52 protein-coding genes and 1 riboswitch (1 of these 53 running past the window's edge) are annotated in these 57,671 nt (G+C 50.1%); of the genes, 33 read left to right on the top strand and 19 right to left on the bottom strand.

What is annotated here, in order from left to right:
• The 3 genes in view from ACVA58_RS20630 to ACVA58_RS20620 are tightly spaced (each overlapping or abutting the next) and all read right to left on the bottom strand, a layout consistent with a single transcriptional unit that may run on beyond the window.
• Positions 1-1,573, bottom strand: the 5' portion of a protein-coding gene (locus ACVA58_RS20630) for an efflux RND transporter permease subunit (RefSeq protein ID WP_446512252.1). 1,538 nt of this gene lie to the left of the window's left edge; the window shows 1,573 of its 3,111 coding nt (coding positions 1-1,573); the start codon lies at positions 1,571-1,573; its stop codon lies beyond the left edge, outside the window.
• Entirely contained in the window at positions 1,570-2,916 is a 1,347-nt protein-coding gene (locus tag ACVA58_RS20625) for an efflux RND transporter periplasmic adaptor subunit (protein WP_446512251.1), read from the bottom strand. Before ACVA58_RS20625 ends, ACVA58_RS20630 begins: the two co-directional genes overlap by 4 nt.
• Positions 2,910-3,557 (bottom strand): TetR/AcrR family transcriptional regulator, encoded by a 648-nt coding sequence (locus ACVA58_RS20620; RefSeq protein ID WP_446512250.1) that lies wholly within the window; start codon positions 3,555-3,557, stop codon positions 2,910-2,912. Before ACVA58_RS20620 ends, ACVA58_RS20625 begins: the two co-directional genes overlap by 7 nt.
• A gap of 593 nt (positions 3,558-4,150) precedes the next feature.
• Here ACVA58_RS20620 and leuA point away from each other — a divergent pair.
• The 8 genes from leuA to thiQ all read left to right on the top strand — a co-directional run bounded on the left by leuA (position 4,151) and on the right by thiQ (position 13,441).
• Positions 4,151-5,701 carry a 2-isopropylmalate synthase gene (gene leuA, locus ACVA58_RS20615; RefSeq protein ID WP_446512249.1) on the top strand — a complete coding sequence of 517 codons (1,551 nt, stop codon included), beginning with the start codon at positions 4,151-4,153 and terminating at the stop codon, positions 5,699-5,701.
• 2 nt (positions 5,702-5,703) lie between these two features.
• Positions 5,704-6,792, top strand: a complete 1,089-nt coding sequence (gene leuB, locus ACVA58_RS20610; protein WP_107351127.1) for a 3-isopropylmalate dehydrogenase — start codon at positions 5,704-5,706, stop codon at positions 6,790-6,792.
• 23 nt (positions 6,793-6,815) lie between these two features.
• Complete coding sequence (leuC, locus tag ACVA58_RS20605) at positions 6,816-8,249, top strand: 3-isopropylmalate dehydratase large subunit (protein WP_446512248.1); 1,434 nt, start codon at positions 6,816-6,818, stop codon at positions 8,247-8,249.
• Positions 8,250-8,265: 16 nt separating this feature from the next.
• Positions 8,266-8,868: a 3-isopropylmalate dehydratase small subunit gene (gene leuD / locus ACVA58_RS20600; RefSeq protein ID WP_446512247.1), complete on the top strand. Its 603-nt coding sequence runs from the start codon at positions 8,266-8,268 to the stop codon at positions 8,866-8,868.
• 170 nt (positions 8,869-9,038) lie between these two features.
• Positions 9,039-9,821, top strand: a complete 783-nt coding sequence (locus ACVA58_RS20595) for a DUF547 domain-containing protein (RefSeq protein ID WP_446512246.1) — start codon at positions 9,039-9,041, stop codon at positions 9,819-9,821.
• Positions 9,822-9,929: 108 nt separating this feature from the next.
• Positions 9,930-10,029, top strand: a riboswitch (TPP riboswitch).
• Positions 10,030-10,138: 109 nt separating this feature from the next.
• The gene (gene thiB, locus ACVA58_RS20590; protein ID WP_446512245.1) at positions 10,139-11,119 is read left to right on the top strand and encodes a thiamine ABC transporter substrate binding subunit; all 981 of its coding nucleotides are present in this window, start codon (positions 10,139-10,141) and stop codon (positions 11,117-11,119) included.
• A gap of 37 nt (positions 11,120-11,156) precedes the next feature.
• Entirely contained in the window at positions 11,157-12,728 is a 1,572-nt protein-coding gene (gene thiP / locus ACVA58_RS20585; RefSeq protein ID WP_446512311.1) for a thiamine/thiamine pyrophosphate ABC transporter permease ThiP, read from the top strand.
• Positions 12,722-13,441 (top strand): thiamine ABC transporter ATP-binding protein, encoded by a 720-nt coding sequence (gene thiQ, locus ACVA58_RS20580; protein WP_446512244.1) that lies wholly within the window; start codon positions 12,722-12,724, stop codon positions 13,439-13,441. The genes thiP and thiQ overlap by 7 nt, the downstream gene beginning before the upstream one ends.
• A gap of 86 nt (positions 13,442-13,527) precedes the next feature.
• Here the strand turns inward: thiQ and ACVA58_RS20575 are convergent, their stop codons facing one another.
• The gene (locus ACVA58_RS20575; protein ID WP_446504960.1) at positions 13,528-14,904 is read right to left on the bottom strand and encodes a PhoH family protein; all 1,377 of its coding nucleotides are present in this window, start codon (positions 14,902-14,904) and stop codon (positions 13,528-13,530) included.
• A gap of 347 nt (positions 14,905-15,251) precedes the next feature.
• Between ACVA58_RS20575 and rapA the strand changes: the two genes are divergently transcribed.
• The 3 genes from rapA (at position 15,252) to ACVA58_RS20560 (ending at position 20,068) form a co-directional block, all read left to right on the top strand.
• Positions 15,252-18,170, top strand: a complete 2,919-nt coding sequence (rapA, locus tag ACVA58_RS20570; protein WP_446512243.1) for an RNA polymerase-associated protein RapA — start codon at positions 15,252-15,254, stop codon at positions 18,168-18,170.
• Between the two features lie 159 nt (positions 18,171-18,329).
• A complete protein-coding gene (rluA, locus tag ACVA58_RS20565; RefSeq protein WP_446512242.1) occupies positions 18,330-19,043 on the top strand; it encodes a bifunctional tRNA pseudouridine(32) synthase/23S rRNA pseudouridine(746) synthase RluA in 714 nt (237 codons plus the stop codon).
• Between the two features lie 71 nt (positions 19,044-19,114).
• Positions 19,115-20,068, top strand: coding sequence for a D-2-hydroxyacid dehydrogenase (locus tag ACVA58_RS20560; protein WP_446512241.1), 954 nt, complete (start codon positions 19,115-19,117; stop codon positions 20,066-20,068).
• A gap of 93 nt (positions 20,069-20,161) precedes the next feature.
• Here ACVA58_RS20560 and djlA read toward each other — a convergent pair whose 3' ends face one another.
• A complete protein-coding gene (gene djlA, locus ACVA58_RS20555; RefSeq protein ID WP_446512240.1) occupies positions 20,162-20,998 on the bottom strand; it encodes a co-chaperone DjlA in 837 nt (278 codons plus the stop codon).
• A 200-nt stretch (positions 20,999-21,198) separates the two neighbouring features.
• Between djlA and lptD the strand changes: the two genes are divergently transcribed.
• From lptD to ACVA58_RS20525, 6 genes are all read left to right on the top strand, one after another.
• Positions 21,199-23,559, top strand: coding sequence for an LPS assembly protein LptD (gene lptD, locus ACVA58_RS20550; RefSeq protein ID WP_446512239.1), 2,361 nt, complete (start codon positions 21,199-21,201; stop codon positions 23,557-23,559).
• A gap of 65 nt (positions 23,560-23,624) precedes the next feature.
• Positions 23,625-24,929: a peptidylprolyl isomerase SurA gene (gene surA / locus ACVA58_RS20545; RefSeq protein WP_446512238.1), complete on the top strand. Its 1,305-nt coding sequence runs from the start codon at positions 23,625-23,627 to the stop codon at positions 24,927-24,929.
• A complete protein-coding gene (pdxA, locus tag ACVA58_RS20540) occupies positions 24,916-25,908 on the top strand; it encodes a 4-hydroxythreonine-4-phosphate dehydrogenase PdxA (protein WP_446512237.1) in 993 nt (330 codons plus the stop codon). The genes surA and pdxA overlap by 14 nt, the downstream gene beginning before the upstream one ends.
• Entirely contained in the window at positions 25,905-26,717 is an 813-nt protein-coding gene (rsmA, locus tag ACVA58_RS20535) for a 16S rRNA (adenine(1518)-N(6)/adenine(1519)-N(6))-dimethyltransferase RsmA (RefSeq protein WP_446512236.1), read from the top strand. The genes pdxA and rsmA overlap by 4 nt, the downstream gene beginning before the upstream one ends.
• Before the next feature lie 82 nt (positions 26,718-26,799).
• Complete coding sequence (gene apaG, locus ACVA58_RS20530) at positions 26,800-27,183, top strand: Co2+/Mg2+ efflux protein ApaG (RefSeq protein ID WP_446512235.1); 384 nt, start codon at positions 26,800-26,802, stop codon at positions 27,181-27,183.
• Positions 27,184-27,192: 9 nt separating this feature from the next.
• Positions 27,193-28,008, top strand: coding sequence for a symmetrical bis(5'-nucleosyl)-tetraphosphatase (locus ACVA58_RS20525; protein WP_446512234.1), 816 nt, complete (start codon positions 27,193-27,195; stop codon positions 28,006-28,008).
• A gap of 78 nt (positions 28,009-28,086) precedes the next feature.
• On the opposite strand, the gene folA is transcribed toward ACVA58_RS20525, so the two are convergent.
• The 7 genes from folA to rplU form a co-directional block, all read right to left on the bottom strand.
• Complete coding sequence (gene folA / locus ACVA58_RS20520; protein WP_446512233.1) at positions 28,087-28,566, bottom strand: type 3 dihydrofolate reductase; 480 nt, start codon at positions 28,564-28,566, stop codon at positions 28,087-28,089.
• A 29-nt stretch (positions 28,567-28,595) separates the two neighbouring features.
• Positions 28,596-29,084, bottom strand: a complete 489-nt coding sequence (locus ACVA58_RS20515; RefSeq protein WP_446512232.1) for a threonine/serine exporter family protein — start codon at positions 29,082-29,084, stop codon at positions 28,596-28,598.
• On the bottom strand, positions 29,069-29,857 hold the full coding sequence (locus ACVA58_RS20510) for a threonine/serine ThrE exporter family protein (protein WP_446512231.1): 789 nt from the start codon (positions 29,855-29,857) through the stop codon (positions 29,069-29,071). The genes ACVA58_RS20515 and ACVA58_RS20510 overlap by 16 nt, the downstream gene beginning before the upstream one ends.
• 126 nt (positions 29,858-29,983) lie before the next feature.
• Positions 29,984-31,168, bottom strand: coding sequence for an Obg family GTPase CgtA (cgtA, locus tag ACVA58_RS20505; protein ID WP_446512230.1), 1,185 nt, complete (start codon positions 31,166-31,168; stop codon positions 29,984-29,986).
• 140 nt (positions 31,169-31,308) lie between these two features.
• On the bottom strand, positions 31,309-32,232 hold the full coding sequence (locus ACVA58_RS20500) for a DMT family transporter (RefSeq protein WP_446512229.1): 924 nt from the start codon (positions 32,230-32,232) through the stop codon (positions 31,309-31,311).
• 66 nt (positions 32,233-32,298) lie between these two features.
• Complete coding sequence (gene rpmA / locus ACVA58_RS20495; RefSeq protein WP_007467532.1) at positions 32,299-32,556, bottom strand: 50S ribosomal protein L27; 258 nt, start codon at positions 32,554-32,556, stop codon at positions 32,299-32,301.
• A gap of 18 nt (positions 32,557-32,574) precedes the next feature.
• Positions 32,575-32,886 carry a 50S ribosomal protein L21 gene (rplU, locus tag ACVA58_RS20490; RefSeq protein ID WP_039456406.1) on the bottom strand — a complete coding sequence of 104 codons (312 nt, stop codon included), beginning with the start codon at positions 32,884-32,886 and terminating at the stop codon, positions 32,575-32,577.
• A gap of 400 nt (positions 32,887-33,286) precedes the next feature.
• Here rplU and ispB point away from each other — a divergent pair, with 400 nt between their 5' ends.
• Both ispB and ACVA58_RS20480 read left to right on the top strand, forming a co-directional pair.
• On the top strand, positions 33,287-34,258 hold the full coding sequence (gene ispB, locus ACVA58_RS20485; RefSeq protein ID WP_446512228.1) for an octaprenyl diphosphate synthase: 972 nt from the start codon (positions 33,287-33,289) through the stop codon (positions 34,256-34,258).
• Between the two features lie 150 nt (positions 34,259-34,408).
• Positions 34,409-34,600: a hypothetical protein gene (locus ACVA58_RS20480; protein ID WP_446512227.1), complete on the top strand. Its 192-nt coding sequence runs from the start codon at positions 34,409-34,411 to the stop codon at positions 34,598-34,600.
• An 89-nt stretch (positions 34,601-34,689) separates the two neighbouring features.
• On the opposite strand, the gene mdh is transcribed toward ACVA58_RS20480, so the two are convergent.
• On the bottom strand, positions 34,690-35,628 hold the full coding sequence (mdh, locus tag ACVA58_RS20475; RefSeq protein WP_255045172.1) for a malate dehydrogenase: 939 nt from the start codon (positions 35,626-35,628) through the stop codon (positions 34,690-34,692).
• Positions 35,629-35,997: 369 nt separating this feature from the next.
• On the opposite strand from mdh, the gene argR reads away from it, so the two are divergent.
• The 4 genes from argR (at position 35,998) to ACVA58_RS20455 (ending at position 41,015) form a co-directional block, all read left to right on the top strand.
• Entirely contained in the window at positions 35,998-36,468 is a 471-nt protein-coding gene (gene argR, locus ACVA58_RS20470; protein WP_446512226.1) for a transcriptional regulator ArgR, read from the top strand.
• Between the two features lie 332 nt (positions 36,469-36,800).
• Positions 36,801-37,769, top strand: coding sequence for a TAXI family TRAP transporter solute-binding subunit (locus ACVA58_RS20465; protein WP_446512225.1), 969 nt, complete (start codon positions 36,801-36,803; stop codon positions 37,767-37,769).
• A 113-nt stretch (positions 37,770-37,882) separates the two neighbouring features.
• A complete protein-coding gene (locus ACVA58_RS20460) occupies positions 37,883-40,462 on the top strand; it encodes a TRAP transporter permease (RefSeq protein ID WP_446512224.1) in 2,580 nt (859 codons plus the stop codon).
• Positions 40,463-40,553: 91 nt separating this feature from the next.
• Positions 40,554-41,015, top strand: coding sequence for a universal stress protein (locus ACVA58_RS20455; protein WP_446512223.1), 462 nt, complete (start codon positions 40,554-40,556; stop codon positions 41,013-41,015).
• A gap of 54 nt (positions 41,016-41,069) precedes the next feature.
• Here ACVA58_RS20455 and ACVA58_RS20450 read toward each other — a convergent pair whose 3' ends face one another.
• Together ACVA58_RS20450 and mpl are read right to left on the bottom strand one after the other, a co-directional pair.
• Positions 41,070-41,699: a flavin prenyltransferase UbiX gene (locus ACVA58_RS20450; protein ID WP_446512222.1), complete on the bottom strand. Its 630-nt coding sequence runs from the start codon at positions 41,697-41,699 to the stop codon at positions 41,070-41,072.
• Positions 41,692-43,053 carry a UDP-N-acetylmuramate:L-alanyl-gamma-D-glutamyl-meso-diaminopimelate ligase gene (mpl, locus tag ACVA58_RS20445; RefSeq protein WP_446512221.1) on the bottom strand — a complete coding sequence of 454 codons (1,362 nt, stop codon included), beginning with the start codon at positions 43,051-43,053 and terminating at the stop codon, positions 41,692-41,694. Before mpl ends, ACVA58_RS20450 begins: the two co-directional genes overlap by 8 nt.
• A gap of 208 nt (positions 43,054-43,261) precedes the next feature.
• Here mpl and fbp point away from each other — a divergent pair, with 208 nt between their 5' ends.
• The 3 genes from fbp to ACVA58_RS20430 all read left to right on the top strand — a co-directional run bounded on the left by fbp (position 43,262) and on the right by ACVA58_RS20430 (position 45,405).
• Positions 43,262-44,278, top strand: coding sequence for a class 1 fructose-bisphosphatase (gene fbp, locus ACVA58_RS20440; RefSeq protein WP_446512220.1), 1,017 nt, complete (start codon positions 43,262-43,264; stop codon positions 44,276-44,278).
• Between the two features lie 171 nt (positions 44,279-44,449).
• Complete coding sequence (gene ppa, locus ACVA58_RS20435; protein ID WP_446512219.1) at positions 44,450-44,980, top strand: inorganic diphosphatase; 531 nt, start codon at positions 44,450-44,452, stop codon at positions 44,978-44,980.
• Positions 44,981-45,036: 56 nt separating this feature from the next.
• Positions 45,037-45,405, top strand: a complete 369-nt coding sequence (locus ACVA58_RS20430) for a rhodanese-like domain-containing protein (protein ID WP_446512218.1) — start codon at positions 45,037-45,039, stop codon at positions 45,403-45,405.
• A 3-nt stretch (positions 45,406-45,408) separates the two neighbouring features.
• Here ACVA58_RS20430 and ACVA58_RS20425 read toward each other — a convergent pair whose 3' ends face one another.
• From ACVA58_RS20425 to tamA, 3 genes are read right to left on the bottom strand one after another with little or no spacing between them, the layout of a single operon-like run.
• Positions 45,409-45,765, bottom strand: a complete 357-nt coding sequence (locus ACVA58_RS20425; RefSeq protein ID WP_446512217.1) for a gamma-glutamylcyclotransferase family protein — start codon at positions 45,763-45,765, stop codon at positions 45,409-45,411.
• Between the two features lie 18 nt (positions 45,766-45,783).
• Positions 45,784-49,551, bottom strand: a complete 3,768-nt coding sequence (gene tamB, locus ACVA58_RS20420; RefSeq protein ID WP_446512216.1) for an autotransporter assembly complex protein TamB — start codon at positions 49,549-49,551, stop codon at positions 45,784-45,786.
• Positions 49,548-51,263: an autotransporter assembly complex protein TamA gene (gene tamA / locus ACVA58_RS20415; protein WP_446512215.1), complete on the bottom strand. Its 1,716-nt coding sequence runs from the start codon at positions 51,261-51,263 to the stop codon at positions 49,548-49,550. The genes tamB and tamA overlap by 4 nt, the downstream gene beginning before the upstream one ends.
• A gap of 173 nt (positions 51,264-51,436) precedes the next feature.
• On the opposite strand from tamA, the gene msrA reads away from it, so the two are divergent.
• Positions 51,437-52,060 carry a peptide-methionine (S)-S-oxide reductase MsrA gene (gene msrA, locus ACVA58_RS20410; protein WP_446512214.1) on the top strand — a complete coding sequence of 208 codons (624 nt, stop codon included), beginning with the start codon at positions 51,437-51,439 and terminating at the stop codon, positions 52,058-52,060.
• Between the two features lie 5 nt (positions 52,061-52,065).
• On the opposite strand, the gene ACVA58_RS20405 is transcribed toward msrA, so the two are convergent.
• On the bottom strand, positions 52,066-52,275 hold the full coding sequence (locus ACVA58_RS20405) for a DUF1107 domain-containing protein (RefSeq protein ID WP_446512213.1): 210 nt from the start codon (positions 52,273-52,275) through the stop codon (positions 52,066-52,068).
• A gap of 262 nt (positions 52,276-52,537) precedes the next feature.
• Here ACVA58_RS20405 and ACVA58_RS20400 point away from each other — a divergent pair, with 262 nt between their 5' ends.
• The 6 genes from ACVA58_RS20400 (at position 52,538) to ACVA58_RS20375 (ending at position 57,547) form a co-directional block, all read left to right on the top strand.
• A complete protein-coding gene (locus tag ACVA58_RS20400; RefSeq protein ID WP_446512212.1) occupies positions 52,538-53,089 on the top strand; it encodes a YtfJ family protein in 552 nt (183 codons plus the stop codon).
• A 442-nt stretch (positions 53,090-53,531) separates the two neighbouring features.
• Positions 53,532-54,149 carry a zinc uptake protein ZrgA gene (gene zrgA / locus ACVA58_RS20395; protein WP_446512211.1) on the top strand — a complete coding sequence of 206 codons (618 nt, stop codon included), beginning with the start codon at positions 53,532-53,534 and terminating at the stop codon, positions 54,147-54,149.
• Between the two features lie 50 nt (positions 54,150-54,199).
• Positions 54,200-54,889, top strand: a complete 690-nt coding sequence (locus ACVA58_RS20390; protein ID WP_446512210.1) for an ATP-binding cassette domain-containing protein — start codon at positions 54,200-54,202, stop codon at positions 54,887-54,889.
• Positions 54,889-56,148: an ABC transporter permease gene (locus ACVA58_RS20385; protein ID WP_446512209.1), complete on the top strand. Its 1,260-nt coding sequence runs from the start codon at positions 54,889-54,891 to the stop codon at positions 56,146-56,148. The genes ACVA58_RS20390 and ACVA58_RS20385 overlap by 1 nt, the downstream gene beginning before the upstream one ends.
• A gap of 4 nt (positions 56,149-56,152) precedes the next feature.
• Positions 56,153-56,635 carry a DUF3299 domain-containing protein gene (locus tag ACVA58_RS20380; protein ID WP_446512208.1) on the top strand — a complete coding sequence of 161 codons (483 nt, stop codon included), beginning with the start codon at positions 56,153-56,155 and terminating at the stop codon, positions 56,633-56,635.
• A gap of 57 nt (positions 56,636-56,692) precedes the next feature.
• Positions 56,693-57,547: a TIGR03899 family protein gene (locus tag ACVA58_RS20375; RefSeq protein WP_446512207.1), complete on the top strand. Its 855-nt coding sequence runs from the start codon at positions 56,693-56,695 to the stop codon at positions 57,545-57,547.
• Positions 57,548-57,671: the final 124 nt, after the last annotated feature.

The following is a 57,671-nucleotide window of genomic DNA, read 5'->3' as shown; positions in this document are numbered from 1 at the left end:
ACAGATAGCGCCACTGCACCACCAGCGTAACCAAATTGACCAAGCGTTCATTGCGAAATTGCTCAAAGCGGGCCAAGAAGTTCCGCTTCCATTTAGGTGGCAGCTTCTCCTGCTTTTGTCGGTGCAATGAATGGTTCAGGTGACTAGGCAAAATCAAGAAGGCTTCGATCAAGCTGATCGACAACACCAAGATCAGTACCTGCGGTACCACCCGCAATACCGCGCCCATCTCTCCCTCAAGAAAGATCAAGCTACCGAAAATACAAATTGTGGTGAGAAATGATGACACCACCCCCGGCAGCACTTTCTTTACGCCGTTATACACCGCATCCTGGATCTTCTGCCCACGATCAAGGTGGGAGGCTATCGACTCGGAGATCACTATCGCATCATCCATCATGATCCCGATGGCCATCAGCAAGCCGACTAACGACATGATATTGATAGACAAAGAGAAAGCAGCCATCAAGTACATACTGCCAAGAAAAGCGACCGGCAAGCCTGCGGCGATCCAGAAGGAGTAGCGGAACGAGAAGAATAGCCACATTACGGCAAAGACCAGCACGACCCCCTGCCAGCCATTTCTGACCATCATGGTCAGACGATCCCACAGCAACGACGAAAGATCGTTAGTTAGTGTCAGGGTCACGCCTGTTGGTGCCAGTTGGTTTTCAGCCTCGACAAACGCTGCAACACGCTCTTTGATCCGCAACGCATCATCAGCCTTATTCTTGCTGATCCGCAGCATTGCCGACGGCACACCATCAAACAACACCTTTTGCTCATCAAGGGCGAAGCGATCAGTAATCGTTGCGACATCGCCTAAGCGCAAAACTGCGCCAAGCGTGTCCGCTCCGACAACCGTCCGAGCAATGGTCTCCGGGGTAATCTTTTGCTCATCGAACCTAATCAATAGGTTACGATCTGCCAGTTCAATATTACCGCTCGGCAACTTGATATTTTGCCGGCTCAATTTGTTGGCAATATCACTGACACTCAAACCTAGCTGGCGTATCGCGACTTCATCGAGTTCGACCCTGAGTTGGTGATCGGAGAAACCACTGACGTCGACCAATGAAACACCATAGTCAAGTTTAAGGGTACGCTTGAGTTGTTCGGCATACGCCTTAAGGTGTGGCAGGCTGGTATCGGCTTTGATCGCCACATCAACCACCGGTTCGTTCCAGTCAAGCTCACGGACTATCGGAGATTCAATTTCAGACGGAAAATCATTAATCGCGTTGATCTGGGTCTGTACATCCACCAGCATCCGCGATACCACCTCGCTACTGGTCAGCTTAAGGATCAGCGATGCCGAGCCCTCTACCGCTTCACAGCGGGTCTCAATAATATTAGACAATCCATCCACGGCATCTTCCATCCGCATACAGATGCTCTCTTCCACTTCCTGAGGGGAGGCTCCAGGGTAGACCACCGAGGCAATTATGTAAGGGGGGGCAAAATCCGGGAAGGTTTCGCGCTTGATCTTAGGTAGGGACACCAGCCCCAAGATGATCAATGCCAACATCATCAGGTTTGCGGCGGTTGGGTGACGGGAGAAGTAACGGATCATGAAGCTGGCTCCTGATCTTGCTCTTGAACCTCTTCTACTGGCTGGCCATTTACGGTCACAATTCTCAACTCCATTCCCGCAACAGCAGGCAGTAGATCATTGACCACCAACTGGGTTCCGGACGCCAGTTCACCGCTGATCGCCACTTGGCCATCACGGCGGAACAGTACTGTCACCGGCTGGATTTTCAAATGACTCTCACTATCGATCAAGTAGACTTTATCGCCATGCAAAGCCCGCTCAGGGATCACCCAGTGCGGGTTGGGCTGGCCAGATACCCGAGCTTCGACAAACATCCCATTAACCAAGGGCGGAGCGGTTTCCGGCGATAGCTGGCTGTAGTCCTGATCAACCTCGAGGATCACTCCGACGGTGGCCTGATTGGCACTCACCGTATCACTGATCCGGGTGACTTTCGCCGGCCACTGCTGGATAAAGCTGCCACTGGACAACTGGATACTTGCACTGAGATCGAGCTGGTCAGCCCGAGGCTTGCCATCAGCATGAGCGGTATACTGAGTCAGGCTGGCGGCCAGCACCTGCATATCATGCAGAGCAATCTGGGCATCAATTTCCACCGTATCGATACCGTGCGCCACCACCATCACTTGCTGGGTATTCACTACCTGATCCTGTTCGATATCAACGTTGGAAATCCGAGCATCGATAGGCAAAGTGATCACGGTTTTCTGCAAAGAGCGCTTCGCTTCGCTCACCTGCGACAAGTTCACCTCCAGCTGGGCCTGGGTGACCTTGCGTTCGTTGGGCAACACGATGAGCTGGTTCTCGATTTCCTGCACCACTTTCTGGCTCGCCAACGTATTTTGCAGCTCCAAATCGACTGTCGACTGCGAGGTTAGCCCCTTGGTGCGAAGTTCCTGTTTACGCGCCAGTTCTTTCTTGCTGATCGCCAACCGGTTTTTTTCTATCTTAAGGGTGGTTTTGAGGTTCAGCTCTTCCTGCGCCAACTTTGCCAGCTGTGCCTGACTGGCACTGACATCAGCTTCAGCCTGCGCCAGACGCAATTCATAATCCAAGGGGTCAATATTGAGCAAGATCGTACCTGCATCCAATACCCGACCTTTATTCAGATCTGGGTGGCGGTATACCACCTTACCCGTCACTTCCGCGATGGCTTGCCACTCCACCTTCGGCGCAACCCGGCCAAATCCCGCCGCCACTGGCGCAAGTTGTTGCTGCTCTAGGTTGATCACATCAACGACTCGGGCACGTTCGAGCGCCGGCTTCACATCCGGTGACGGACGCAAGTTAACCGCCAACACCAATATCACCACACCGGCCAATACAGCAGGAAACAGGAGTAGTTTACGATTCTTCAGCATGGTTTATTTTCTTCCTTCGGTATCATCAATCCACGTACCAACAAATTGACATTGTGCTCGGCAAGTTCAGCCAAATACGCTTCATCCATTTCTATATTTTGCATGGTCAACATTGAGGGCGGGATCAGAAAAGGAAACACCATCAAACTGATAAAACTCATTCTTGCCTTATTAGGGCAAACATCAGCCCTCAGCTCCCCTTGGGTCTGCAATTGCTGAAACATGACGTCGATCGCCGGACGGGCCACCTCGTTGAAAATCTTTTCCATGGTTTGGCGCTGGAGATCGGCTGGCTCCATCATCATGGCGCGAGCAATCAACTTGGGCATATCAGGGTTTGGTGCCATGATCCGATAATAAGTACGCATCAAATCACCAATAGAGGCAAAATCCCCCTTGGTCAGGGCGACTTTCAACTGGGCGTGGATAGGCTTCACCGTTTCCCTCAGCATGGCTTCGTACAACCCAGCCTTATTGGCAAAGTAGTAGCGGATCAACGCCACATTGACGTCTGCACGGTTAGCTATCATCCGCGTCGACACCTTGTTGTAAGGCAAGCTGACAAACAGCTTCCTCGCTTCGGCAATCAACCTATCTCTGGCGTCAGACTCCCCGACCGGACGCCCGGCTTTACCCACCATGCCGCCTCTCCCGTTTTTGCTGTTTTATGAACATGCTGCTCCTGGCTCGCTCTATTAATCACATGATTAATTTTAAATTCTCCCCCGTATACAGTCAGGGCAATAATTCCCCACAATTTAATCAATTGATTAATTTTACTATACGAGAAATTTATTCACCTTGATGTGAGCTCAACAAATAAATAACATTTTCATTATGTATATCCGCCATGCCATCCGTTCGCCCTTCAACTACACGGGAACCTCCGCACTGCATACAACTGGTCAGATTTGTTCTAACTGCCATTAAATATCAACTGAATAACCATAAAAAGAAAATAAACATGCAATTAATGGTTGACGGTCCACCTGTCTATTTGGTATTCATTTGTTAACCAAGTTTGTGGATATATTTCAATTATGAAAATGCGTTTCTCATCTCTTCTCCTAAGCCTCCTCCTTATCGTGAATAAATCGCGCGGGTAGCTTGTGAGTGGGAAACACCACGAAGAATTACAAAAACCCGCGCAGTCAGCGCGGGTTTTTTCTTATACAGGCCAGCGCAAGCGGATGCAGATAATGCCAATACCGGCAGCCAAAGAAAGGAAGTAGCAATGAAAGATCAGGTCATCATTTTCGATACCACGTTACGTGACGGTGAGCAGGCGCTATCCGCCAGCCTGACGGTGAAAGAAAAACTGCAGATCGCTTACGCCCTTGAGCGCCTCGGTGTAGACGTTATTGAAGCTGGCTTTCCTGTGTCTTCGCCGGGCGATTTCGAGTCGGTCCAGACCATTGCCAAGCACATCAAGAATAGCCGAGTCTGTGCCCTATCTCGCGCAGTCGCCAAAGACATTGATGTCGCAGCCGAATCATTGAAAGTGGCCGAGGCATTTAGGATCCATACCTTTATTTCTACTTCCACCGTCCATGTTCAGGACAAACTGCGCCGCAGCTACGATGACGTGATTGAAATGGGTGTCGCCGCCGTTAAGCGTGCCCGCAACTACACCGATGATGTCGAGTTCTCGTGTGAAGATGCCGGCCGAACTCCAATCGATAACCTATGCCGGATGGTGGAAGCCGCCATTAATGCCGGTGCCAGCACCATTAACATCCCTGATACTGTTGGCTATACCCTACCGAGTGAATTTGGCGGCATCGTCAGCCAGTTGTTCGAGCGAGTCCCGAATATCGACAAGGCCATTATCTCGGTGCACTGCCACGATGACCTAGGTATGTCGGTTGCCAACTCGATGGCTGCGGTGCAAGCCGGTGCCCGTCAGGTTGAAGGAACAATCAATGGATTAGGTGAACGAGCGGGTAACTGTTCACTAGAAGAAATCGCCATGATCATCAAAACCCGCGCTGAGTTATTGGGTGTACACACCAACATCAAGCACGATGAGATCCACCGCACCAGCAAGATGGTCAGCCAGCTTTGCAATATGCCGGTACAAGCCAACAAGGCTGTCGTGGGTGCCAATGCCTTCAGCCACTCGTCGGGTATCCATCAAGACGGCATGCTAAAGAACAAGAATACTTACGAGATCATGACTCCCGAGTCGATCGGCCTTAAGAACCAAGCACTAAACCTAACATCTCGCTCAGGCCGCGCCGCGGTGAAGAGCCACATGGATACACTGGGTTACACCGAAAACGAATATAACCTCGATGATCTATACGCTGACTTCCTGAAGCTGGCCGATCGCAAGGGCCAAGTCTTCGATTACGATCTTGAAGCACTGATGCACTTTGCCAACCTGCGCGATGAAGATGACTTCTTCAAGCTTAACTACCTAAGCGTGCAATCCGGTAGCGTGATGGCAACGACCAGCATCAAGCTGCAGTGTGGTGATGAGGAAAAATGCGAAGCCGCTGTCGGCAATGGTCCCGTCGATGCGCTATACCAGTGTATCTATCGCCTAACCGGTTATGAAATCGTTCTGGACAAGTTCGATCTTACCGCCAAGGGCGAAGGCGAAGATGGTCTGGGTCAGGCCGACATCATCGCCAACTACAAAGGCCGCAAGTACCACGGTACTGGCTTGGCAACCGACATTGTCGAAGCGTCAGGACAAGCACTACTTCACGTGATCAACAGCATTTATCGCGCCGATCAAATTGCAGAAATTAAACAAAAATCCCAAATGGAGACAGTATAACCATGGCAGGTACATATAAAATTGCCGTTCTACCGGGTGACGGTATTGGCCCAGAAGTTATGCAGCAGGCCCACAAAGTATTGGCCGCTGTTCAAGAGAAGTTCGGTTTCACCCTAGAATGCGAAGAGTATGATGTCGGTGGTATCGCCATCGACAACCATGGCTGTCCCCTTCCGGAAGAAACAATGAAGGGCTGTGAAGCCTCTGATGCCATCCTGTTCGGTTCGGTGGGCGGCCCGAAATGGGAACACCTGCCACCAAACGATCAACCTGAACGTGGCGCATTGCTGCCATTACGCAAGCACTTCCAGCTGTTCTGCAACCTGCGTCCAGCGCAGATCCACAGTGGCCTAGAAGCATTTTCACCATTACGTGCTGATATCTCGGAGCGTGGCTTCGACATCGTGGTGGTACGCGAGCTAACTGGCGGTATCTATTTCGGCCAGCCGAAAGGCCGTGAAGGTGAAGGCCCGCAAGAGAAAGCTTACGATACCGAGATTTACCACCGTTACGAAATCGAACGTATTGCCCGTATTGCCTTCGAATCAGCCATGCTGCGTAACAAGAACGTTTACTCTATCGATAAAGCCAACGTGCTACAGAGCTCTATCCTGTGGCGTGAAGTGGTAGAAGAAGTGGCGAAGGACTACCCAGAAGTCACGCTGAACCACATGTACATTGATAATGCGACGATGCAACTGATCAAAGATCCGTCGCAGTTCGACGTCATGCTGTGTTCGAATATCTTCGGTGACATCATCTCGGACGAGTGTGCGATGATCACAGGCTCCATGGGCATGCTGCCATCAGCCAGCTTGAACCAGGATAAATTCGGCATGTACGAGCCTGCAGGCGGCTCAGCGCCAGATATCGCAGGCAAGAACATTGCCAACCCAGTAGCACAAATCCTATCTGCTGCCCTGATGCTACGTTATAGCTTGGGCGAAGAGCCCGCTGCACGCGCTATCGAACAAGCCGTGTCGCAAGCGCTGGAAGCCGGTGAGCTGACCGCTGACCTAGCGGGTAATAGCGCAGCACTAAGCACCAGCGAAATGGGCGATAAGATAGCCCAGTACGTTCGCCAAGCCTAATCGCAGCAAGGAGCAAATGAGCAATGTCTAATACTAAAGCGCCTCAGACGCTATACGAAAAAATCTATGATGCCCATGTTGCGGTTGCCGCTGAAGGCGAAAACCCGATCTTGTACATCGACCGCCATCTGGTACATGAAGTGACTTCACCGCAGGCCTTTGACGGTCTACGTGAAAAAGGCCGTAAGGTACGCCAAGTCGGCAAAACCTTCGCCACCATGGATCACAATGTCTCGACCCAAACCAAGGACATCAATGCCTCGGGCGAAATGGCCCGCATTCAGATGGAAACACTGGCCAAGAACTGCGAAGAGTTCGGTGTCACCCTTTACGATCTGAACCACAAATACCAAGGTATCGTCCATGTTATGGGCCCTGAGCTGGGCATCACCCTACCGGGCATGACGATCGTGTGTGGCGATTCACACACCGCCACCCACGGTGCATTCGGCTCGTTAGCATTCGGAATTGGCACCTCTGAAGTAGAACATGTGCTGGCAACCCAGACCTTAAAACAAGCCCGTGCCAAGACGATGAAAATAGAAGTCAAAGGCAAGGTTACTGACGGTATTACAGCCAAAGATATCGTGCTGGCTATCATCGGCAAAACCACCGCTGCTGGCGGTACTGGTCACGTGGTCGAGTTCTGCGGTGAAGCAATCACCGATCTCACCATGGAAGGCCGCATGACAGTCTGTAACATGGCTATCGAACTTGGCGCCAAAGCGGGCCTTATTGCCCCGGACCAAACCACCTTTGACTACATCAAAGATCGTAAATTCTCACCGATTGGTCGCGATCTTGACGCGGCTATCGAATACTGGAAGACGCTGAAAACCGACAATGACGCCAAGTTCGATGCGGTTGTGACCCTAGATGCCAAAGACATCAAGCCACAGGTCACCTGGGGGACAAACCCAGGCCAGGTAATTGCTGTAGACCAACCCATCCCAGCCCCTACTGACTTTGTCGATCCGGTAGAGCAGGCGTCGGCTGAAAAAGCACTGGCTTACATGGGCTTGGAATCAGGTAAAAAACTGTCTGATTTTGCAATCGATAAAGTCTTTATCGGCTCATGTACTAACTCACGTATCGAAGATATGCGTGCAGCAGCAGCGATTGCCAAAGGCCGCAAGGTTGCATCAAACGTGCAGGCACTGGTTGTTCCGGGATCGGAGCAAGTGAAAGCCCAGGCTGAAAAAGAAGGACTGGATAAGATTTTCATCGAAGCCGGTTTCGAATGGCGCCTACCAGGGTGTTCAATGTGTCTGGCGATGAATAACGATCGTCTTGGCCCTGGCGAGCGCTGTGCATCAACCAGTAACCGTAACTTCGAAGGCCGCCAAGGTCGCGACGGCCGCACCCACCTAGTCAGCCCAGCAATGGCAGCCGCAGCGGCTTGTGCGGGCCACTTTGTTGATATCCGCGAACTAGACAACGTTGCTGTGACGGCTTGAGAGAAGGAACGAAACAATGACAGGATTTAAACAACATACCGGATTGGTCGTTCCATTGGATGCAGCCAACGTCGATACCGATGCCATTATCCCGAAGCAGTTTTTGCAAAAGGTCACCCGTACCGGTTTCGGCAAGCATCTCTTCCATGACTGGCGCTTCCTTGATGATGCTGGCGAGCAGTCAAACCCAGAGTTCATCATGAATGCCCCGCGCTACCAAGGCGCAAGCATCTTGCTGGCTAGAGAGAACTTCGGCTGTGGTTCTTCGCGCGAGCATGCGCCATGGGCACTGGCAGATTACGGTATCCAGGTTATGATTGCGCCTAGCTTTGCCGATATCTTCTACGGCAACTCAATCAACAACCAGATGGTCCCGGTACGTCTGACAGAGCAGGAAGTCGATGAGATCTTCCAGTTTGTCGAAGGCAATGAAGGTGCTGAGGTCACCGTTGATCTAGAAGCGATGCTGGTAACAGCCAACGGCAAGCAGTACGGTTTTGAAATCGATGAGTTCCGCCGCCACTGCCTGCTAAACGGTCTGGATAATATCGGCCTGACCTTGCAACATGAAGACAAAATTGCTGACTATGAGCGTAACATCCCAGCGTTCCTAGCTTAGCCGAGCATACCTTACTGGCAACGGTAAAAAATGACGCCCCAAGCCTGTGCTAGGGGCGTTTTATTTTGTCTTTTTTGCAATAAAATCATTCCCTACCGGGTCGTCTAAGCTAATGATACCCAAGTATCTTGTTACCACTTTAGACAGTGATGCTTCACTGAGGATCCCCTATGCGTTTTATTGTCAGTCTGCTATTTCTCTTGCTATCGGCCAGTGCCATTTCGGCGCCCAAGGCCAATTTATGGCCCTACTGGCAGCAATATGCCACCAGCAACTCACAAACGGTTGATCACCGCCGCTGGCAGCGTCTGCTCGATAAATACCTTGTCGTCCAGCCTAACCAAACCTTGTTCCGCTATGGCCGGGTTACTGACAGCGACAAGTATGAACTGGACCGCTACCTGCGTGATCTTACCAAGCTCGATCCGCACCAACTAAACCGCAACGAACAATTTGCCTACTGGGTAAACCTCTACAATGCCCAAACGGTCAAGCTTATCCTCGATAACTACCCCATCTCGTCGATCACCAAACTGGGAGGCTTCTTCAACTTTGGGCCATGGGATGAGCAAGTGCTAACCATCAACGGAAAGACTCTCTCGCTCAATGATATCGAGCACCGTATCTTACGGCCTATCTGGCGTGACCCGCGTATCCACTATGTGGTCAACTGCGCCAGCTTGGGTTGCCCTGACCTCCAATCAGAAGCATTCACTGCCAACAACAACGAACGCCTGTTGGAGAAGTCAGCCGTACGCTTTATCAACAGCCGTAAAGGCGTCAACCCGCAAAGCGGAAAAACCACACTTTCTTCAATTTATGACTGGTATGGCAGTGACTTTGGTAGCCAGTCCCAACTCCAAAAGCACATTAACCAATACCGACAAGGGCCGCAGATCACCCTTAATAAGATCAGTTATGACTACAACTGGTTGCTCAATGATGCCAAGTAGTTAGAGCTTTTCTCTGGCCCCCACACTCATTCCAAATCTTATTACATGATTTGGGCATAAAAGAGCGTTCCTGCTGGCAACCCGTACCTCAGCACATTACAATAACAAGCGTTCTCATTGGGGAGCGCTTGTCGCTGAGATTGCTAAGGCAAAACCCACAGAACCTGATCCAGTTAATGCTGGCGTAGGAATTGAGTTCAATACGGTATGCCTTGTTATCCCGCGGGGCTGGCATGATGCCAGCCTTATGCTCAACCCTGTGCCGCTCATACGATTATTATTCCTCTTGCCGGACGCAAGAGCATCAGGAGCGCATAGTGAAAAAATTACTCCCTCTTCTTACCTTGGCTGCCGCTCCGGCACTGGCCGCGGACAATACCCTGACGGTTTACACCTACAGCTCATTCGCCTCAGACTGGGGACCGGGACCGGCGATCGAAAAAGCCTTTGAGGCACAGTGCGAGTGTAATTTGGAATTTGTCGCACTTGATGACGGGGTGTCCATCCTCAACCGTGTCCGCCTTGAAGGTAAGCGCACCAAAGCCGATGTACTGCTTGGCCTTGATAACAACCTGATTGCCGAAGCCAAGAATACCGGGCTGCTGACAGAGCACCAGGTTGATACCAGCGAAATTACCCTACCTAACGGATGGAACGACACCACCTTTGTTCCCTATGACTACGGCTATTTCGCCTTTGTCTATGACAGCACTAAACTGGCAAATCCACCCAAGAGTTTGGATGAGTTGGTCAACCGTGATGATTTGAGCATCATCTACCAAGATCCGCGTACCTCAACACCAGGGCAGGGCCTGATGCTGTGGATGAAATCGGTCTATGGCGATAAAGCCTCTGACGCTTGGCAGCAACTGGCCCAGAAAACAGTCACGGTCACCAAAGGCTGGTCTGAAGCCTACAGTATGTTCCTCAAGGGGGAGTCCGACATGGTGCTATCGTACACCACCTCGCCGGCCTATCACCTGATTGCCGAGCAGGATGGTAAGTACAAAGCAGCCGACTTCAGCGAAGGGCATTACATGCAAGTGGAGGTTGCCGCCAAACTAAAAAGCAGCCCTAACCAGGCGCTGGCCGATCAGTTCCTAGCCTTTATCCTGACCCCAGAGTTCCAATCCGTGATCCCGACGGGTAACTGGATGTACCCGGTGACGAATGTCGCGCAGCCCGCTGAATTCAAAGTGCTAACCCTACCCGTAAAGGCGTTGGAGTTTTCTGCCCAAGAGGTTGCCAAACAGCGCAGAAGCTGGGTACGCGAGTGGCAACAAGCACTGACCAAGTAGTAGGCACTCACTTTTGAACGCACGTACCACCCAACTGATGCCCGGTCTCATGACTGCCGGGCTCATTCTCTTTCTCGTGGTCGGGGCTCTTGCCGCCTTGATCAATGAAGCCAGCGATCTTGATATTGCCGCACTATGGAATGATCCATACCTACGGCATATTACCGGTTTCTCCTTTACCCAAGCCCTGCTCTCGACACTGCTGAGTATTGTGCCTGCTATTCCCGTTGCCTATGCCCTGTCACGCCGGCAATTCCCTGGCAAAGCCCTACTGATGCGGATCTTTGCCATGACCTTGGTACTGCCTGTACTGGTCGCAGTATTCGGCTTGTTGGCGATCTACGGAAACAATGGATTACTGGCCAGCGCACTGACTCAACTAGGGTGGCAGAGAAGCTTCTCGCTCTATGGCCTTCAGGGAATATTGTTGGCGCATGTGTTTCTCAACCTACCACTGGCGACCCGACTGTTTGTCCAAAGCCTTGAGGGGATCCCGTTTGAGCAGCACCAGCTGTCCACCCACCTCGGGATGTCCAGCTGGCAAACCTTCCGTTTTATCGCTTGGCCAAGACTACGCCAGCAGCTGCCCCATGCCATCGGTCTGGTGTTCATGCTGTGCTTTACCAGTTTTGCTGTCATTATGGCGCTGGGTGGCGGCCCCAAAGCAACGACCATTGAGCTGGCTATTTACCAAGCCCTGCGTTATGACTTTGATTTAGCTGGCGGTGCCATCTTGGCCTTGTGGCAAATGTTACTGTGCTGCAGCTTGGTATTAATGAGCCAGCGCTTTGCCAAGCCACTGGCGACCTCCAGCCAATCCGTCACCAACCCGCGCCAAAGTCAATTTGATAGCCTTGCCAGCCGCTGCTGGGATGGATGCTGGATAGGGTTGGCTCTGCTGCTGGTATTGCCCCCGCTGTTATCCGTTATACTTGCCGGACTTAATCGCCAGACCCTCGATGCCCTGAGCAGCCCGGGACTCTGGCTGGCGGTACAACACTCACTGCAAATAGCCAGTATTGCCAGCGTACTGGCATTGGTTGGGGGAACGGCAATACTCCTCACCAGCCGACAATGGCGGCTCCAACACCGCCGCTGGCAGGCAGACGGCTTGGATCTGATCGGCACTATTATTCTGGTCACGCCAGGATTGGTATTGAGTACCGGGATCTTCCTATTGCTGCGCCAGTTCACCGATGCCTTTGCTGCTGCGTTTTGGGTGGTCATTGCCGTCAATGCCTTAATGGCACTGCCGTATGTCCTCAAAACCCTCAGCCAGCCAATGCTCCATGTGGCCCAGCAATATGAACCACTGTGTCAGAGCTTGGGCATGAGTGGACTATCGCGGCTGAAGCTGGTGGAGTGGCGAGCCTTGAAAAAGCCGTTTGCCCAGTCATTGGCTATTGGTTTTGTCTTGTCTCTCGGCGATTTGGGTGCCATTGCCCTGTTTGGCAGTCAAGATTTTCAAACCCTGCCGCTCTATCTATTCCAGCTACTCGGCAGTTATCAAATGGACGCGGCCGCCGTAGCGGCATTGATCCTGCTGACCCTTAGCCTTGGTCTCTTCTCCTTGGTAGAAAAACTGATCATCCGGACTCCATCATGTTAAATTTGCAGCGTTTACAACATTGCTTTCACCATCCCAAGCAATCAGGCGAATCCACCCAGCTTTGTTTCGACCTCAGGGTAGAAGCCGGTGATATTGTTGCCCTGCTCGGCCCTAGCGGCGCAGGCAAAAGTACATTGCTTGCCATGGTGGCCGGCTTTCTTGCCCCTGATAGCGGCAAGCTCACGGTCAACGACCACCCCATTGAGCAGTTGCACCCGGCCAAGCGCCCGCTTTCAATCTTGTTCCAAGAACACAATTTGTTTCCTCACCTGAGTGTCTATGAAAATATCGGCCTCGGGTTGAGCCCCGCTCTCAAGCTCAGCGTTGAGCAGAAAGAAGAAGTCGTTATTGCGGCCACTAAGGTGGGGTTGCAAGGCTACCTCGACCGCTTGCCGGAGCAGCTCTCCGGCGGCCAACGGCAACGGGTCGCACTGGCGCGATGCCTGATCCGCCAGCGCCCTCTACTGTTACTCGACGAGCCCTTTTCGGCACTGGATCCGGCATTGCGCAAAGAAATGCTCGAGCTGGTCAGAAAGCTGGCACGAGAACAGGGCACGACCGTACTGATGGTCACCCACAGCCCGGAGGATGCACTTAAAATTGCCGACAAGTGTGCGTTTATCTATCAAGGACAGGTGAAAGTATTTGGCCCTAGCCAAGATATCTTAGTTACTCCGAGCGATCCGGCCCTCACGCAATACCTTGGCCATTAGAGCGTAAGGAATAAAACGACCATTAATGAAAAAGCGAGCCAAACGGCTCGCTTTTACTATTGGGTTAATGACCGGACCTGCAGTCGCTACAGGTTCTCCTCGGCAAACTCAGCCAAACGGCTGCGGACAACGCCATTGAGATAGATGTTGGCACTGCCTTCGAAATTCTTGAAACGCTCGACAATATAGGTCAAGCCCGACGTAACAGGAGAAAGGTAACTGGAGTCAATTTGGGCTAGGTTACCTGAACAAACCAATTTGGTGCCTTCCCCACAGCGGGTGATGATGGTTTTGATCTGTGAGGCAGTGAGATTTTGACACTCGTCCAGCAGTACAAAGGCATTCTGGATTGAGCGTCCCCGCATAAAGTTAACCGATTTAAATTGAATATTGGCCTTGTCGAAAATGTACTTCATTGAACCGTCAGTACACACATCGTTTTTGTGCAAAGCCTCCATGGTATCGGTGACCGCCGCGAGCCAAGGCATCATTTTCTCTTCCTCGGTGCCCGGAAGGAAACCGATAGACTCGGCAATTTCAGGGGTATTGCGGGTCACGATGATCTTGTCGTACATTCCTTTTTCAATTACCTGCTCCAGCGCCGCAGCCATGGCTAAGATGGTCTTACCACACCCGGCAGGGCCAGTCAGGATCACCAAATCAATCTTCGGATCCATCAAGGCATCAAATGCCATCCCCTGGTAGATGTTTTTTGGGTGGATCCCCCATGCCTGCCGGCTAAGCAAGCGTTCGTGGCCGATATCTTTCAGGGTCAGAGTTCCGGCGTCGATAGACTGGACCCTACCAGCAAAATCACTGTCCTCATCAATTAAGTATTGATTAATAAACGGTGCTTCGAACAACTCCGACGGCAGGGTATGCACCGTCGAGCGGCCCTTATTCTCCGAATAACATTCTCCGACCCGCTCCCAGAAATTACCACTAAACTTGTGGAACCCCTTGGTCAGCATTTTGACGTCATCAATCAGCTGATCGGTACGGTAATCATCGACAAAATACACCCCGGCGCCTTTGGCGCGCAGTCGCATATTGATGTCTTTGGTGATCAGTACCACTTCACGCGGTGCGTAATGGGCTTGGAGAAACAGCACGCCATTTAGGATACGGTTATCCCCGGCTTTGTCGGCAAAGGCATGGACCGTTTCGGTGACTTCGTAATCGGCAAAAATCGAGACCTTGCCAAGTCCGCCACCTTCGGGGCCAAGTGGGATCCCCTCGGCAATTTGCTCGGGAGTTGCGTCATGGAAGATATCTTCTAGGGCTCGGATGGCAACACGGGCATCACGGGAGACATCCCGCTTACTGTCCTTGATGCGATCGAGCTCTTCGAGCACGGTCATAGGGATAACAACGTCATGCTCTTTGAAGGAATAAACTGCGAGGGGCTCATGAAGCAGAATATTGGTGTCTAGAACGAAAACTTTCCTACCAGCTTCATCCATAGGTACCTCCTTGGTAACAAAACGGTGGGTTTTCCACCAGAGTTTTTCCTGTGCCCGTAAAAACGGGTTGTTACTATTAAAGACCGGAGATAATTAAAAAAATGTGACAGTTACAGTTTGGTACTTTCTTATCACAATGACCGTGACCTTGCTCACGGGTTGCAGTAACATTACTCCCCTTTTTTACCGGTGCGAATTCTGGCTTACACTTATATACCAATACACACTGCCAACAGCAGCAGATGGATACCATCTAGTACGGTATTACTTTGAGTGTAGTTCATAAATGCTGGCGCATCGGCTTCGCATTTTCCTTTATTTCAAATAATTAGAAGGTTTTAACCACTATGCCATTTGCTTTGGGTCAACGTTGGATCAGTGATACTGAAAGTGATCTGGGTCTAGGTACCGTCGTGGCTTCCGATGCCAGAACTGTGACTCTGATGTTCTCTGCCTGTGAAGAGAACCGCCTTTATGCTCGCAATGATGCACCTGTGACCCGTGTAATGTTCAATGTCGGTGATGTGGTTGAAAGCCATGACGGCTGGTCGCTCAACGTCGAGCAGGTCGATGAGACCGGCGGCATCTTTACCTACATCGGTACCCGTACCGATACCGGCGAAGAAAACGTCGCCCTGCGTGAGATTTTCCTCAGCAATCAAATCCGCTTCAACAAGCCGCAGGACAAGCTGTTCGCCGGTCAGATTGATCGCATGGATCGCTTCGCGTTACGCTACCGTGCCCTCAAGAACCAGTATGAGCAGCACAAAAGCCCACTGCGTGGCCTTTGCGGCATGCGTGCAGGTTTGATCCCTCACCAGCTGTACATTGCCCACGAAGTGGGTCGTCGTTACGCCCCTCGTGTCTTGCTGGCTGATGAAGTTGGTCTAGGTAAAACGATCGAGGCCGGAATGATCATCCACCAACAGGTGCTGTCTGGCCGTGCCGAACGTATTCTTATCTTGGTACCAGAAACTCTGCAGCACCAATGGCTAGTCGAAATGATGCGCCGCTTCAACCTGCACTTCTCGATTTTCGATGAAGATCGCTGTGTCGAAGCCTTTGCCGATTCTGCCAACCCATTCGATACTGCCCAATACGTGCTGTGCTCGCTGGACTTCCTGCGCAAGAGCCGCCGCCGTTTCGAACAAGCGCTGGATGCCGACTGGGATCTGTTGATTGTCGATGAAGCCCATCACCTAGAGTGGAGCGAAGACAAACCGAGCCGTCAGTATCAGGTGGTGGAAGCGCTAGCCGAAAAAACAGCGGGTGTGTTGCTATTGACGGCAACCCCGGAGCAATTGGGCCATGAAAGCCACTTTGCCCGCCTGCGCCTGCTCGATCCTGACCGCTTCTACGACTACGAAGCATTTGTCGAAGAAGAACGTCAGTATGCGCCGGTTGCCGATGCCGTATCACGACTGCTGTCAGGCGAAAAACTGGACAACGAAGCTAAGAACACCTTGGTTGAGCTACTGCCAGAGCAAGATATCGAGCCAATGCTTCGCGTCATTGAAGCCGGCGATGCCGACTCAGAGCAGCAACAGGCAGTTCGCCACGAGTTGATCGACAACCTGATGGACCGTCACGGTACCGGCCGCGTGCTTTTCCGAAACACCCGTGCCGCCATCAAGGGCTTCCCGCAGCGCCACCTCAACATGTATCCGCTGGAGCTGCCAACGCAGTACCAGACAGCGATGCGTGTCGCCGCGATGATGGGTGGCAAAATGAGTGTTGAGCAAAAGGCTTTCAAGCTGCTGTACCCAGAAGACATCTACCAGGAATTCGAGGGCGATTCGGCAACTTGGTGGCATTTCGATCCACGCGTTAACTGGCTACTGGATATGCTAAAAGCCAATCGTCAGGAAAAAGTGCTGGTGATCTGCTCCCGCGCCCAAACCGCCCTGATCCTCGAACAGGCATTGCGTGAACGCGAAGGGATCCGTGCAACCGTGTTCCACGAAGGCATGTCGATCATTGAGCGCGACAAGGCTGCCGCCTACTTCGCCCAGGAAGAGGATGGTGCACAGGTGCTGCTATGTTCTGAAATCGGCTCGGAAGGACGCAACTTCCAGTTTGCTAACCAATTAGTGATGTTCGATCTGCCGAATAACCCAGATCTGCTTGAGCAGCGTATCGGTCGCCTTGACCGTATCGGGCAAAAGCGCGACATCGAAATTCATGTCCCGCACCTACAAGGCACCTCACAAGCCCTGCTGGCGCGCTGGTACAACGAAGGTCTCAATGCCTTCGAAGAAACATGTCCGACCGGTCGTGCCATCTATGATGCCTTCAGTGACGATCTGCTTGAACTTCTGGCCAGCAACCAACAAGATGGTAACCAGCTAGATGAGCTCGTTGAGAAAAGTGCCGCGATGCACCTAGAGCTCAAAGGCAAGCTAGAGCAAGGTCGTGACCGCCTGCTGGAAATCCATTCCAACGGTGGCAATGACGCCCAGAAGCTGGTTGAAGAAATCAGTAGCAAAGATGGCGATACCAATCTGGTAAACTTTGCCCTAGGCCTGTTCGACACGATCGGCCTGAACCAGGACGATAAGGGTGAAAACGCCATTGTCGTCACGCCTTCTGAGCACATGATGGTCGCAAGCTATCCGGGCTTGCCTTACGATGGCTGTACCATCACTTTTGAACGTGACACCGCCCTGTCGCGCGAAGATTTGCACTTCATCAGCTGGGAACACCCGATGATCCAAGGCGGTATCGACCTGCTGCTATCAGAAGGTGTCGGTACTACGGCGGTATCGCTGTTGAAGAACAAGGCACTGCCAGCCGGTACCCTGCTACTGGAATTAGTATATGTCGTCGATGCCCAAGCACCGAAGCAATCCGGTATCGGCCGCTTCCTGCCGAAGACCCCGATCCGTATCCTGCTCGATGCCAAAGGCAATAACCTGTCGGCTAAAGTCGAGTTTGAAGGCTTTAACCGTCAGCTAAGCCCAGTCAACCGTCACCTTGGCAGCAAGCTGGTCAACTCGGTTCAGAAAGATATCCATGCCCTGATCGAAAGCGCCGAGCAGGTAGTTGCCAGTGAGCTGGTCACTATCCGTGAATCAGCCCAAGCAGAGATGGAAGCGACACTGCGTGCCGAACTAGATCGTCTTCAGGCCCTGAAAGCGGTAAACCCGAATATCCGTGACGACGAGCTGGAATTGATTGAAACCCAAATCCAAGATCTCACTGGCTATATCACTAAGGCGCAAATCCAATTGGACTCACTGCGCTTGATCGTCGTGAGCCACGGTTAACCCGTTTAAAGCGATATACTAAGCCGCCTTCACAGGCGGCTTTTTTATATCCATGAATTCGATGTCGAGAATATTGCCTTCTTTGCCATTGTTGATATTATCGCCGCCTTCCAACATCACGGGCTTTTTACTGGCCCTTTTTTGCAGACCCAGCAAACCATGAGCACACTGCCACAGATTGACTACAACCCACCCAAAGATCCTTGGTTGGATATCCTGTTTCAGGACGACGATATTATTGCGGTGAACAAGCCTTCAAGCCTGCTATCGAACCCCGGACGTGATCCTGCCTTCCATGACAGTATCTACACTCGAGTAAAGGCTGAATTTCCTGATGCGCATCTCATTCATCGCCTTGATATGGCAACCTCAGGTGTCATTATCCTCGCGCTGAACAAACAGTCTGAGCGCAATATCAAAATCCAGTTCCAGGATCGCCGCACCGAAAAAGTGTACTACGCCCGTACATTTGGCAATATCGAGCAAGATAGCGGTACTGTCGATCTGCCGCTGATCTGTGACTGGCCGAACCGCCCAAAACAAAAGGTTTGCTTCGACGACGGCAAACCGTCGGTGACCCACTATCAGGTGCTCGAACGTAGCAATGACACTAGCTTGGTGCGCCTGCGCCCGATCACTGGCCGCTCACACCAACTACGTGTTCACTTGCTCGCCTTGGGTCACCCTATCCTTGGTGATGGTTTTTATGCCCATCAGGACGCCAAAGCAATGGCCCCCCGCCTGCAGCTGCACGCCGCAGAGCTGAGTTTCTTCCACCCGCGTAGTGGTGAGCCAATGCATCTGTTTGCGCCGTGTGAATTCTTTACCGAAGCACCGCAAAAGACCCTACCGGATCACTATTCCACACCATAGGGCTTGAGTTGGCCGTCAAGGATAGTGTGTACTGAATTCATTATCCTTGACCCTTGAGCCTCGTTTTCGCCATGGAACAGATTGTTTTTCTCGACCGGGATACTATTCCGGGCCACATCGCCTTGCCATCCCCAGCCTTTGAGCACCAGTGGACACAACACCCAGCCACACGTCCCGATCAGGTTATTGAGCGCCTTGCTGATGCGACTATTGCTATCACCAACAAAGTCTTTCTGGATGCCGCTATTTTGGCCCAGCTCCCCAAACTCAAGATGATCGCCATTGCCGCCACCGGCACCAACAATGTCGATCTTGCTTATTGCCACGAGCATGGCATCACCGTGTGCAATATCCGTGGCTACGCCGTCGACTCGGTTCCTGAGCACGCCATTGCCATGATGTTCGCCCTGCGCCGAAACCTGCTGGGTTACCACCGGGATATTCAGCAAGGCGTGTGGCAGGAAAAAAATCAGTTCTGTTTTTTCACCCATCCAATCAAAGATATTCGCGGGGCTACGCTGGGACTTATCGGCAGTGGTGGATTGGGGCAAGCAATGGCAACGCTCGGACAAGCATTGGGTATGAAGGTAATCTTTGCCGACAGAAAAGGAGCAAAAAGCAGCCGCGAGGGATACCAGCCTTTCGACGACGTGTTGGCGCAAGTCGATGTACTCAGCCTGCATTGCCCGCTCAATAGCGAGACACTCAACCTTATCGGCTGCGATGAGCTAAAAACGATGAAAAACAGCGCAATCTTGATCAATACAGGCCGTGGCGGTTTAGTTGACGAACAAGCCTTGGTTGATGCCTTATCAGCTGGTGATATCGCGGGCGCCGGTTGCGATGTCTTTACCGAAGAGCCAGCAACCAATGACAATCCGTTAATTGCCAACAGCCACTTGCCGAACCTGTTGCTCACACCGCATGTCGCCTGGGGTTCCGATAGTGCTATTCAAACCCTGGCCAACCAGCTTATCGATAACCTCAATGCATTTTGTGCCGGCACACCACAAAATCAAGTTTGAGAGTTCGCTCCCTGCCCTAGATAGCAAAAAGGCGAGATCATTGATCTCGCCTTCTAGGCTCTATAGCTTTCCACTCATCCAAGCGCCTTATCCCTACTTAAATCCCTTCTCCTTGCGGATCAGATCATAGGCAGCTTGTAGCTCCTGGGTTTTCTGTTTGGCAAGCTCCATCATCTCAGGCGGCAAGCCTTTGGCTGCCAGCTTATCCGGGTGGTGCTCATTCATTTGTTTGCGGTATGCCCGCTTGAGCTCCTGGGAAGTGGCGGTATCTTTCACGCCTAGCACTTCATACGCATCAGCAAGCTGATCTTTGGTCGGCGCTTGTTGGAAGCCACCCTGTTGTTGGTTGAAGCCACCTTGCTGGAAACGAAATGCCGCTTCTTGCATGTGTAGGCGCTGTTCAAGCTGTCGTTCTGAAAAGCCCAATGAGCGTGCAATAACATGCAACAGCTGGCGTTCACTCGGGTGCAAACTGCCATCCGCAAACGCAGCCTGAATCTGTAATTCAAGGAAGAACTGCAGTAAATCTGCCCGCCCCGCACAACCTACGCGTACTTTGCCAAGTATTTCTTGTAACGGGAAACCGTCCTCTTTGCCATCACGAAAGGCATTCTGAGCTTGACGGCGCGATTCGCCATGAAGCCCCATCCTGTCCATAATAGCGCTGGCAACTCGGATTTCATCCTCGGTCACTCGTCCCTTGGCTTTCGCCACATGCCCCATAACGGCAAAGCCAGCGTGGAAAAATTCGGCTTGACGCTCAGCGCTGGATGCCTGATTTCCACCAAATCCCGCAAAACTTCGCCTTTGGTAAACTATTGATCGCGCTTTATCGAACTTATGGCCCAAAAAGAGACCTAACAACAGACCAAACGGCCCGCCAAGGAGGAAGCCAAAAAATGCCCCAAGTATTTTGCCCCAAACCTGCATTCGCTACTCTCTGGTAATTTGCTAAATTTAGAAATAATTCTCATGCATTACACCCGATAGCAAAAGCCAAAAAATGAGCCAAAAGATGCCGTCGGATAGAATTTGCATTATCATAGCTGGCATTTACTGGGAAAGCTTGTCAAAACCCAGTTAACAATAACAAATGCGCTAAAAACTTTATTACAGGAACGTTTAGTTAGATGTCATCTACTTCCCGCAGCTTATTGGCGACCATGATCAGCCTGGCACTTTTTGGCCCCACGGTGGCTTACGCAAACCAAGCCGTCTCAGAGAGTGCCAACGGCGACTCTGCGGTCAGTGATGAAACTGACGAGCTGGCGATGGTCCGTGGTGTCTGTATCGCCCCAGAGCAAATGCCTGCCGATCCGAACAATGAACCGATCAAGGTTACCGCTGATCAAGCCGAGGCCCTCAACAACAAAAGTGTTACCTACAACGGTGATGTTATCGTTCGTCAAGGCAACCGAACTGTGGTCGCTGATACCGCCAACCTACAACAACCCGAAAATGTTGTCACGGCCGAAGGAAATGTCTATTTTCATGACGGTACCATTGAGGTGTATTCGGATCGCATCCAGAGCAACCTCGACACCGAAGACTCCCAAATGGAGAACGCCGTCTACAACATGACCTGTGAAGCGGGCCGTGGTGAGGCTGAGCGTGTGACCAAAAACGGCATCTCGTACTATCGCTTAAAAAATGGTACTTACACCACCTGTCCTGCGGGTGATAAAAGCTGGCAGTTCTCGGCCACCAGCATCGAGCGAGAAGCAGATTCACCCTTTGCCGATCTCTACAACGCCCGCTTCGAAGTGGCCGATGTCCCAGTTTTCTATATGCCGTACTTGCGGGTACCTGTCGGTAAAGAGCGCCTCACTGGTTTCCTATACCCGTCAGTCAGCTATGGCTCCCGCGATGGTTTTGAGCTGGAGACCCCGTTCTATTGGAACATCGCGCCCAACTATGACATGACCATCACGCCCAAGTACATGAGTAACCGAGGCCTGCAGCTCAACGCCGACTTTAGGTATTTAACCGAATTCGGCAAGGGTGAATTATCCGGTGAATATCTGGGCGATGATCAGGAAGCCTCTGACAAAGATCCGCGCTGGGGCTTCAACTGGTCCCACAATGGTATGTATAACCAACATTGGTTATTCGAAGTTGACTACAGCAAGGTTAGTGATCCGACATACTTCTCCGATATCGACTCCAGTATTGGTGAACGAGAAGACAACAACCTGCTGCAAACCGCCGAGGTGTCTTATCGTGACCGTAATTGGGATTCAACCCTTCGAGTCAGAGACTTCCAGCCTTTAACATTGGGCGTATCATCAAGCTACCGTCTGATGCCGCAGGTGGAGGCGAACTATTATTATGAAGATATGCCATACGGGTTGGACTTCTCCCTCAATAGCCATGTCAGCCGGTTTGAAAATGACGACCCAGACAAACCTACCGCGGATCGCGTTCATTTTGAGCCGACGCTCACGCTGCCTTATGCGACACCTTGGTGGTCAGTGACCAGTGAGGCCAAGCTGATGTACACCTATTACAATCAGGACTTTGATCCCAACGCCCAAGAAATCATAGATAAAGGCCTCGAACTTGAGGAAAGCGTCTCGCGCACCGTCCCGAGCATCCGTCTTCACAGTGGCTTGTATTTAGAACGGGACACGCTTATTTGGGGCGACAGCTACACCCAGAGCCTTGAACCGCAAGTCCAGTACTTATATGTCAAAGATGTTGACCAGAAAGGTATTTATGATGCTTACGACACCACTTTGATGCAAACAGATTACTATGGGCTGTTCCGTGACAAGCGCTACTCCAGCGTCGATCGTATTGCCGCTGCCAACCAGTTTACTGTCGGGGCAACATCTCGCTACTTCGATAACCAATTCAAAGAGCGTTTCAATATTGCGATAGGACAAATATTCTACCTCAATGAGTCTGGCCGAAACCTAGATAGTAATAACGAAACTAGCCCTAATTACTCGGCAACAGCACTAGAATCTGACTTCAATTACGATGACTGGTTATTTTTCCATGGCGGCGTGCAGTATGACGCCAGCAAAAAAGATCTCCAGTTTGCCAACGGTGCTGTTGAATATCGAGAGGGTGGCACTTTTAGCCAGCTCAACTATCGCTATATCTCCAAAGAGTACCTGCTGGATAACATCCTCGACGAAGACCAGTTAAACCGCTATACCGAGGACGGTATATCGCAACTTGGTTTTTCAACCGGTTTTCCTATTTACGACGGCGTGTCACTACGTGGTGATTACTACCATGACCTGACCGAGAACCAGATGCTGGAAGGGCAAATCAGCCTGAACTTCCGTACTGCTTGCTGGATGATTAGCCTCGGCTACAACGAATATCTGAAAACGCGTTCGAATGTATCGACAAGCCCTGCAGAATACGAACAGAACTTCAGTATCTCGTTTAGCCTCATAGGGCTTGGGTTGGCACCAATAGGATCGACCAACGACAATAACTCTATTGGCTACGGTCGCCCTTTCTACCTCAATAATTAATAGATGGAAGGGCCAGCCCTTCCCATCAAGAATCAACGCGCCCCGGCGCCCGATGGAAACAAACTATGAAAAATTGGAAGTCTAGTCTGCTCGGTATTGCACTATTGGGCCTTTCTGCCGGCACTATTGCCGCACCGCAACAACTTGATAGTATTGTCACGATCGTCAATGACAGCGTGATCTTACAAAGCGATGTCGATGCCATGCTGAAAACCGTGCGCATGAATGCCGCCGGTCAAAACCAGCCGCTTCCGCCGGACGATGTACTGGTTAACCAGATCATGGAAAAACTGGTGATGGAGACCCTGCAACTCCAGCAGGCCGAGCAATTCGGGATCCGTATCGACGATAACCGCCTTGATCAGGCCATCAATCAAATGGCCGCCGAGCAGCAGATGACCGTTGGCCAGTTACAACAAACGCTGGCAGCCAATGGCATCAGCTACTCAATGTTCCGCGAGCAAATGCGCCGTGATATGACCGCCAGTGAAGCCCGTACCATTCAGGTGCGCCGCCGGATCAATATCCTGCCGCAGGAAGTCGAAACCTTGGCAGGTCAACTCAGCCAGCAAGAGCAGCAGGGCGTGCGCTACAACGTCAGCCATATCCAGCTTCGTGTTGAAGAAGGAGCTACCGCGGTTGAGCGTGATGAAGTGGCCAAAGAAGCCAAGCAGATCGTCAACCAGCTAAAAGACGGTGCTGATTTTGCCAATTTGGCTTACAGCTACTCCAAAGGCCCGAAAGCCCTTCAGGGCGGTGAGTGGGGCTGGATGCGTAAGGAAGAAATGCCAACTATTTTTGCTGATCAAATCCAATCTCAAGGCACCGGTGCTATCGTCGGGCCATTCCGCAGCGGTGTCGGCTACCATATCCTAAAAATCAATCAGGTTGATGGTTTAGAGACTATCTCTGTTACCGAGGTCAATGCCCGACATATCCTGGTGAAGACATCGGTGATCCTCAGCGACGAAGGTGCACAGGAACAGCTTGAGCAAGCTCGTCGTTCCATCTTGGCTGGCGAGCGTAGCTTTGCCGATGCCGCCCAAGCCCTAAGTGCCGACCCAGGTTCTGCAGCCAACGGCGGTGAGCTAGGCTGGCAAACGCCTGATCTCTACGTGCCAGAGTTCAAGGATAAGGTGGAGACCTTGCCTGAAGGCATGATCAGCGAACCGTTCAAAACGGTTCACGGCTGGCACATTGTTGAGGTTCTTGACCGCCGCGATGTCGATCGCACCGATGCCGCAGTGAAGAACCGTGCCTATCGCATCTTGTTCAGCCGTAAATTCAACGAAGAAGCACAAGCTTGGCTGCAGGAACTGCGTGCCGGCGCTTTCATAGAACAACCGGAACGTGCTGATGACCAAGGTTAAACGTATTGCGATAACCCCAGGAGAGCCTGCAGGGATCGGCCCTGATTTGGTGCTAGCCCTTGCCCAGCAAGATTGGCCACACCAACTTGTCATTTGTGCTAACGCTCAGCTTATGGTAGAACGTGCAGCCCAACTCGATTTGCCATTGGCGATTAAGGCCTATGACTCCAGCCAACCGGCCAAGCCTCACCAGGCTGGTACCTTAGTGGTTGCCGATCTGCCTCTGGCAGCGGCTGTCGAGGCTGGCACGCTAAACGAGCTGAATGGGCATTATGTGCTAAACACCTTAGAGCGTGCAGCACAGGGCTGTATGGACGGCGAATTTGCCGCTGTGATCACAGGTCCAGTGCACAAAGGGGTGATCAACCGAGCGGGAGTATCGTTCAGCGGTCATACCGAGTTCTTTGCCCAGCAATCCAATACCGCTCAGGTAGTGATGATGCTAGCAACCGAAGGCCTACGAGTCGCACTGGTCACCACTCACATACCGTTGGCCTGTGTCTCCAAAGCCGTTACCGAAGAGCGTTTACAGCAGGTTATCCGTATCCTGCATGCTGATCTTGTCAGCAAGTTCGGCATTGCCGAACCAAAGATTTATGTCTGTGGTTTAAATCCACATGCCGGCGAAGATGGCTGCCTAGGCTCCGAGGAGATCGATGTGATCAGCCCGGCGCTGGAGCAGCTCCGCCAACAGGAAGGAATGGATCTGATTGGCCCACTACCAGCAGATACCATCTTCCAGGAAAAATATCTGGCCGATGCCGACACGGTACTGGCCATGTATCACGATCAAGGGCTGCCAGTGCTGAAATTCAAAGGCTTTGGTAAATCTGTCAACATTACGTTAGGCCTGCCCTTCATCAGAACCTCAGTAGATCATGGTACCGCACTGGAACTTGCCGGTACCGGACAGGCGGACACCGGTAGCCTTTGGACAGCGCTATCGCACGCCCTTGAATTGGTAGAAAAGCAAACATGAGCAGCGATCAGGTCCACCTAGGCCACCGCGCGCGTAAGCGCTTTGGTCAGAACTTCTTGAATGACCCATACATCATTGACGGTATCGTATCGTCAATTAACCCTCGTCCAGGCCAGAACCTAGTAGAAATCGGCCCGGGTCTGGGTGCGATCACCGAGCCTGTCGGCAAAATGGTCGATAAGTTCACTGTTATCGAACTTGACCGTGATCTGGCCGAGCGCCTGCGCAACCATCCGGATCTTGGTGACAAACTAACGATCCATGAAGGCGATGCAATGCGCTTTGACTTCACTCAGCTGATCAAAGAAAACAACAAGCTACGCATTTTCGGTAACTTGCCATATAACATTTCAACGCCGTTGATGTTCCACCTTTTCTCTTTCCATGAACATATTGAAGATATGCATTTCATGCTACAGAAAGAGGTGGTTAACCGCTTGGCAGCCGGCCCTGGCAGCAAAGCGTATGGTCGCCTGACCGTAATGGCCCAGTACTACTCTCGAGTAATGCCTGTACTGGAAGTACCGCCAGAGTCGTTTGTACCAGCACCAAAGGTTGACTCTGCCGTTGTGCGAATTACACCCTATGAAACTCTGCCATATCCATGTACTAACCTTAAATGGTTGGATCGTGTTTGCCGCGAAGGTTTCAACCAACGCCGCAAGACTATTCGCAACTGTTTCAAGGCACTGTTGACTGTCGAGCAGTTGGAAGCACTGGGGATCAACCCTGGTCTGCGCCCAGAAAACCTGACGCTTGAACAGTTTGTCGATATGGCTAACTGGCTGGATGCAAATCACAACCAATAAATGTGCAGGCGCCAGTGACATTGATCTCGCTACCGGGATCTTGACGTAGACCCGGTAGCTTGCCAAGAAAGGATGCATAACAATGACAACGAACATGACGCCAACCATCCGATGCCGGGTAGTGACCCACTACATCGAAGAGCAATCCGAACCCGACAATCAACGCTATGTTTTTTCCTACACCATCACCATTGTCAATTTAGGTGTCGGCGAAGCCCAACTGCTCAGCAGACGTTGGCTGATCACCGATGCCAACGGTAAGAAGCTGGTGATTGAAGGAGAAGGGGTGGTCGGTGAACAGCCAACTATTGCGGCCAATGAAGAATACACCTATACCAGCGGCACTATCATTGAGACACCACTCGGGGTCATGGAAGGACATTACGTCATGGTCAATGCAAATGGTGACGAGTTTGTCGCAGAAGTTTCACCATTCCGCCTGTCGATGCCTAATATTCTCCACTAAAGGATCACTATGTCGACCTATCTTGTTGGCGATATCCAAGGTTGCCTTGATGACTTGCGTCAATTGCTCGATACTGCCGGTTTCGATCCGCAACACGATGAACTTTGGCTAACCGGCGATCTGGTCGCCCGCGGTCCTCTCTCGCTTGAAACACTGCGCTTTGTCAAAAGCCTCGGCAAGCAGGCAACAACGGTATTGGGTAACCACGACCTCCACTTACTCGCCGTCGCCGAAGGTATTGCCAAAAGCAAAACCAAAGACAAGCTTCAGCCTATCTTTGATGCACCAGACCGAGATGAATTGCTACACTGGCTACGCCAGCAGCCATTACTGGCTGAGCACCCGACGCTTCCCTTTGTCATGACCCATGCCGGTATTCCTGCCCAATGGAACCTCCAACAGGCCCGAAAGCAAGCCAGAGAGGTTGAGCAGGTACTACAAGGGGATAACCACCTCTGGTTATTGAAAAATATGTATGGCAATGGTCCTGATTGCTGGTCTCCGGATTTGCAAGGTATCGAGCGCTATCGCTATACCATCAATGTTTTTACCCGTATGCGTTTCTGCTACCCGGATGGCCGGCTCGATATGGCGTGTAAAGTCTCCCCCAAAGAAGCGGCTAGCGAGCAGCTAGTGCCATGGTTCACCCTAGCACGTCCAGAAATCGGCAAGAAGATGATCTTCGGCCACTGGGCAGCTCTGATGGGGTATGAAGACGATCAGGTGATAGGCCTCGATACAGGCTGCGTATGGGGCAATAGCATGACCCTGCTGCGCTGGGAAGACGGTGCGCGCTTCGAGCAAGCCTGCCCGGTACATGCCTGATAGGCACTTCCCTTTACGTCCATAATAAAAAGGCTTGCCAATTGGCAAGCCTTTTTAATCCGAACGCTATTGAGTCGATTAGCGCTCCAAAATCACAAACCGCATATCATGGGCATTTTTCTCGTCTGCCGTATACGATTCGCAGTGCACTTCCTGCCAGTTTTCTCCCCACTCAGGGAATTGGGTATCGCCCTCAACATCCAAGTCAATGAAGGTCAGATACAGACGATCAGCATCGACCAGACACGCAGCATAGATACTCCCGCCGCCGATCACCATCAATTCATCGACATCACCGGCAGCTTGTTTGGCCGCATTGATATCAGCAACCACAGTGACCCCTTCGACTTGATAATCAGCATTGCGGCTGATCACGATATTGTGCCGGCCCGGCAAGGGGCGGCCAATGGACTCAAAGGTTTTCCGTCCCATTACAACCGGTTTACCCATTGTCACTTTCTTGAACCAGGCAAAATCGGCAGGCAAGTGCCATGGCATGGCGTTATCTTTACCGATGATCCGCGCCTTAGCCATCGCGGCAACCATACTGATCTTCATATTCTCTCCTCTATTCCTGTTGGCAAGAGTTATACCACAGGACGACGGCGATAAAATAGCAAGCCAGGCATCGCAAGGCCGATTGCGAGAGACGCTACGATAAATACCGCCTTGAGCATGTTTTCCACCAGCAATCCCAACAACTCGGGCGTAAATCCGCGGTGGTTGATTTCCACCAAGGCAATCATCGCTTTGAAGGCAAACACACCGGGGACCATAGGGATCATTGCGGCAACGGTAAACACCTTGGGGTGAGCCAGAAAACGGTGTGACCAGTGAACCCCGATCATCCCGACCAGCGTCGCTGCACACAAGGTTGCCCACTCAATCGACAGCCCCCAATGCATTAAGGCAAAACGGCAACCATGGCCCAGCGCACCGCCAATGGCACAATACTTCAGTGCCTTCGGCGGCACATTAAACACCAGCGCGAAGCCGACTGCAGGAATCATAGCAAAGAACATATCATTGAGCAGAGCGAACAAAAATGTGGTAGAAATCATCACAGCCACCCCCATACACCCAGCACATTCATTGCAGCGACTATCCCCATACTGGTCGACAAGGTCAGCAAACTGGCCATAGTCCAGCGGGCGATCCCCATATTGGAATACCCCTTTACCATGTCTGAAATTGCGTTAATGAGCGGGAACCCCGGCACCAGCATCAAAACCGATGAGGCCATAGCTAAAAACGGGGCTTCACCGATTTGATACACTTGCCCAAACCCGGATATTAAGGTGGTCACAAAGGCGGTTACACCGAAGTTGAGCAGTGGGTTGAAATGGCAGTGGGCGATCTCCTGCCGGACAAACATCCCCACCGCCGACGCGACGAAAGTCAAGGCGAACACCGGCCAATCACCACCCGCTAGGCGGCTGAAAGAAGCACACGATAGACCGATCATCACGATCACCAGATATCGGTTATAACGCATCGGCCGAATCTGTTCGAGCCGTTGATGTACCCCGTCGACATCCAGCATCCCTCGCTCAGCGATGATGCACACCCGTTGAATTTCGGTCACCACCTGCATGTTGATCCCGCGGTCTTGGCATCGGCGAGTGGTCGTGATGCAACGTCCATGGCTGAGGGTCGTCAGCACCATGGAACTGGCAGACAAGGAGACCTCAACACTGTCGACCCCCAAAGCTAACCCTAAGCGCCTGGCAACATCCATCACCAAAGTACTTTCCGCTCCATGTTGCAACAACCGTTGTCCCGCCAATACCGCAAGGCGAGAAATCTCCCGCTGTACTGGCTCGGTCAATGCCCCGCTTGGCTCTTCCATTGTGTCTTCTGCCTCAAATCTGTGAACTGGATGATGAATTATCATACAAACTTACAAATATCAGCTTGATTAGGCACAAAAAAACCGCCCTTGCAGGCGGTTTTTATCGTGCTGAGTAATTATTGGTTACGGCTTGTAGATGATCTCTACATCGTAGTCGTCTTCGTTCCAATCATCCCAGTCGTCATCATCATCGTCATCACTCTTCTCAGCGTTTTTAATTTGCTGTTCGTGATAATCATCCCACTTGAACTCAACTTTCTTCTCTTCAGATTCATCATCATCATCTTCAAAGTCAACAGCAGGCATTGATTCGATCTGACGCATAAGATCGTAGGTAAGCTCTTTGGTGCCCGTACGATTTAGTGCCGAGATACAATAGTAATCATCGTCCCATGCCAGAGCGTCTAAGATCTCTTCGATCTTCTCTTGCGCTTCTTCTTCTGGCATCAGGTCCGCTTTATTAAATACTAACCAACGCGGTTTATTCGTTAGCTTTTCACTGTACTGATTAAGCTCATTGATGATTGTAAATGCATTTTCGATAGGATCTGAACCATCAGCAGGTAGCAAGTCGATCATGTGCAATAGCACTCGACAGCGCTCAAGGTGCTTCAAGAAACGAATACCTAAACCAGCACCGTCAGCAGCACCTTCAATCAAACCCGGAATATCGGCAACAACAAAGCTACGATCGCTATCAACGCGAACCACACCTAGGCTTGGCACAAGTGTGGTAAACGGATAGTCAGCCACTTTGGGTTTTGCCGCTGATACAGAACGGATGAATGTTGATTTACCCGCATTTGGCAGACCAAGCATCCCCACATCAGCCAGTAGCAATAGCTCTAGTCGAAGGTGACGAACCTCGCCCTTGGTACCCATTGTTTTCTTACGCGGAGCACGGTTTACAGAAGACTTAAAACGAGTGTTCCCCAACCCATGGAAACCACCTTTCGATACCATGATCTTCATGCCGTGCTGCGTCAAATCGGCAATCACTTCACCGGTCTCTTCATCGACAGCACGGGTACCAACTGGAACGCTTAAGACCTTGTCGGCACCACGTTTACCGGTACAGTTACCACCACGACCATTTTCGCCACGTTCAGCGGCATAAAATTTTACAAAGCGATAGTCGATCAATGTATTGAGGTTTTCATCGGCCAGTAGGTAAACATCACCACCGTCACCGCCGTCACCACCGTCAGGTCCGCCTTTCGGTACATACTTTTCAGTACGGAAACTAACGGTACCATTACCACCGTCACCAGCATCGGCCCGAATCACCGCTTCATCTACAAACTTCATCTCTTTCTCCGCACTGTGGCGTTAAAACTCTTCAACCCGGATCGCTCTGTCCAAGTAGCTATTAACCTATTGTACAACCAAATGTCATGCTTATCTGACCTTTTGACACGTACAACCGCGGGCAACGCTGGTGCCCAATATTACTTTCGCTTCAGTAAGCGATGACCGATAGCACTGAACATAGCACCACCGACAACGACCATAGCTCCGGCATACCCCCATTGGTTAAGGGCTGCAGGCGCGACATAGTCAGGCCAGACCAAGCTGGCCAGATCCACAAATAGGATCGTGAACAACGGTGCTAAGGTGATCACCGCACTGACCTGCGATGCCTGCCAACGCGCCATCGCTTCAGCGAACGCCCCGTATCCCACTAACGTGTTGAGGCAGCAAAAAATCAGCATACCTAACTGACGAGGATCCATTTCCTGGATCTGGCTCGGGGTAGCAACCGGCGTCAGGATCAAAGCGCAGATCACGTAGATCATCAACAATATCTGCGGCGACGAAAACTGCCGTAGCATTCGCTTTTGGGCCAAGGCATAAACCACCCACACCATCGCAGCAGCTACCGCCAGCAACACACCGGTGGTATATGCGCTCATGCTGGTAAACAGTTCAGCCAGACGCTCATTGAAAAATAGTAGCAACCCGGTCAGAAGGGCTATCACGCCCACAACCTGATGCTTGCCTAGCGTTTCTTTAAACAACCAGACACTAGACAACAGCAGCATCATTGGCGCCAGTTGCATAATCACCTGGACAACAGCCGGGTTTAAGTACGACAACGAACTGTTGAACAACACAAAGTTACCTGCAAGCCCCAAGCTTGCCAGCAACATAAGAATGGCTCCCTGACGTCCGAGCCTGCTGAGGCTTGGCAAATTACGTCGGTAGGCTAGCCACAGGCCTAATCCAGTGGCCGCTGTCATGAATCGATACCAGACGATGGTAAAGGGATCCATCACCTCGACAGCCTGCTTCATTGCAATGGGCAGCGCTCCCCAGAATACGGCGGTCAATAACGCCAGGGACATCCCGACTAAGGGATTTTGCTGTGGCATAAAGCCTCCCATAAACAAAAAGCCCCGCCAGTAGGCAGGGCTTTATCATTCGTGTCGAGACTGAAATTATTCAGCTTCGATAGAAACGAATTTACGGTTCTTAGGACCTTTAACTTCGAACTTCACTTTACCATCAGATAGAGCGAATAGAGTGTGGTCTTTACCTAGGCCTACGTTGTTACCTGCGTGGAACTTAGTACCACGCTGACGTACGATGATGTTACCTGCTAGTACAGATTCGCCACCGAAACGCTTAACACCAAGACGTTTACTTTCTGAATCGCGGCCGTTACGAGTAGAACCGCCAGCTTTTTTGTGTGCCATCTTTAAATTCTCCTGTTATTAAGCGCTGATGCCAGTAATTTTGACTTCAGTGAACCACTGACGGTGGCCCGCTTGCTTACGAGAGTGCTTACGACGACGGAACTTAACGATTTTTACTTTATCGCCACGACCGTGTGTAACTACTTCAGCAGTTACTTTACCGCCAGCTACAAAAGGTGCGCCTACAGTTACTTCTTCGCCGTTGGCTACTAGAAGAACTGAGTCGAATTCAATGCTAGCGCCAGTTTCAGCGTCTAGTTTTTCTAAGCGTAAGGTCTGGCCTTCGCTTACACGGTGTTGTTTACCACCACTTTGGAAAACAGCGTACATGTCTTACTCCGCTTGTCCGCATAGGCCATTTGCCACGTATAATTTGGGCAATGGGTATGCGCTTAATCTTGTCATCAATAGGGCGCGAATGTTACGCGAAATCAGGGCTACTGGCAAGCGCTTGTGCAAAGAAAATTGGCGAAAAGCTGGTCAGTAATAAAAGTCATTGATTTAAACGCAATCGAGGTTATGAAGATTGCTGTCTTTTAGTGTAATATTCGATAATTAATTATATCGGTTGATGAACAAATCTTAACTATGCAACCCTTTTGAATCTGACTGTGAGCCACTTCCCATCCTGATTGGGCTGGTTTTTCAGCTTGAGTCAAAACCAGTTAAGCTACCAACCGACACGCATAACAATCCGCCGGGTGCGGCACATTATTTTGCTGGATGTACAATGGATTTCAAAGCTATCCAAGCGCTCACTGCCAATGATATGGCACAGGTCGACGCGAAGATACTGGCTCAACTGAACTCAGATGTAGCCCTCATTAATCAACTAGGTTTTTACATTGTCAGCGGCGGCGGCAAGCGCATACGCCCGATGCTTGCTGTACTGGCAGCCCGTGCTCTTGGTTATCAAGGCGAACAACATACAACTGCTGCGGCATTTGTGGAATTTATCCATACCGCAACCCTACTGCATGATGACGTCGTCGATGAATCGGATATGCGCCGTGGTAAAGCCACTGCCAATGCCATGTTCGGAAATGCGGCCAGCGTCTTGGTGGGCGATTACATCTACACCCGCTCATTCCAGATGATGACTAGCCTACGATCCTTGCGGATCCTCGATGTCATGAGCGAAGCAACCAATGTCATTGCCGAAGGGGAAGTACAGCAGTTAATGAACTGCAACGATCCCGATACCACCGAAGACAGCTACATGCAGGTGATCTACTCTAAGACTGCCCGCCTGTTCGAAGCCGCAACCCAGATTTCCGCCATCTTGGTAGAAGCGCCAGAAGAAATTGAGCGCGCCCTGCAAGACTACGGCCGCTATCTCGGCACCGCCTTCCAGCTGATTGACGATGTGCTGGATTACAATGCCGACGGTGACGAGATGGGTAAAAACGTCGGTGATGACCTGGCGGAAGGCAAGCCTACTCTTCCTCTACTTCACGCGATGCAACATGGTAATGCAGAGCAGTCGGCGATGATCCGAGAGGCGATAGAGAAGGGCAATGGCCTTGATAAGCTAGAGCCTATCCTCACGTGCATGAAACAGGCCGGTTCGCTTGACTATACTCAGCAACGAGCAGAAGAAGAGGCCGAGAAAGCGATTGCCAGCCTAGCTCCGATTGCAGACAGTGAATACAAAGACGCCTTGATTGCACTGGCCCACCTAGCGGTCCATCGCAACAAGTAACGCAATAGCCTTACATAAAAAAGCCTGCCACCCGGCAGGCTTTTTTTGATCCTATCCCAGCCAAAGGCCGTAACCGTTCATTGCAATCACTATATTCTATAGTTATATCAATAAAGGCTGGATCATTGATGATCATGACAGGAGGCCATTATGCAAGCTAAAGAACTTAAGTCTGGAATGTGGGTGGAGTACCAAAACGGGGTCGCCGAAGTTATCGACGTGGATCAAAACCACAACACCGCGATCATTGAGAGCATGAATGATCACCGTCGGATCAACATCAACTGTGATGATCTTGTCGACCAGCCTCAACTCCACATCGGCTGTGATAACTATTATTAATTACTGACGACGATCTTCCCGTCATTTCACCCCGTACAAGTAAAAAAGAAGCGGCCCCTAGGCCGCTTCTTTAAATTCTTACTCACAGATTACTTTGCTGCAAACTCTTCGCCTTTGGCGATGTCACCATGAAGCGTGTCCATCATGCCTTCCAGCGCTTCTTGCTCGAATGCACTCAGCGTACCGTAATCCATCACTTCTTCGACGCCTTCTTTGCCTAGCAAGATAGGTTGTGCGAAGAAACGTGCATGCTTGCCATCACCTTCGACATAAGCACACTCAACCTGACCTGTCTCGCCTTGCAGCGCACGAACCAGAGAAAGACCAAAGCGACAAGCCGCCTGACCCATAGAAAGAGTTGCAGAGCCACCGCCCGCTTTTGCCTCTACCACTTCGGTACCAGCATTCTGGATACGTGGTGTCAGCGCCTTAATTTCTTCTTCTGTGAACTCAACACCTTCTACCTGTGAAAGTAGCGGCAGAATTGTCACACCAGAGTGGCCGCCGATCACAGGTACACGGATCTCACCTGGGTCGACATTTTTCAGCTCCGCGACAAATGTCTCAGAGCGGATAACATCCAGTGTAGTCACACCAAACAGCTTGCGCTTGTCATAAACCCCCGCTTTTTTCAACACATCAGCTGCGATAGCAACAGTTGTGTTTACAGGGTTAGTGATAATACCCACGCACGCTTTTGGACAAACCACTGCAATTTTTTCAGCCAATGACTTCACGATACCTGCGTTCACGTTGAACAAGTCGGCACGATCCATTCCTGGTTTACGGGCAACACCCGCAGAAATAAGAACAACATCAGCACCTTCTAGTGCTGGTGTTGGATCTTCACCGGCATATCCCTTGATAGAAACAGGAGTTGGGATATGGCTCAGATCAGCCGCAACACCTGGTGTTACAGGGGCAATATCATACAAAGCCAGATCCGAACCCGCTGGCAGACGATTTTTAAGCAACAGGGCAAGAGCCTGACCGATACCACCGGCCGCACCAATTACAGCAACTTTCATGTTCGTTCTCCTTTACGATAGAAGTATATAATTTCAGACCTAATCATATGAAATCACAGTTTATTTAAAACACTGATTTCATATTACAAGCAGAACTGACGTTATAGTAACCTATAAAAAAATACAATCAGATGCCACCAGCTTTGCGATATCACGCATAGGCAAGAACAAAATGTGCTACATCCCTATAACATCCCCCCTTACATCATTGACGTTCGTATCGAGTAGAGCCTGCATATACATCAATAACTATTCACTTTTCACGGCTATAATGGTGATACATGCACCAGTTTACTTGAACACTGTTTGCTTGGATCCAAAAAGTTGTGCCAGAATACAGCACCTCGTCCCTGGACATGACATTTACTTATGCGAAATTCAGATAAACAAGAGCGCTTAGTCAAAGCGTTCAAGGCAATTCTAAAAGAAGAGAAATTCAGCTCTCAAGGCGAAATCGTCGACGCATTGAAAGCTCAGGGGTTCGACAATATCAACCAATCCAAAGTCTCTCGCATGTTGACGAAATTCGGTGCAGTGCGTACCCGTAATGCGAAGATGGAAATGGTCTACTGCCTACCAATCGAGCTTGGCGTACCTACAACAAGTAGTCCTCTCAAAGAGTTAGTGATGGAAGTTGGCTATAACAGCGCTTTAGTTGTTATCCATACCGGCCCGGGTGCAGCCCAAGTTATTGCCCGCTTGCTAGACTCTCTTGGCAAGGCTGAGGGGATCCTAGGTGTAGTTGCCGGCGACGATACCATCTTTATTACCCCAACCAATACCATCTCGACAGAAGAGCTTTACGACTCTGTCTGTGACCTGTTCGACTACAGCAAGTAATTGCTTATCTATACCACGATACTAGGTAGCAAACGATGCGTTTGACTGCCTAGTATAGTGAGAGTTCCGTCACAATAAGACAAACTTTCACCGATTCTTCACGCCTCACGCAAGCCATTGATTGCTTTAAATAATTATTCTATCTTCTCTTACTGTCAGTAACTATTTCCACGCTGTAATCGCCCCATTCTCATTAACATAGTTTTAAACTTATTACTTTGTTTTGATATCATTAGCCAGATTCAGCGATGAATTACCCTCTGGTAGGCACGCCTTACCACAGATGGAAAAGGCTTTTCTCTGGAAATAACAACAATTAGGAAGGGACAAACATGGCATTTACGCAATTCGTCAAAGTCAGTGCACTTGCTGCTGCAGTAATGACCACTGGTATGGCCAATGCCCAAGACTTCATCACAATCGGGACCGGCTCTGTAACCGGTGTTTACTACCCGACTGGTGGTGCAATTTGTAAGCTCGTCAACAAAGACCGTAAAGAACACAATGTTCGCTGTTCAGTCGAGTCTACCGGTGGCTCGATCTATAACGTTAACACCATGCGTGCAGGCGAATTGGACTTCGGTATCGTCCAGTCTGATTGGCAGTACCATGGCTATAACGGTACCAGCAAGTTCGAAGAGCAGGGCCCGTACAAGAAACTACGCGCAGTGTTCTCACTGCACACCGAACCGTTCAACATCATTGCCCGTACCGACGCAGGTATCAACGGTGTCGAAGATCTGAAAGGCAAGCGCGTGAACATCGGTAACCCAGGCTCAGGCGATCGCGCCACTATGGGTGTGGTAATGGACGCGATGGGCTGGACCAACAAAGACTTCAAACTGGCTTCCGAGCTAAAAGGCTCCGAGCGTTCACAGGCTTTGTGCGACAACAAGATTGACGCCTTTGTTTATGTCGTCGGTCATCCAAACGGTTCGATCAAAGAAGCTACCACATCTTGTGATGCCAAGCTGATCCCAGCAACGGGTCCGAAGATTGACCAAATCGTGGCAGACAACCCGTACTATGCCAAGAGCACCGTACCGGGCGGTATGTACAAAGGAACAGACGGTGACGTCAATAGCTTCGGTGTTGCAGCAACACTAGTGTCTTCTAGCGACGTCTCAGATGAAGTTGTTTACGCTGTCGTGAAGTCAGTGTTCGAAAACTTCGATACCTTCAAGCGTCTGCACCCGGCTTTTGCCAACCTCAAGCCTGAAGACATGGTCAAAGATGGCTTATCTATCCCACTACACCCTGGTGCAGTGAAATACTACAAAGAAGCAGGTTACCTGAAGTAATCCCGCTGATAGGCAACACTGTCCAGCAAGCGCCGCATCATGGCGCTTGCTGTTTCTCGTATTCATCCCAATAAATTCTAATCACACCCTAGCCCATCGAAGAAGGATTATGCATGACGAAGACAACGCAATCGTCGACAGATGTGCAAGATATGGTGGCTCAGGCGGATACCGGGGCACGGAGCCCGATTGGACTGGCTGGACGTATCCTGTGGTTTGTTCCACTCTGTTGGTCTCTGTTCCAGCTTTGGTACGCTTCACCGTTACCGTTTATTTTCAATTTCGCCGTCCTGAACGACACCGAAGCCCGTTCTATTCACTTGGCTTTTGCCATCTTTCTAGCCTTTACCGCCTACCCGGCAATGAAGCGCTCACCACGCGACCGGATCCCGCTAGTCGACTGGATCCTAGCCCTTGCAGGAAGCTTTGCCGCTGCTTATATCTATTTGTTCTACACCCAACTAGCTGGCCGCTCCGGTGCACCGACCCAAATGGATATCGTGGTCGCGGTCATCGGTATGGTTCTGTTGCTTGAGGCAACCCGACGCGCACTGGGGCCACCTCTGATGGTCGTCGCAGCCGTGTTCTTGCTTTACACCTTCGGCGGCCCGCACATGCCGGATGTCATTGCCCATAAAGGTGCCAGCCTCAACAAGGCAATGTCGCATCTCTGGCTTACCACTGAAGGGGTATTCGGCATCGCGGTCGGTGTATCGACCTCGTTTGTCTTCCTTTTTGTATTGTTCGGGGCCATGCTCGAGCGTGCAGGTGCCGGTGCCTACTTTATCAAAGTGGCCTTTTCGCTACTGGGGCACATGCGGGGCGGTCCAGCCAAGGCGGCGGTTGTCGCCTCCGGACTGTCTGGCTTGGTCTCAGGCTCATCGATTGCCAACGTGGTAACGACCGGTACTTTCACGATCCCACTAATGAAAAAAGTCGGCTTCCCGGGCACCAAAGCCGGTGCAGTCGAAGTCGCAGCCTCAACAAATGGCCAGTTGACTCCGCCCATCATGGGGGCAGCAGCTTTCCTAATGGTTGAATATGTGGGGATCTCCTATGTCGAAGTGATCAAGGCCGCCTTGCTACCCGCACTGATTTCCTACATCGCTCTTATCTATATTGTTCACCTAGAAGCCTGCAAAGCCGGGATGTCTGGTCTGGAACGTCGCTATAAGCCGACCCTAGCCCAGAGCCTACTGTCTTTCTGCGGCACGATTCTCGCCTTGGTAGTTCTTAGTGCGCTGGTATATTACGGAGTCGGTTGGACCAAAGATGTATTTGGGGCCGCAGCAACACCGATGATCGCCGTAGTGGTCCTGATCGCGTATGTGGCACTAATCAAAGTCGCTGCTGACTATCAGGATCACACGCTAGAAGATCCAAACGCTGAGATCACCGAAGTCCCGGATCCGGGGCCGACGATGAAGTCCGGTCTTTACTTCCTGCTACCTATTGTCGTCTTGGTATGGTGCTTGACCGTTGAACGCTTCTCGCCGGGGCTATCCGCTTTCTGGGCGACCGTGTTTATGATCTTTATTCTATTAACTCAACGCCCGTTACTGGCAATGTTCAATAAGGAAAAGACGCTAGCTGAAGCCGGAAAGGAAGGGGTTATCGACTTACTTGAAAGCTTGGTCTCCGGAGCCCGCAACATGATTGGGATCGGTGTGGCGACAGCGGCAGCCGGTATCGTGGTGGGGGTGGTTACCCTGACCGGAATTGGGCTGGTAATGACCGAGTTTGTCGAGTTTATCTCGGGTGGTAACATCATATTGATGCTGCTTTTCACCGCGTTGATCAGCTTGATCCTCGGAATGGGTCTGCCGACTACCGCCAACTATATCGTGGTATCAACCTTGATGGCACCGGTTATCGTCACCCTTGGGGCTCAGAACGGCCTGATCATCCCATTGATCGCCGTGCACTTGTTCGTGTTTTATTTCGGCATCTTAGCCGATGATACTCCTCCGGTAGGCTTGGCAGCCTTTGCGGCAGCCGCTATCGCCAAAAGCGATCCGATCCGGACGGGTATCCAAGGCTTTACCTACGATATCCGAACCGCCATCTTGCCGTTCATGTTTATCTTCAACACCCAACTGTTGATGATGAATATCGACTCTTGGTGGCACCTAATGCTGACTGTCACTTCGGCAATAATAGCGATGCTGACCTTCTCAGCGGCTACACAGGGGTGGTGGTTTACCAAAACAAAATGGTGGGAAGTCGTGGCATTGCTGCTGATCACCTTCACTTTGTTCCGACCGGGTTTCTGGTGGGATATGGTCTACCCGCCGAAGCATGAGATGCCAGGCACCTTGATCGCGGATGCGGCGGACAAGCTAGCTATTGGTCAACCGCTAGAACTGCAAGTTAGCGGGGAAAATCTGGAAGGAAAGTTTGTCACCAAACACGTGCTACTGCCGTTTGACGAAGAAGCGGTATCTCCCGATGATCGCATTGACTCCACCGGCCTGATGCTACGTAAGGATGACGATAAAATGATCGTCGACATGGTCGAGTTTGGAAGCCCAGCAGAACAAGCTGGTATCGACTTCGACTGGGAGATCACTACTGTTAGCCTTCCGGCTGCTCGCCCAATGAAAGAGTGGGTATTTATACCTACGTTACTGCTATTGGGGGCGCTAGGCTGGAATCAACGCAAGCGGGCTAAAACCTTAAGCCACATCAAGTAAACCGCTAATCTGGCCCTTTCATCACGAAAGGGCCAGCCTTATTTGGTATACACTAAAAGAAGCCTCTCCCTTCGAGAACAAAGAGAATAGTATGTATAAGCAAATCTTGGTTCCGGTCGACCTTAATGATAAAGGATTCGCAGACAAAGCGGTTGAATTGGCAGTCTGGCATGCCCAGCACTCCAATGCCACCATCCACTTGCTTAACGTGCTTCCCGGCATTCATATGGCTATGGTATCCAGCTATTTCCCTAAGGATGCGGCACGTAAGATGATGCAAGAGACCCAGCAGCAGCTCAAAGCCTTTGCCGAAAACTATATTCCGCCGGAAATCGTCCACCACCAGCATGTCTCGGAAGGGAAAACATGGACAACGATTTTGGATCATGCCGAAAGAGTTGGTGCTGACTTGATTATTATGCCCAGCCACAAACGCTCTGGCTTGGACAAAGTGATGTTGGGTTCGGTCGCCGCTAAAGTGGTAGAAAACTCCCCAATCAATGTTCTGGTCCTCAAACCACAAGCCCATTTGGCTGAATCTGTCGATAGTTAACACCATCAAGATCAAAAAAGCCCGCTTGAGCGGGCTTTTCTATATACAGCCGTTTTACTTTCTTTGATCATAGCCCCAGCGAGGAACCAGACCTTGTTCAACACCAAGATGATCTAGGATACGTGCGACCATAAAGTCCACCAAGTCCTCGATCGTTTCAGGCTGGTGATAGAAACCCGGCGCTGCAGGCATAATCGTAGTACCCATCTTCGACAGCTTGAGCATATTCTCCAAGTGAAGCGTGGAGAATGGAGTTTCGCGCACCACCATCAGCAATTGACCACGCTCTTTGAGCACAACATCGGCCGCTCGCTCCAGCAGGTTATCCGATAAGCCGTGGGCGACTGAAGCCAGGGTTCCGGCCGAGCATGGGCAAACCACCATTTGCTTGGGTGCTGCAGAGCCAGATGCTACCGGAGAGAACCAATCTTCCTTTCCGCAGACTTCAAGGCCATCAGGATCGCAACCTAGATGTTTCACCAATATCGCCTTGGCTGCGTCAGGACCGGAAGGCAACTTCAAGCCATGCTCCGTCGCCAATACCACCCGTGCAGCGGATGAGATCAACAAGTAAACATGGTAATCCGCCGCCAGCAGACACTCCAGTAAGCGCAACCCATATGGTGCCCCCGATGCTCCGGTCCACGCCAGCGTAATACGTTTTTCTAGGCTACGTTCACTCACCCGCAGCCTCCAGCGCCGCAAGGAGCTTACCGTGAATCCCGCCAAAACCACCGTTACTCATCACCAAAATGTTATCGCCGGGGCGGGCATTCGCCACAACCTTACTCACTAATGCATCCAAATCACTATCAGTCTGGCTAGGTTGTTGACAATGCTCAGCGATTTCATCCACCGACCATGGAATATTATCAGGCTGATAAATAAAGACTTCATCGGCCACAGCCAATGCTGGAGCCAAATCCAATTTGTGCACCCCAAGTTTCATGGTGTTCGAGCGAGGCTCTAATACCGCCAGAATGCGCTGCTGGCCAACCTTGGCACGCAAGCCACCGAGTGTCAGCTCTACCGCCGTCGGGTGATGAGCGAAATCATCATAGACTTTTACCCCGGCCTGCTCGCCTTTAAACTCCAAGCGGCGCTTAGTGTTGATAAAGGTCCCCAGCGCCTCGCACGCCAAATCTGCCGTGACACCAACATGACGGGCAGCCGCAATAGCCATCAGGGCATTATTGACATTGTGATCACCAATCAGGTCCCAGTCGACTGTTCCGACCTTGTCGCCGTCAAGCAACACATCAAAGCGACTACCTGCAGGATCAAGCTTGTTGGCCTGCCAGTGACCACCGTCACCGGTAAATTCCAGTTCGCTCCAGCAGCCCATCTCTAGCGTTTCGTCAATCGCTTTAACGCCTTTGGGCGCGAAAATCCGACCATTGCCCGGTACTGTTCTGACCAAATGGTGGAACTGCCGTTGGATAGCCTTCAAGTCATCAAAGATATCTGCGTGATCGAACTCGAGGTTATTCATAACCAAGGTACGTGGTCGATAATGAACAAACTTAGAACGCTTATCGAAAAAAGCACTATCGTATTCGTCCGCCTCGACGACAAAGAACATACTTTCGCCTAAACGTGCGGAAACACCGAAGTTTCCTAGTACGCCCCCGACTAAGAAACCTGGTTTATACCCACAATCTTCCAGGATCCAAGCCAACATACTGGCTGTAGTGGTCTTACCATGGGTGCCAGAAACGGCCAGTACCCAGCGGTCATGCAGCAGAATCTCCTGCAGCCACTGTGGCCCCGAGGTATAGCGCAGATTTTTATCCAAGACATACTCTACGCAAGGGTTACCACGGCTCATCGCATTGCCAACCACGACCAAATCAGGTGCGGGTTCCAATTGAGAGGGGTCATAACCTTGAATTATTTCAATGCCTTGAGATTCAAGCAAAGTACTCATCGGCGGATAAACATTGGCATCGCAGCCGGTCACTTTATGGCCCAACTGACGGGCAAGAACTGCCGCACCGCCCATGAAGGTGCCACAAATTCCTAGGATATGGATGTGCATAACTATCGGCTCACTCGGTAATTTTCACTAATTTCACGCTAATGCGTTACTTCGTTACCATAAAAAAGATCTTTATATACAATATTTTATACAAAATAGAGCACACACTATAAAAAGGCGAAATGCCAATATGGGTATAAAAATTGTCCATTAGAGACATTGTACCTGACTTAACTGCCCCAATGACAACAAGATGCAAGGATTGTATATGTCCGATATTAGAACCCTTGGCGAGTTCATTGTCGAGAAACAGCACGACTTCCCCCACGCCAGCGGTGAGCTTTCCTCCCTGCTGAGCTCAATCAAACTTGCGGCGAAAATCGTCAACCGCGAAATCAACAAAGCAGGCTTGGTTGATATTACAGGTGCGTTCGGTGGCGAGAATGTGCAGGGTGAAGAGCAGCAAAAGCTCGATGTGTATGCCAATGATAAGTTCAAAGCCGCACTGGAAGCCCGTGACCAGGTGTGTGGTGTAGCGAGTGAAGAAGAAGACGAAGCCGTTTCTTTCAACAAGGAGCTGAACCGAAACGCAAAATACGTTGTTTTGATGGACCCATTGGATGGTTCTTCGAATATTGACGTAAACGTTTCCGTCGGTACCATCTTCTCTGTTTACCGCAGGGTATCCCCTGTCGGTACACCTGCAACAGAAGAGGATTTCCTCCAGCCTGGCCACCAACAAGTTGCCGCTGGTTATATCATTTATGGTTCTTCAACCATGCTTGTATATACGACAGGTAACGGTGTGCATGGCTTTACTTATGACCCATCTTTGGGGGTTTTCTGCCTATCGCACGAAAACTTGCAAACCCCGGAAGACGGCCGTATTTACTCGATCAATGAAGGTAACTACTTCCGTTTTCCTATGGGTGTAAAGAAGTACATCAAGTACTGCCAGGAAAATGTACCGGAAGATGACCGCCCATATACCTCGCGTTATATTGGCTCACTGGTTTCAGACTTCCACCGTAACCTCTTGAAGGGAGGTATCTACTTGTACCCAAGTACAGCAACCCACCCTAATGGTAAGCTGCGTCTACTGTACGAATGCAACCCGATGGCCTTCCTGATTGAACAGGCAGGCGGTAAGGCTTCAGATGGTGAAGGCAGAATCATGGATATCAAGCCTACTGAACTCCACCAGCGTGTACCTTTCTTTGTCGGTTCAACCAACATGGTGGAGAAAGTCGAAGCTTTCTTGGCTGAGTTCCCCGATCAAGACTAAGTAAACAAACAGGCTGAGTTTCTCAGCCTGTTTTCTTCTTGCTGTCCCTCTTTCCCCCTCAAAGCGTTAGCCATGCCTACAACTTATTGCTATTAGACAATAAAAGAAGGTTGTTGGTATTATAATTTCAACAACACCAACAATTGATTAACCAAGCAAAAGGAAGAGACGATGAGCCTGAATCAGGTCCCAGCTGGAAAGGACATACCCGAAGATATCTATGTTGTCATTGAAATCCCTGCTAATGCCGATCCAATCAAGTATGAGGTTGATAAAGACAGTGGCGCTGTTTTTGTCGACCGGTTTATGTCTACACCGATGTTTTACCCTTGTAACTACGGTTATGTAAACCACACCCTATCACTTGATGGTGACCCAGTTGATGTACTAGTACCAACACCTTTCCCTTTGGTTCCAGGCTCGGTGATCCGCTGCCGTCCTGTAGGTGTGCTAAAAATGTCTGACGAATCAGGCGAGGATGCAAAAGTCGTCGCGGTACCTCACAGTAAACTAACCAAAGAGTATGAACATATTCAGGATGTTAATGACCTACCTGAACTATTAAAGGCCCAAATAACCCACTTCTTCGAGCGATACAAAGAGCTTGAACCGGGTAAATGGGTGAAAGTGGAAGGCTGGGCAGATGCTACCGCCGCCAAGGAAGAGATCCTAGAGTCATTCAAGCGCGCTCAGGAAAAATGAACATAAAGCTAATTTATTCCCGGGCGTACGCCCGGGAAAGTAACAGAGGTATTCCTATGCAAAGGCTGATGATAGCCGCTGCTTTTATGTTGGGCTCATGGGCCAACACGTCACTCGCAGACGTCGTGACAGCAGATGAATTTTGGCAGTCTTACCATGGTCCACATTCCGGTAAGCCAATGATCATCGATGTTCGCTCCCACGAGGAGTTTATCGAAGGCCATCTTCCAAGCGCGATCAACATACCTTACGAGCAGATAGAGCTGCTGACCACTTTTGCCCCAGATAAAAGCCAGTCACTCTTTATCTACTGCCGATCTGGCCGCCGTTCAGGGATTGCCGAAGAAGCCCTCTATAAACTTGGCTACTCCAAGATTTACAACGGAGAAAGCTATCAGGCATTAATCAGGGCTATACCAAAATAATAATCAGACTTTATCAATACGCTGGCACCAATCACCGCCTTCGATCACCGGTAAATTGCTTACCGAAGGGTTATACAGGTATATCCATGCCTTACCATAGGATGTAGAGATTTCAACCCGATCATACTCAACCGGATACTCTTCGAGCCCATCGAGAGCGCGTAAGATACACGCATTTATTTGATACACCTCCCCCCAGAGCGCTCCTCCATCCGGTGACGTAATTGCGCCAGGGTACGTACCTAGGCTGTAGAGCATATAGCCTTCGGCTAGACGCTCTTTTCCCAGCTTTACCGCTCCTTTGAGGAAGTGTGCATTGGCTTCCCCTTCACGCAACGTCCCGTAAACAAAGACTTTCAAAACGTTTTCAGTCTCGTATTAGTTAAACTCGAACTGATACAACAAGTCAGCAGCACTGTCTAGGCCCGAGACCACTTCAACATAGAGATCTTTCATCAAGCGGTAACGCACGGTAAATTCCGGAATAGAATTAAAAATACCCACCCCGTACTTCACCTGTAAGCCCGGGGCAATATACCCACTGACGGTCACTTGGGTATCATCACCGGAACCCGACGTATCCAATGACAAGTCCTGAACACCAAATGCTTCCCCAACATTACCCACCAGCTGGCCGCTCTGTGCTAAACCCATAGTAAGTAATGTGGTTGCCATCGCATCACTACTGTCACCCGACTCACTATCCAAATCCTTCCCGCGTAAAATATAGGACAGGGCATTTTGTTGTGGCATTGCCGGATCAGAAAAAATATCGACCCTCGGCTCATCCGCAGGTCCTGTTACCCGCAATCCAGCAATAACATCATCTTCTATGTTGTCTGGATCGCGAATCGCCTCAATCGATAAATAAGGCTGATCAGCCGGACCATTGAACAAAATCTGCCCCTTGCGGATCACCAGTTCCTGGGCAAACGAACGGTAGGTACCATTACGTAGGTTGATTTCACCGTATACCAGCGGACCTTTTTCATCCTGGCGGACATTCAAATCTCCCACCAGCCCAGCTTTAAGTCCGAAGGCCGACAGTTTGACGTCATTACCAATTTTCACCAACACATTGGTTTTAAGGTTAAACGGGATCGGCTGTTCTGCCTCGACCGGTTGCAGATCGGCATTGAGCAATATCTCATCATCCGACACTGAAACGGCAGATTCCGGTAGCTGGTCGACCGTGATACGTCCCCATGGTATCCCTATGCTGCCCGTGATCTCTGCTTGCTTCGGCGTTGCTTTGATAGTCAAATCCGGTGATACCTTCACCGCCAGCAATGGCGGTACTGTCACTTCAAGCTCTCGGCCGTTAACGCCGAGCTGTCCACGCCAATTTGCCAGATCCTGCCAATTACCGTCACCGGTGATATTCAATTTACCATCCGGTGTCACCACCTCACCGTTCAGCCGAGCCTGGTAGCCACTGAAGGTGGCCGTTATATCAGCTTTATCTATATCAACGGGTACCGTGCGTCCTGAGGCTTTAACATTACTGACCTTGAGCAAGCCATTTACAGCTGGATGCATCACCGGCCCTGTAACCGAGAGATCGGCATCAACCTGACCATCGAAGCTGTGATAGTCCATCAATAAAGGCTTAAGAAAACCTAGCATAAAGCGATCGAGCTTCACATGGGCATCCAATTGCTGATCACCACTTAGGGACAAGACTTTGGCACGGCCACTCAAATCACCATTGTTTCGGATCGCAAAGAGCCAATCTGCAATGAGCGTATCTTGTTTAACTTCCGCATTGATTGTCACCTTATCCCAACCGACAGTGACCGGATCCAAATCAGGGTCTTGCTGCTGGGTCACGCTGCCAGCAGGCAAATTGACGCTGGCTTTAACATACGGTGCAGACTTCGGTGCCCATGCAACCTCGGCTTGCGCACCTGCGCTACCTTTAAGCTCTACCGTATCCGGTAAGTATGGCTCCAGCATCTCGAAACTGACATTGGTCAACGCCACACTGGCACGACCGCTCGCACCAGCTTCCATATTCTGAGTCAGACACAATGCACCTTTTCCCCGGTATTGTTCCCAGCAATGTGCCGCAACACTGACCAACTGCTTATCAAACAGATAACCAATTGCCGTGGAGCGATCAAGCTTCCAAACTCCCAGTTCGGTATCAATTTCTCCTTGCTGGAGGGCACCACGCCAACCTTTATCTCTGTCTAGCTCACCTTGCAGGCGCAATGCCGTGCTTACCGGGTCGGCATTCACATCAAGCACCAATTGATGCTGCTTTTCATTACCCTTAAACAACAGAGAGAGATCTTTCAGGGTCACAGTATCATAGCGACCACCAGCGGCTGTCAGACTAACATCGGCATCCAGCGCTGGCATTGGGGTGATTTGCCCTTTCAGCGTCAGTTTTTCAAGCGAGGTTAACTCTTCCCAACCTAGTGCCTCACCAATTAAATCGACATCCAAATCTGGCTCAGCCATTTTCCCTTTCAGCTGAATATTTCCCTTCACACTGCCACGTAAACCGGGCACGGATTGAGCTAGATCAGGGGCATTGATCTCGGCAGCCATATCCCAGCTTCTGGTTAACCGGCCTTTGGCTGAAAACCCGTTTGGACCATGCTTCAATGCCAAACCCTGGGTGTCCAACTGAAGCTCGCCTTTACCAGCCGTATCTTTGGCCGACAACTGACCAACCAGGTCAAGCTGTTGCTCCATCACCACACCATCAACAACCAATTCTGGCAATTCGACGTACCACCCCCCCTGCTTGGTAAGGCCACCCGATGTCCTTAACTTACCACTTAAATCACCTGGTATATCCTGCCATTCCAAGCCTGGTTGGATATGGCTGAAAGCAAGCTCACCTTGCCAATTCACCAAGTCTTTCCAGCTTGCTTTTGCATTACCGGAAATTGCCCCCCCCAAGGTATTAACGGCAAGGCGGCTCAGTTCAACATCATCAAGGCTCCCCTTACCCACTAATTCGGCTCCGACCGCAGGCATAGGTTTACCATCAACCTGGCTTTTTAGTGCGAAACTGTAACCATCAAGACTACCTTTCGCCGTCAACTGTGTCTCTTTGACTTCGAAATCTGGCTCGCTATCAATTGGCCATTGCAAGTGTTGGCTCTCAAGGGAGAGATCAAAAGGTAGCGCAGGGTCCAACGGTGACAAACGTCCCTTCAACCAAGCATCCAGCGTCCCTTTGACACGGGCATCCAAAACTAAGTTGGCCACACTACCCTCAGCACTAAGTGTCAGCTGATGGTTTTTCAGTGGATCCATATTGATGGCAACATCTGCCTTGAGTGCCAGCGGATAGTCGTCAGTTAATGCAATATTGGCATTCGCTTCCAGGACAGCCTGCGGAGCTGAAACCTCCAACTTATCAACAACGACGTCACTGCCTTTCGCCTTCGCTATCAACTCCAATTTCTCGACAGTCTGAGGCGTCTCGCCATGAAGAGTGAATGCCTCAATAGTAAAGCGTTGTATATCCACTGATAGTGGGATGATAACTTCGGGCAACACAATGGTCTTCGATACCGTGCTCTCAGGAGATGTAACCTCAGGCTCAGAAGTCTCGGTCCTCTCAGCACTGGCAGATGCCAGAGTAAGTTCAATTTGCTTCCAGTCTGTCGGCTTGAGGGTCAATTGATCTCCCTGCATATCCGCCGCACTAGAAAAATGTTGCCAAGCTACCTTATTACCCAAGATATCTAGCTCAATATCATCAAGGGTCAAGCGGGAGAGAGTTATGGGAATCGGCAAGCTTATCTCTGTGACGGGCTCAGAAGGCACTTCTTCCTCAGCCTCCTCTGCTGCCGGAGGGAGATCAGGCATCGCAAAGCGAACTCCGGACACTGTAAGCTCAGAAATACAGACTGCGGGGGTCAGTAGGCAGCTGTCTTCAATATCTAAGACCAGTTTAGCGACAGATAGGTCGATACTGTCATCGCTATAATCCACCCGCTGTAGGGAAAAACCATTCAATAAACTTCCCCGACTGGCGCCAATACTCAGCGACGGCAAGGCTTTCTGTGCCCCCCACACTACAACTTTGATCCCTGCCGGTGTATACAACAGTGCAGCTATGGCAATAACTACCACCATCAGTAGTGCCAACAAGGCGATCGCTGAGCGCTTTACCCACATCATATTTCCGGCCCCAATACAAAGTGGAGCTGGAATTTATCTTTTTCTTTATCCAGTCCCCAAGCAAAATCAACACGAATAGGTCCCACCGGCGATGCCCAACGCACACCAACCCCGGTACCTGCTAGCCATTCAGGGCTGTCATTCCAGGCTGAGCCATAATCATAAAATACCGCTCCCCACCAATCACCATAAACCCGGTACTGGTACTCCAACGATGAAGTAAGCATGTACTTCCCCCCTTCCCTAAGGCCAGCCTCATTTCGTGGTGAAATAGACTCATAGCTATAACCTCGAATACTGTTATCACCACCAATGAAAAAGCGCATTGAAGGAGGGATATCTGTCAAGCTATCAGCAAACACCGCACCACCATCTACCCGGAGTAGCCCTCGGTGATTTTCTCCCGAACTCCGGATCCAGGCAGAGCGCCCTCGCAAACGGGTCAAGCGCGAATCCGAACCCAGCGCAGGGTCGGAATACTCTACCGATATCAGCTGTTTATCCCCCCAAGTCGGCATTGCGCCACCTCTCAGGCGTGTCTTGTCATAACTGATCCCCGGGATCACCATAAACAAGTTGCCACTTTCAATTTTACCTTGGGTATAGTCTTCATAGAGCAAGCGCAATGAAGCTACTCGCTTCCAACCTGACTCCAATCGCCAATGCCGCTCAACGGCCAAATTTGTTTCAGTACTGATAGTATCGTGGTTATCGACATAGCGGATCCCGCCTACAATTTGGTAATAATCATTCAAGACATCATCAAGCGGGATTTTATAGGTCGCTTCAATTTTCGGCTGTATCTCAGACAACTCTGTTTTTATGCTCAAGCTGTGGCCCTTGCTGTTTAGCCAAGGTTTGCGCCAGTTGAACTTCAGACGAGGCCCTACATCAGTCGAATAACCAATACCGGTTTCAATTTGGTTTTTAACTTGCGGCTTGACCACCACGCTGACTGGAATTTCTTCGTCTTTGAGATTGGCAATTTCACCACCGACGAAAATCGAAGAGAACCAGCCAACATTAGATAGACGCTGGTTAAACTCACCCAGAGTTGAGGCGAGGTATGGGTCACCCTCCTCGTAAGGCATAAGTGATTCCAGACGATCTAGCTCAATCTGGCTGCCTTCGAAAACTGTTTCGCCAAAGTTATAACGCTGGCCTGAAGCGTATTCAATTGTAATGAATGCCTCGTTACGGCTCGGGGCAACCTCCAAACGGCTGACCTTCAATTCACCATCAAAATAGCCCTTTCTCAACGCCAGGCTCGTCAGTGAAGACTTCAAAGACTCATATTTTCCATGGTTGAGCGTCTGACCCAGCCCCAGTCCACCGGTGCGAACAAGAGCGAGAAAATCAGGATCATTTTTTGCCATACCGGTCAAAAGAATATTACTTCGGGCTATGGTTGTCTTCGGGCCGGCCTCGACCTGAACGATCAGCTCACTGTCGTCTTCCGCTTCAGAAAAGGTAATGGTGGGGTTATAGCGTCCCAATGCTTTTAAGGCATTGCGGATTTCTCCTTCAAGCTGCTCGCGAAAGCGCAAGGAAGTACTGTAATCATCTTCTGGGATTGCAGATACATACGCATCAACATTGTCCTTGAGGCTTCCTTTTAACCCTTTTATTTTCAAAGAGGTCGCGGCTGAAGCCGGTAAAGCAACGGTGAGCGCAAGTGTTGCCAGGCCATACCGCAAAAAAGGTATCTTCATTCTTATTTACTTCATTGGTTAGCGCATTATTTTTATGTTTGTACATGGTTAATTTTGACAAAGCACGAGCCTAACTGCCAATCTTTTGCTTCGAAATTCCACCGAAGTTGAATGTCTCCCCTGTTTATTCTACTTTGAAGACAGTCAGTGACATCAAAATAAGGAAATCCCCCATGTCATCATCCAAGCAAACCTTGCCAACACAAAGCCAAGCCCTGATTGGCCGGGCAACTCCAATTGTGCCTTCGCAACCCCATGCAGTAAACGGTACTCAGCTCAATGATGAAATCCCTCAAGGAATGGAAGTCATTACTGTTGGAATGGGATGCTTTTGGGGAGCTGAAAGACTATTTTGGAAACAGGCAGGTATATACAGCACAGCTGTCGGGTACAGTGGAGGGCTCACCCCTAACCCAAGCTATAAAGAAGTATGTACCGGGCTGACCGGTCATAACGAAGTCGTCAGGGTTATTTTTAACCCCCAACAAATCAGCTTAAATACCTTGCTAACATTGTTTTGGGAGAGCCACGACCCCACTCAGGGCATGCGACAAGGTAATGATGTAGGTACGCAGTACCGTTCAGCAATCTACACCAATTCAGCTCAGCAGTACCAAGAAGCATTAGCCAGCAAAGCCCGATACCAGCAAGCATTAACCGATATCACTATTACCACTGAAATTCTCCCGGCGGGGACATTCTACTTTGCCGAAGATTACCATCAACAATACCTCGCCAAGAATCCCAATGGTTATTGCGGACTAGGTGGAACCGGCATATGTATGCCCCCACAATAACAATATCAAAAAGCTTCTGCACTAAGGTGCTGGATCTCACGGTTGACTTCGCTCAGCACATTCAGCGCCTTGGTGTCCTGCTTTTTCGGTGGTAATAAACGCCCACAATCAAATTCAAAAGCCCCTACGCCGATAATAAATAGCCGGCCGCGAAAGTAACTTTTCACGTACCGAGCAACTTGGTTTGGTCGATATTTTTTGAATACTCTTAACATGGTTCCCTCACAAAATTACTAAGACTATAGACCTTGAAAATGCCCGGATGTTTCCTTTTTCCAAGACAGAATAATTAAGCAAGTTACTTGCCAGTTAATCAATGTTTGCCAAAATGATATCCATTTCATCGACCACCAAACCTAAGCATGCACTTTGTGTTATATTTTTCGTGATTGAGTTCAAGGCTTTACAAACTGGTTAAACCAGCTTAGTGGCAGTAATCTAAGATAATGGCGCGTCTAATAAATAATGGAAAAAATAATGAACAAGAAGCCAATTTTCGCCATGCTGACCATGCTGCTATCCGGGACGGCATTTGCCCATAACCTAACCGTCGGTGATACACTTCCTACTGTTAAGGTTGCTGATAAAGGTGAAATAACTCTACAAGATGACAAAGTTGTCTACCAAGATTGGAACAGCGAGCAGCTAGCAGGTAAGGTGCGAGTTATTCAAGCCATTGCTGGCCGCAGCTCAGCCAAGGCACTGAATGCTGATTTAATAAGTGCCATTACTGCGGCAGACTTTCCTGACGAAAAATACCAAACCACAACCATTATCAATCAAGATGATGCTATCTGGGGTACGGGGAGCTTCGTAAAATCTTCTGCTGAAGACAGCAAACGAGAGTTTTCTTGGTCTTCAATGGTGCTGGATGCCGATGGTACTGTCCATCAGTCTTGGCAGCTTGCTGCGGAGGACTCAGCGATCATTGTCCTTGATAAGAGTAGCCAGGTACTGTTTGTAAAAGAAGGCAAACTATCACCACAAGAAATCGAACAGGCACTAGAGTTGGTAAAGAGTAACCTTTAGGTCAACTTAATAAACCTCAATTAAAATCAAAATGATATGAAAACCATATTATGGAGAAAGTAGTAATGTTATATTATTACATCTCATGGATATGGTTTTCATTTTATCAACGTGAATTTCAAGCGTTATTGGACACACAACCTCAGCCTTATACTAATCAGCCTGATCGTAATTATCGGGCCAGTCACCGTGTTGCACCAACTTGAAGCAGTGTCAGATCACCACCATACGATTGACTGCTCTATCTGCCACATAGTCCATGACAGTTTCCTAGTTCAACATGCTCACTTCTCAGAAACGGGGCAGACCCGCACAATCATCATCAACACGACGCCCCAGCAAGGTTTTCAACGTTATCATTCCCCAATAGCCCGGTCCCCGCCATTTTCCCCTAATTGTTAACACTACTATTTTTAATCTCTAGCAATTTATTGGGGTAACCATGCTTTTTAATCAATCACTTTCACCTGTCGCGGCTCTATTCGTCAGCCTTGGCCTGTCCGTATCTATCTCCGTTTCCGCAGAAGATCACTTTCGTCAACATGATGCCCATCTCCATGGCGTGGTTGAAGTAAATATTGCCCAAGACGGGCAAGACTTATTGATGGAGATCCACGCACCGGGCGCAGATATCGTCGGCTTTGAACACGCACCGCAAACGGACGAACAGAAGACTGCAATTATTGACGCTATCAAGCAACTTAAAGCGCCAGAATCACTATGGGTATTGACGGCCAATGCGAAATGCCAGTTGGTTGAAAGCGTTGCGACGGAAACACTGACTAGCCAAGAGGCTGAAAACCATAAAGGTCATGATGACCATGACAGCCATGACCATGATGACCACGGCCACGATCATGACAGCCATGACCACGGTGCCCATGGAGAATTTTCAGCGCAATACACCTACAAATGTAGCGATATCAATCAACTCACAGAAGTCAAAACCCAGTGGTTTACCCACTATCCATCCACTGAACGTATTACGGTTAACACCATTACGGAAAAAGGTCAGAAAGGTGGGTCATTGACCTCAAACGCCATCACCTTCCGCTTTTAACATCTCGGCAACCAAAAATGGGGAAGTTATTCCCCATTTCAGGACAAACCATGAGCATCATTGAGATTCGCGAACTCACATTCCAATGGCCACGACAAATCAAACCGCTATTGGATATCCCTGCACTGGTAGTGAACAAAGGGGAAAAAGTCTTCATCAAGGGTCCTAGCGGCAGCGGGAAATCAAGCCTTCTGAGTTTATTAGCAGGAATCAACGAGCCAACCACTGGCACTGTCGAGCTGCTAGGTCAACCTTTCAGCAACCTAAAACCGACCGCCCGAGACCGATTCAGGGCAGATCATATTGGTTACATCTTCCAGATGTTCAACCTGCTACCTTATCTCTCTGTAATTGATAATGTACTCCTCCCTTGCCGATTCTCGGCATTACGTAAACAGAAAATTACCGGAGATATGTATGAACAAGCAAAACAACTGCTGACCCAACTGCATTTGCCCACAGAGTGCTTGAATAGCCCAATCAGCGAGCTCAGTATCGGACAGCAACAACGCGTTGCCGCCGCAAGGGCATTGATTGGAAAGCCTAAATTACTGATTGCAGATGAACCTACCTCTGCCTTAGATCATGATAACCGCGAGGCCTTCATTAAATTACTCATGGCCGAGTGTGATAAATCAGAGACAACATTGTTGTTTGTCAGCCATGATGAAACGCTCGAAGCGCTATTTGACCGCAGCATTAATCTTAACGTCATCAACCAAGCGGCAAGGGGATATTAATGGGGCCGATTATTCGTCTCGCTTGGCAAAGCCTAGCCAATCGAAAAGCCACCGCAATACTTACACTACTTACTGTTGCTATTTCGGTTACCCTTTTACTTGGGGTTGAAAAAGTCAGAACGCAGGCAAAATCGAGTTTTGCTAATACTATCTCAGAGACAGATCTCATCGTCGGATCTCGCTCCGGCCAAGTTAATCTGTTGCTCTACTCTGTTTTTAGGATCGGCAATGCCACCAATAACATCGACTGGCAAAGCTTCCAAGAGATCAGCCAACACCGTTCAGTAAAATGGGCGATCCCAATTTCATTAGGCGACTCTCATCGTGGCTTCCGTGTCATTGGAACCAACAGCGACTATTTTGAGCATTATCGTTACGGGCAGAAGCAGCCTCTCGAGCTAGCTCAAGGTGAAGTGTTCGATAGCTTATTTGAAACAGTGATCGGTGGAGAGGTTGCTAAAAAGCTCGGTTACAAAATTAACGATGAAATCATCATTGCGCACGGGATCAGTGACCAGTCCTTTAACCGTCATGATAATCTGCCCTTTAAAATCGTTGGTATCCTTGAACCTACCGGCACCCCTGTAGACCGCAGTGTTCATGTTTCTCTACCCGCAATTGAAGCAATTCATGTTGGCTGGGAAAGCGGAGCCCGTCTAGGTCCAACTCCAGATGCAGAATTGCTGACTAATAAACAGTTCGCTCCCAAGCAGATCACAGCATTTATGCTGGGCCTCAATTCAAAAATCCAAACCTTTGCTCTGCAACGCTATATCAATACCTATACTAAAGAGCCATTGAGCGCCATCATGCCGGGTATCGCACTGCATGAACTTTGGGGCATGATGTCAGTAGCAGAGCAAGCCCTGCTGGTTGTTTCAGGCTTTGTCGTGATCGCGGGACTGCTCGGAATGCTAACCAGCTTATTGACAAGTCTGAATGAAAGGAGACGAGAAATGGCTATCCTCAGGGCCATGGGGGCTAGACCAGGTCATATCTTCTTCCTCCTAACTAGTGAAGCCACCCTCTTGACCGCACTGGGGGTAATCGTCGGTACCTCTTTGCTGTACTTGATTTTAATGATCACTCAGCCAATTATTCAGACGCAGTTTGGGTTACTCATTCCGATCACTGCTCCCACAAGCCACGAACTGTTGTTGTTAGTACTCGTTCAGTTAGCTGGTATGCTAGTGGGTATCATTCCAGCTATCCGCGCCTATCAACATTCACTCTCGGACGGCATGACAATAAAGGTATAATTACATGAAAAGATGGCTACTCGCACTTTGCTGCTGGTTTCCACTGCTTAGCTCTGCGAATGAAGCTTTAACGCTAGATTGGATTGACCTAGTCCCAGAAAAAGAACGCACTCAATTCAATACAAACCAAATGCCTATCCTCAATCATGACGGAGAGGCTGCCAACCAATCGATGATTGGCAACGTCAGAGAAGAACTCAATGGAAGTACGGTCAAAATCCCGGGATTTGTGATCCCTTTGGAGGGGGATGATAAAACCGTCACCGAGTTTCTCTTAGTACCTTACTTCGGAGCATGTATCCACGTACCACCGCCACCACCCAATCAGATTGTATACGTAAAGTTCCCGAAAGGAGCGCCGATACAACAGCTATGGGATGTGGTTTACGTCGTGGGAACATTGAAAACCCAAAGCGTTAGCCATGATCTTGCTGAAGTGGGCTACCTACTTGAAGGCAGTGCCATCGAAGACTACGACGATATGTAATATCCATTTAGCCAGCTTCTCTTGAAGCTGGCCTTCAAATATTTAAGGGTGATCACTATGGAAGGCGAGTGTAAAGTATCCCCGCCCCTTGAGCCGCAAACAACAGACAAAGAAAAGACCCAAAAATCCCCTCCCAATATCATTAGTACGATTGCTGAAGAGCTCGGAGTCAGCTATCAAATAACTAACGATGGGCCAAATACCCTTTCAGAAAGGTATGAAGGCCGACACAAAAAAGAACAACATTTCCAACAAGAAAACCTTGAGAAAATATTCAAGTTAACTTTCGATACTACCTCTCAAGAGAAAGCCAAGAATATCGACCCTGATTGGCTTAACTACTTTACTTCGATAGCAAAAAAAATACGTAATAATTCAATGCAACAACTGTGGAGCCGTATTCTCAGGCAAGAATTTTTGTCCCCAGGCTCAGTATCATTAAAAACGCTTGATACGCTTCGTAATATGACCCACAAAGAAGCACAAGTTTTCCACCGAGCCTGTACACTTTCATGCCATTTCGGCAATGACAGAAGCAAAAAGATTCTGACTGCTTTGAAAGCAAAACACAAGTTCCTACCCAGCCTATTCGCTCCCTCTCTGCACACCGTTCCTTTAGGTAACTTTTCTCTCCCTTACTCCGATCTTCTTATCTTATTAGAGCTAGGGCTTATATTGAAAAGTGAATTAGAGTCGGGGGAGTTGGCATCAGGCATAGAGCTTCCATTTAGCTACCAGAACCATACCTATCAGCTCACTCCACACCAGAAAGGTCTGAGTTTCACGTATTACCGTTTATCGCCAACAGGGCAGGAAATTGCAGAGCTATTAGGCAGTAAGACGCACGAGCCTTTCCGAGAAACCATCCTTGAACTACTGGCTCCATTCTTCGTGGTTGAAATCCAGCGATAACAGCCCTTCACGTAGAATAATAACTTTCGACCGCTGGGCGAACAAATAGATTCAAACGTAAAAAAGCCCGAGTCTTTCGACTCGGGCTTAATATAAGTGGCGGAGCGGACGGGACTCGAACCCG

Source organism: Photobacterium sp. DNB22_13_2, assembly GCF_052873915.1.
The sequence above is the reverse complement of the archived record's forward strand: the minus strand, read 5'-3'. Positions and strand labels throughout refer to the sequence as shown.

What these genes read in the sequence shown, in the direction of transcription:
- ACVA58_RS20625 (WP_446512251.1), bottom strand. Translation starts at nt 2,916, where the DNA reads ATGCTGAAGAATCGTAAACTACTCCTGTTTCCTGCTGTATTGGCCGGT.
- ACVA58_RS20620 (WP_446512250.1), bottom strand. Translation starts at nt 3,557, where the DNA reads ATGGTGGGTAAAGCCGGGCGTCCGGTCGGGGAGTCTGACGCCAGAGAT.
- leuA (WP_446512249.1), top strand. Translation starts at nt 4,151, where the DNA reads ATGAAAGATCAGGTCATCATTTTCGATACCACGTTACGTGACGGTGAG.
- leuB (WP_107351127.1), top strand. Translation starts at nt 5,704, where the DNA reads ATGGCAGGTACATATAAAATTGCCGTTCTACCGGGTGACGGTATTGGC.
- leuC (WP_446512248.1), top strand. Translation starts at nt 6,816, where the DNA reads ATGTCTAATACTAAAGCGCCTCAGACGCTATACGAAAAAATCTATGAT.
- leuD (WP_446512247.1), top strand. Translation starts at nt 8,266, where the DNA reads ATGACAGGATTTAAACAACATACCGGATTGGTCGTTCCATTGGATGCA.
- ACVA58_RS20595 (WP_446512246.1), top strand. Translation starts at nt 9,039, where the DNA reads ATGCGTTTTATTGTCAGTCTGCTATTTCTCTTGCTATCGGCCAGTGCC.
- thiP (WP_446512311.1), top strand. Translation starts at nt 11,157, where the DNA reads ATGCCCGGTCTCATGACTGCCGGGCTCATTCTCTTTCTCGTGGTCGGG.
- thiQ (WP_446512244.1), top strand. Translation starts at nt 12,722, where the DNA reads ATGTTAAATTTGCAGCGTTTACAACATTGCTTTCACCATCCCAAGCAA.
- ACVA58_RS20575 (WP_446504960.1), bottom strand. Translation starts at nt 14,904, where the DNA reads ATGGATGAAGCTGGTAGGAAAGTTTTCGTTCTAGACACCAATATTCTG.
- rapA (WP_446512243.1), top strand. Translation starts at nt 15,252, where the DNA reads ATGCCATTTGCTTTGGGTCAACGTTGGATCAGTGATACTGAAAGTGAT.
- rluA (WP_446512242.1), top strand. Translation starts at nt 18,330, where the DNA reads ATGAGCACACTGCCACAGATTGACTACAACCCACCCAAAGATCCTTGG.
- ACVA58_RS20560 (WP_446512241.1), top strand. Translation starts at nt 19,115, where the DNA reads ATGGAACAGATTGTTTTTCTCGACCGGGATACTATTCCGGGCCACATC.
- djlA (WP_446512240.1), bottom strand. Translation starts at nt 20,998, where the DNA reads ATGCAGGTTTGGGGCAAAATACTTGGGGCATTTTTTGGCTTCCTCCTT.
- lptD (WP_446512239.1), top strand. Translation starts at nt 21,199, where the DNA reads ATGTCATCTACTTCCCGCAGCTTATTGGCGACCATGATCAGCCTGGCA.
- surA (WP_446512238.1), top strand. Translation starts at nt 23,625, where the DNA reads ATGAAAAATTGGAAGTCTAGTCTGCTCGGTATTGCACTATTGGGCCTT.
- pdxA (WP_446512237.1), top strand. Translation starts at nt 24,916, where the DNA reads ATGACCAAGGTTAAACGTATTGCGATAACCCCAGGAGAGCCTGCAGGG.
- rsmA (WP_446512236.1), top strand. Translation starts at nt 25,905, where the DNA reads ATGAGCAGCGATCAGGTCCACCTAGGCCACCGCGCGCGTAAGCGCTTT.
- apaG (WP_446512235.1), top strand. Translation starts at nt 26,800, where the DNA reads ATGACAACGAACATGACGCCAACCATCCGATGCCGGGTAGTGACCCAC.
- ACVA58_RS20525 (WP_446512234.1), top strand. Translation starts at nt 27,193, where the DNA reads ATGTCGACCTATCTTGTTGGCGATATCCAAGGTTGCCTTGATGACTTG.
- folA (WP_446512233.1), bottom strand. Translation starts at nt 28,566, where the DNA reads ATGAAGATCAGTATGGTTGCCGCGATGGCTAAGGCGCGGATCATCGGT.
- ACVA58_RS20515 (WP_446512232.1), bottom strand. Translation starts at nt 29,084, where the DNA reads ATGGGGGTGGCTGTGATGATTTCTACCACATTTTTGTTCGCTCTGCTC.
- ACVA58_RS20510 (WP_446512231.1), bottom strand. Translation starts at nt 29,857, where the DNA reads ATGGAAGAGCCAAGCGGGGCATTGACCGAGCCAGTACAGCGGGAGATT.
- cgtA (WP_446512230.1), bottom strand. Translation starts at nt 31,168, where the DNA reads ATGAAGTTTGTAGATGAAGCGGTGATTCGGGCCGATGCTGGTGACGGT.
- ACVA58_RS20500 (WP_446512229.1), bottom strand. Translation starts at nt 32,232, where the DNA reads ATGCCACAGCAAAATCCCTTAGTCGGGATGTCCCTGGCGTTATTGACC.
- rpmA (WP_007467532.1), bottom strand. Translation starts at nt 32,556, where the DNA reads ATGGCACACAAAAAAGCTGGCGGTTCTACTCGTAACGGCCGCGATTCA.
- rplU (WP_039456406.1), bottom strand. Translation starts at nt 32,886, where the DNA reads ATGTACGCTGTTTTCCAAAGTGGTGGTAAACAACACCGTGTAAGCGAA.
- ispB (WP_446512228.1), top strand. Translation starts at nt 33,287, where the DNA reads ATGGATTTCAAAGCTATCCAAGCGCTCACTGCCAATGATATGGCACAG.
- ACVA58_RS20480 (WP_446512227.1), top strand. Translation starts at nt 34,409, where the DNA reads ATGCAAGCTAAAGAACTTAAGTCTGGAATGTGGGTGGAGTACCAAAAC.
- mdh (WP_255045172.1), bottom strand. Translation starts at nt 35,628, where the DNA reads ATGAAAGTTGCTGTAATTGGTGCGGCCGGTGGTATCGGTCAGGCTCTT.
- argR (WP_446512226.1), top strand. Translation starts at nt 35,998, where the DNA reads ATGCGAAATTCAGATAAACAAGAGCGCTTAGTCAAAGCGTTCAAGGCA.
- ACVA58_RS20465 (WP_446512225.1), top strand. Translation starts at nt 36,801, where the DNA reads ATGGCATTTACGCAATTCGTCAAAGTCAGTGCACTTGCTGCTGCAGTA.
- ACVA58_RS20460 (WP_446512224.1), top strand. Translation starts at nt 37,883, where the DNA reads ATGACGAAGACAACGCAATCGTCGACAGATGTGCAAGATATGGTGGCT.
- ACVA58_RS20455 (WP_446512223.1), top strand. Translation starts at nt 40,554, where the DNA reads ATGTATAAGCAAATCTTGGTTCCGGTCGACCTTAATGATAAAGGATTC.
- mpl (WP_446512221.1), bottom strand. Translation starts at nt 43,053, where the DNA reads ATGCACATCCATATCCTAGGAATTTGTGGCACCTTCATGGGCGGTGCG.
- fbp (WP_446512220.1), top strand. Translation starts at nt 43,262, where the DNA reads ATGTCCGATATTAGAACCCTTGGCGAGTTCATTGTCGAGAAACAGCAC.
- ppa (WP_446512219.1), top strand. Translation starts at nt 44,450, where the DNA reads ATGAGCCTGAATCAGGTCCCAGCTGGAAAGGACATACCCGAAGATATC.
- ACVA58_RS20430 (WP_446512218.1), top strand. Translation starts at nt 45,037, where the DNA reads ATGCAAAGGCTGATGATAGCCGCTGCTTTTATGTTGGGCTCATGGGCC.
- tamB (WP_446512216.1), bottom strand. Translation starts at nt 49,551, where the DNA reads ATGATGTGGGTAAAGCGCTCAGCGATCGCCTTGTTGGCACTACTGATG.
- tamA (WP_446512215.1), bottom strand. Translation starts at nt 51,263, where the DNA reads ATGAAGATACCTTTTTTGCGGTATGGCCTGGCAACACTTGCGCTCACC.
- msrA (WP_446512214.1), top strand. Translation starts at nt 51,437, where the DNA reads ATGTCATCATCCAAGCAAACCTTGCCAACACAAAGCCAAGCCCTGATT.
- ACVA58_RS20405 (WP_446512213.1), bottom strand. Translation starts at nt 52,275, where the DNA reads ATGTTAAGAGTATTCAAAAAATATCGACCAAACCAAGTTGCTCGGTAC.
- ACVA58_RS20400 (WP_446512212.1), top strand. Translation starts at nt 52,538, where the DNA reads ATGAACAAGAAGCCAATTTTCGCCATGCTGACCATGCTGCTATCCGGG.
- zrgA (WP_446512211.1), top strand. Translation starts at nt 53,532, where the DNA reads ATGCTTTTTAATCAATCACTTTCACCTGTCGCGGCTCTATTCGTCAGC.
- ACVA58_RS20390 (WP_446512210.1), top strand. Translation starts at nt 54,200, where the DNA reads ATGAGCATCATTGAGATTCGCGAACTCACATTCCAATGGCCACGACAA.
- ACVA58_RS20385 (WP_446512209.1), top strand. Translation starts at nt 54,889, where the DNA reads ATGGGGCCGATTATTCGTCTCGCTTGGCAAAGCCTAGCCAATCGAAAA.
- ACVA58_RS20380 (WP_446512208.1), top strand. Translation starts at nt 56,153, where the DNA reads ATGAAAAGATGGCTACTCGCACTTTGCTGCTGGTTTCCACTGCTTAGC.
- ACVA58_RS20375 (WP_446512207.1), top strand. Translation starts at nt 56,693, where the DNA reads ATGGAAGGCGAGTGTAAAGTATCCCCGCCCCTTGAGCCGCAAACAACA.